Origin of the sequence: Halomonas sp. PR-M31, from assembly GCF_001039575.1 — a bacterium.
GTDB lineage: Bacteria > Pseudomonadota > Gammaproteobacteria > Pseudomonadales > Halomonadaceae > Modicisalibacter.
This window is the reverse complement of record NZ_JIBT01000014.1, coordinates 1-57671: the sequence shown is the minus strand read 5'-3', so window position 1 is coordinate 57671 and position 57671 is coordinate 1. Positions and strand designations below refer to the sequence as shown.

The 57671-nt window shown below is 58.4% G+C and carries 54 protein-coding genes and 5 pseudogenes (1 of these 59 running past the window's edge); 25 read left to right on the top strand and 34 right to left on the bottom strand.

The genetic code is table 11. The annotated features are described in order from the left end of the window. The 8 genes from rseP to rpsB form a co-directional block, all read right to left on the bottom strand. On the bottom strand, positions 1-177 hold the start of the coding sequence (gene rseP, locus CH74_RS04960) for a sigma E protease regulator RseP (RefSeq protein ID WP_048306366.1). Its footprint begins 1176 nt before the window's first position; 177 of the gene's 1353 nt are visible here — the first part of the coding sequence; its start codon is at positions 175-177; its stop codon lies beyond the left edge, outside the window. 16 nt (positions 178-193) lie between these two features. After that, a complete protein-coding gene (gene ispC, locus CH74_RS04955; protein WP_048306364.1) occupies positions 194-1390 on the bottom strand; it encodes a 1-deoxy-D-xylulose-5-phosphate reductoisomerase in 1197 nt (398 codons plus the stop codon). 15 nt (positions 1391-1405) lie between these two features. Then, a complete protein-coding gene (locus CH74_RS04950) occupies positions 1406-2203 on the bottom strand; it encodes a phosphatidate cytidylyltransferase (RefSeq protein ID WP_048306361.1) in 798 nt (265 codons plus the stop codon). Next, positions 2196-2939, bottom strand: a complete 744-nt coding sequence (gene uppS / locus CH74_RS04945) for a polyprenyl diphosphate synthase (RefSeq protein ID WP_048306359.1) — start codon at positions 2937-2939, stop codon at positions 2196-2198. Before uppS ends, CH74_RS04950 begins: the two co-directional genes overlap by 8 nt. Before the next feature lie 54 nt (positions 2940-2993). Further along, positions 2994-3551, bottom strand: a complete 558-nt coding sequence (gene frr / locus CH74_RS04940) for a ribosome recycling factor (RefSeq protein ID WP_048306358.1) — start codon at positions 3549-3551, stop codon at positions 2994-2996. A gap of 4 nt (positions 3552-3555) precedes the next feature. After that, complete coding sequence (gene pyrH, locus CH74_RS04935; RefSeq protein ID WP_048306357.1) at positions 3556-4296, bottom strand: UMP kinase; 741 nt, start codon at positions 4294-4296, stop codon at positions 3556-3558. 111 nt (positions 4297-4407) lie between these two features. Then, positions 4408-5277 (bottom strand): translation elongation factor Ts, encoded by an 870-nt coding sequence (gene tsf, locus CH74_RS04930; protein ID WP_048306354.1) that lies wholly within the window; start codon positions 5275-5277, stop codon positions 4408-4410. Between the two features lie 155 nt (positions 5278-5432). Further along, on the bottom strand, positions 5433-6167 hold the full coding sequence (gene rpsB, locus CH74_RS04925; RefSeq protein WP_048306353.1) for a 30S ribosomal protein S2: 735 nt from the start codon (positions 6165-6167) through the stop codon (positions 5433-5435). 319 nt (positions 6168-6486) lie between these two features. Between rpsB and map the strand changes: the two genes are divergently transcribed. The 8 genes and pseudogenes from map to CH74_RS04885 all read left to right on the top strand — a co-directional run bounded on the left by map (position 6487) and on the right by CH74_RS04885 (position 15316). Then, positions 6487-7278 carry a type I methionyl aminopeptidase gene (gene map / locus CH74_RS04920; RefSeq protein ID WP_048306351.1) on the top strand — a complete coding sequence of 264 codons (792 nt, stop codon included), beginning with the start codon at positions 6487-6489 and terminating at the stop codon, positions 7276-7278. Between the two features lies 1 nt (position 7279). Continuing rightward, positions 7280-9955, top strand: coding sequence for a [protein-PII] uridylyltransferase (locus tag CH74_RS04915; RefSeq protein ID WP_048306349.1), 2676 nt, complete (start codon positions 7280-7282; stop codon positions 9953-9955). A 121-nt stretch (positions 9956-10076) separates the two neighbouring features. Next, complete coding sequence (gene dapC, locus CH74_RS04910; RefSeq protein WP_048306348.1) at positions 10077-11279, top strand: succinyldiaminopimelate transaminase; 1203 nt, start codon at positions 10077-10079, stop codon at positions 11277-11279. A 145-nt stretch (positions 11280-11424) separates the two neighbouring features. Continuing rightward, positions 11425-11655, top strand: a complete 231-nt coding sequence (locus CH74_RS04905) for an ArsC/Spx/MgsR family protein (RefSeq protein WP_367379092.1) — start codon at positions 11425-11427, stop codon at positions 11653-11655. Positions 11656-11682: 27 nt separating this feature from the next. After that, positions 11683-12707: pseudogene (dapD, locus tag CH74_RS04900) on the top strand (2,3,4,5-tetrahydropyridine-2,6-dicarboxylate N-succinyltransferase). Positions 12708-12758: 51 nt separating this feature from the next. Then, positions 12759-13925, top strand: coding sequence for a succinyl-diaminopimelate desuccinylase (gene dapE / locus CH74_RS04895; protein WP_048306347.1), 1167 nt, complete (start codon positions 12759-12761; stop codon positions 13923-13925). Positions 13926-13933: 8 nt separating this feature from the next. Then, positions 13934-14320: a hypothetical protein gene (locus CH74_RS04890; RefSeq protein ID WP_048306345.1), complete on the top strand. Its 387-nt coding sequence runs from the start codon at positions 13934-13936 to the stop codon at positions 14318-14320. A 57-nt stretch (positions 14321-14377) separates the two neighbouring features. Further along, positions 14378-15316, top strand: coding sequence for a cation diffusion facilitator family transporter (locus CH74_RS04885; RefSeq protein WP_048306344.1), 939 nt, complete (start codon positions 14378-14380; stop codon positions 15314-15316). A 133-nt stretch (positions 15317-15449) separates the two neighbouring features. On the opposite strand, the gene CH74_RS19790 is transcribed toward CH74_RS04885, so the two are convergent. Then, positions 15450-15914, bottom strand: coding sequence for a cold-shock protein (locus tag CH74_RS19790; RefSeq protein WP_048306343.1), 465 nt, complete (start codon positions 15912-15914; stop codon positions 15450-15452). A gap of 109 nt (positions 15915-16023) precedes the next feature. Between CH74_RS19790 and CH74_RS04875 the strand changes: the two genes are divergently transcribed. After that, a complete protein-coding gene (locus CH74_RS04875; RefSeq protein ID WP_048306342.1) occupies positions 16024-16275 on the top strand; it encodes a SlyX family protein in 252 nt (83 codons plus the stop codon). A gap of 53 nt (positions 16276-16328) precedes the next feature. Here the strand turns inward: CH74_RS04875 and trxB are convergent, their stop codons facing one another. From trxB to CH74_RS04860, 3 genes are all read right to left on the bottom strand, one after another. Then, positions 16329-17282 (bottom strand): thioredoxin-disulfide reductase, encoded by a 954-nt coding sequence (gene trxB, locus CH74_RS04870; protein ID WP_048306341.1) that lies wholly within the window; start codon positions 17280-17282, stop codon positions 16329-16331. Between the two features lie 90 nt (positions 17283-17372). Next, positions 17373-17975, bottom strand: a complete 603-nt coding sequence (locus CH74_RS04865; RefSeq protein ID WP_048306340.1) for a peroxiredoxin — start codon at positions 17973-17975, stop codon at positions 17373-17375. Positions 17976-18120: 145 nt separating this feature from the next. Next, positions 18121-18330, bottom strand: coding sequence for a CPXCG motif-containing cysteine-rich protein (locus CH74_RS04860; RefSeq protein ID WP_048306339.1), 210 nt, complete (start codon positions 18328-18330; stop codon positions 18121-18123). 399 nt (positions 18331-18729) lie between these two features. Here CH74_RS04860 and acnA point away from each other — a divergent pair. After that, a pseudogene (acnA, locus tag CH74_RS04855) lies at positions 18730-21482 on the top strand (aconitate hydratase AcnA). A gap of 106 nt (positions 21483-21588) precedes the next feature. Here acnA and CH74_RS04850 read toward each other — a convergent pair. From CH74_RS04850 to radC, 10 genes are all read right to left on the bottom strand, one after another. After that, on the bottom strand, positions 21589-23268 hold the full coding sequence (locus CH74_RS04850) for an NAD-dependent malic enzyme (protein ID WP_048306338.1): 1680 nt from the start codon (positions 23266-23268) through the stop codon (positions 21589-21591). Positions 23269-23519: 251 nt separating this feature from the next. Next, on the bottom strand, positions 23520-24728 hold the full coding sequence (locus tag CH74_RS04845) for a YeeE/YedE family protein (RefSeq protein ID WP_048306337.1): 1209 nt from the start codon (positions 24726-24728) through the stop codon (positions 23520-23522). 117 nt (positions 24729-24845) lie between these two features. Continuing rightward, positions 24846-25859 carry a tryptophan--tRNA ligase gene (locus CH74_RS04840; protein ID WP_048306336.1) on the bottom strand — a complete coding sequence of 338 codons (1014 nt, stop codon included), beginning with the start codon at positions 25857-25859 and terminating at the stop codon, positions 24846-24848. A 126-nt stretch (positions 25860-25985) separates the two neighbouring features. Next, positions 25986-27101, bottom strand: coding sequence for an alanine dehydrogenase (ald, locus tag CH74_RS04835; RefSeq protein WP_048306335.1), 1116 nt, complete (start codon positions 27099-27101; stop codon positions 25986-25988). Positions 27102-27161: 60 nt separating this feature from the next. Next, positions 27162-27494: a DUF2007 domain-containing protein gene (locus tag CH74_RS04830; RefSeq protein WP_053070638.1), complete on the bottom strand. Its 333-nt coding sequence runs from the start codon at positions 27492-27494 to the stop codon at positions 27162-27164. A 2-nt stretch (positions 27495-27496) separates the two neighbouring features. Further along, positions 27497-28687 (bottom strand): class I SAM-dependent rRNA methyltransferase, encoded by a 1191-nt coding sequence (locus CH74_RS04825; protein WP_048306334.1) that lies wholly within the window; start codon positions 28685-28687, stop codon positions 27497-27499. 126 nt (positions 28688-28813) lie between these two features. Then, on the bottom strand, positions 28814-29644 hold the full coding sequence (gene mutM / locus CH74_RS04820) for a bifunctional DNA-formamidopyrimidine glycosylase/DNA-(apurinic or apyrimidinic site) lyase (protein ID WP_048306412.1): 831 nt from the start codon (positions 29642-29644) through the stop codon (positions 28814-28816). A gap of 94 nt (positions 29645-29738) precedes the next feature. Next, positions 29739-29894: a 50S ribosomal protein L33 gene (gene rpmG, locus CH74_RS04815; RefSeq protein WP_048306333.1), complete on the bottom strand. Its 156-nt coding sequence runs from the start codon at positions 29892-29894 to the stop codon at positions 29739-29741. A 29-nt stretch (positions 29895-29923) separates the two neighbouring features. Further along, entirely contained in the window at positions 29924-30160 is a 237-nt protein-coding gene (gene rpmB, locus CH74_RS04810; protein ID WP_048306332.1) for a 50S ribosomal protein L28, read from the bottom strand. Between the two features lie 215 nt (positions 30161-30375). Beyond that, a complete protein-coding gene (gene radC / locus CH74_RS04805) occupies positions 30376-31050 on the bottom strand; it encodes a DNA repair protein RadC (RefSeq protein WP_048306331.1) in 675 nt (224 codons plus the stop codon). A gap of 165 nt (positions 31051-31215) precedes the next feature. Between radC and CH74_RS04800 the strand changes: the two genes are divergently transcribed. From CH74_RS04800 to slmA, 7 genes are all read left to right on the top strand, one after another. Continuing rightward, positions 31216-32544 carry a PQQ-binding-like beta-propeller repeat protein gene (locus CH74_RS04800; RefSeq protein WP_048306330.1) on the top strand — a complete coding sequence of 443 codons (1329 nt, stop codon included), beginning with the start codon at positions 31216-31218 and terminating at the stop codon, positions 32542-32544. A gap of 38 nt (positions 32545-32582) precedes the next feature. Next, positions 32583-33002, top strand: coding sequence for a hypothetical protein (locus CH74_RS04795; protein ID WP_156181378.1), 420 nt, complete (start codon positions 32583-32585; stop codon positions 33000-33002). 63 nt (positions 33003-33065) lie between these two features. Next, on the top strand, positions 33066-34385 hold the full coding sequence (gene coaBC, locus CH74_RS04790) for a bifunctional phosphopantothenoylcysteine decarboxylase/phosphopantothenate--cysteine ligase CoaBC (protein ID WP_048306328.1): 1320 nt from the start codon (positions 33066-33068) through the stop codon (positions 34383-34385). Further along, positions 34385-34867: a dUTP diphosphatase gene (dut, locus tag CH74_RS04785; RefSeq protein ID WP_048306327.1), complete on the top strand. Its 483-nt coding sequence runs from the start codon at positions 34385-34387 to the stop codon at positions 34865-34867. The genes coaBC and dut overlap by 1 nt, the downstream gene beginning before the upstream one ends. A gap of 85 nt (positions 34868-34952) precedes the next feature. Then, the gene (locus tag CH74_RS04780) at positions 34953-36335 is read left to right on the top strand and encodes a phosphomannomutase/phosphoglucomutase (protein ID WP_048306326.1); all 1383 of its coding nucleotides are present in this window, start codon (positions 34953-34955) and stop codon (positions 36333-36335) included. 99 nt (positions 36336-36434) lie between these two features. Continuing rightward, positions 36435-37361: an acetylglutamate kinase gene (gene argB, locus CH74_RS04775; RefSeq protein ID WP_048306411.1), complete on the top strand. Its 927-nt coding sequence runs from the start codon at positions 36435-36437 to the stop codon at positions 37359-37361. Positions 37362-37473: 112 nt separating this feature from the next. After that, the gene (slmA, locus tag CH74_RS04770; RefSeq protein WP_048306325.1) at positions 37474-38097 is read left to right on the top strand and encodes a nucleoid occlusion factor SlmA; all 624 of its coding nucleotides are present in this window, start codon (positions 37474-37476) and stop codon (positions 38095-38097) included. Between the two features lie 76 nt (positions 38098-38173). Here slmA and rpoH read toward each other — a convergent pair whose 3' ends face one another. The 4 genes and pseudogenes from rpoH to ftsY all read right to left on the bottom strand — a co-directional run bounded on the left by rpoH (position 38174) and on the right by ftsY (position 42438). Further along, positions 38174-39040: an RNA polymerase sigma factor RpoH gene (gene rpoH / locus CH74_RS04765; RefSeq protein ID WP_048306324.1), complete on the bottom strand. Its 867-nt coding sequence runs from the start codon at positions 39038-39040 to the stop codon at positions 38174-38176. Positions 39041-39199: 159 nt separating this feature from the next. Next, on the bottom strand, positions 39200-40237 hold the full coding sequence (gene ftsX / locus CH74_RS04760) for a permease-like cell division protein FtsX (RefSeq protein WP_048306323.1): 1038 nt from the start codon (positions 40235-40237) through the stop codon (positions 39200-39202). Beyond that, positions 40234-40913: pseudogene (gene ftsE, locus CH74_RS04755) on the bottom strand (cell division ATP-binding protein FtsE). The gene ftsX and the pseudogene ftsE overlap by 4 nt, the downstream one beginning before the upstream one ends. Beyond that, positions 40910-42438: pseudogene (gene ftsY, locus CH74_RS04750) on the bottom strand (signal recognition particle-docking protein FtsY). The pseudogenes ftsE and ftsY overlap by 4 nt, the downstream one beginning before the upstream one ends. A gap of 132 nt (positions 42439-42570) precedes the next feature. Between ftsY and rsmD the strand changes: the two are divergent. Continuing rightward, entirely contained in the window at positions 42571-43230 is a 660-nt protein-coding gene (gene rsmD / locus CH74_RS04745) for a 16S rRNA (guanine(966)-N(2))-methyltransferase RsmD (RefSeq protein ID WP_048306321.1), read from the top strand. Positions 43231-43310: 80 nt separating this feature from the next. Then, complete coding sequence (gene zapB / locus CH74_RS04740; protein WP_048306320.1) at positions 43311-43520, top strand: cell division protein ZapB; 210 nt, start codon at positions 43311-43313, stop codon at positions 43518-43520. A 34-nt stretch (positions 43521-43554) separates the two neighbouring features. Here the strand turns inward: zapB and rimI are convergent, their stop codons facing one another. From rimI to prfB, 7 genes and pseudogenes are all read right to left on the bottom strand, one after another. Then, positions 43555-44034, bottom strand: a complete 480-nt coding sequence (gene rimI, locus CH74_RS04735; protein ID WP_253272950.1) for a ribosomal protein S18-alanine N-acetyltransferase — start codon at positions 44032-44034, stop codon at positions 43555-43557. Continuing rightward, entirely contained in the window at positions 44018-44956 is a 939-nt protein-coding gene (locus CH74_RS04730; protein WP_156181376.1) for a hypothetical protein, read from the bottom strand. The genes rimI and CH74_RS04730 overlap by 17 nt, the downstream gene beginning before the upstream one ends. Beyond that, on the bottom strand, positions 44956-45264 hold the full coding sequence (locus CH74_RS04725) for a BolA family transcriptional regulator (RefSeq protein WP_048306319.1): 309 nt from the start codon (positions 45262-45264) through the stop codon (positions 44956-44958). The genes CH74_RS04730 and CH74_RS04725 overlap by 1 nt, the downstream gene beginning before the upstream one ends. Positions 45265-45321: 57 nt before the next feature. Next, positions 45322-46740, bottom strand: coding sequence for an MFS transporter (locus CH74_RS04720; RefSeq protein WP_048306318.1), 1419 nt, complete (start codon positions 46738-46740; stop codon positions 45322-45324). A gap of 226 nt (positions 46741-46966) precedes the next feature. Then, positions 46967-47353, bottom strand: coding sequence for a hypothetical protein (locus tag CH74_RS04715; RefSeq protein WP_048306317.1), 387 nt, complete (start codon positions 47351-47353; stop codon positions 46967-46969). Positions 47354-47594: 241 nt separating this feature from the next. Further along, entirely contained in the window at positions 47595-49130 is a 1536-nt protein-coding gene (gene lysS, locus CH74_RS04710) for a lysine--tRNA ligase (RefSeq protein ID WP_048306316.1), read from the bottom strand. A 9-nt stretch (positions 49131-49139) separates the two neighbouring features. Continuing rightward, a pseudogene (gene prfB, locus CH74_RS04705) lies at positions 49140-50237 on the bottom strand (peptide chain release factor 2). A 299-nt stretch (positions 50238-50536) separates the two neighbouring features. Between prfB and CH74_RS04700 the strand changes: the two are divergent. From CH74_RS04700 to CH74_RS04680, 6 genes are all read left to right on the top strand, one after another. Further along, positions 50537-52120, top strand: coding sequence for a peptide ABC transporter substrate-binding protein (locus tag CH74_RS04700; protein ID WP_048306315.1), 1584 nt, complete (start codon positions 50537-50539; stop codon positions 52118-52120). Next, on the top strand, positions 52120-52932 hold the full coding sequence (locus CH74_RS19360; RefSeq protein ID WP_253272949.1) for a peptide ABC transporter substrate-binding protein: 813 nt from the start codon (positions 52120-52122) through the stop codon (positions 52930-52932). Before CH74_RS04700 ends, CH74_RS19360 begins: the two co-directional genes overlap by 1 nt. Before the next feature lie 26 nt (positions 52933-52958). Continuing rightward, entirely contained in the window at positions 52959-53702 is a 744-nt protein-coding gene (locus CH74_RS19355) for an ABC transporter substrate-binding protein (RefSeq protein ID WP_367379091.1), read from the top strand. Between the two features lie 69 nt (positions 53703-53771). Further along, positions 53772-54698, top strand: coding sequence for an oligopeptide ABC transporter permease OppB (oppB, locus tag CH74_RS04690; protein WP_048306314.1), 927 nt, complete (start codon positions 53772-53774; stop codon positions 54696-54698). Between the two features lie 5 nt (positions 54699-54703). Continuing rightward, entirely contained in the window at positions 54704-55645 is a 942-nt protein-coding gene (locus CH74_RS04685; protein ID WP_082140297.1) for an ABC transporter permease, read from the top strand. 9 nt (positions 55646-55654) lie between these two features. Then, a complete protein-coding gene (locus tag CH74_RS04680; protein WP_048306313.1) occupies positions 55655-57253 on the top strand; it encodes an ABC transporter ATP-binding protein in 1599 nt (532 codons plus the stop codon). A 77-nt stretch (positions 57254-57330) separates the two neighbouring features. On the opposite strand, the gene CH74_RS04675 is transcribed toward CH74_RS04680, so the two are convergent. Beyond that, on the bottom strand, positions 57331-57671 hold a 341-nt coding region (locus tag CH74_RS04675), incomplete at its 5' end, for an outer membrane protein transport protein (RefSeq protein WP_048306312.1).

The window sequence follows — 57671 nt, the reverse complement described above, 5'->3', positions numbered from 1 at the left end:
GGCAAACTCGGTGCCATGACGATCGAATCGCGACCATAGCGGCTTACCGAACCCCACGGAGAAACGCAGCACTTTGACACCACAGCGGCGCGCTACCCAAAAGTGACCGAACTCGTGGAAAGTGATCAGCAATCCAAGTACCACGATGACCGCCAGCACGTTCTGTATCACGCTCATATGCATTCCTCTCTGGTCAGCGTGTCAGATATCGCTCGGCGACACGCCGCGCACGACTATCCTCGTCAAGAATCACGTCCAGCTCATTTGCGGCCACTACGTCACAGGCATCGAGCACTGCCGCGACCGTTTCTGCAATACCGGCAAAGCTCAGCCGTCGATCGAGAAACGCCGCTACAGCTACTTCATTGGCCGCGTTGAGCAGCGCAGGCGCCGTACCGCCGGCAATCATCGCATCCCGAGCCAAACTCAGACAGGGAAATGCCGCTTCGTCTGCCGGCTCGAAATCGAGTTGCGCCACTTTGAACAGATCAAGCCGCTCCACCCCCGCATTGATTCGCTCCGGCCAGGCCAGGCCGAAAGCGATCGGCGTACGCATGTCCGGATTGCCCAACTGGGCGATGACCGAACCGTCGCTGTAGGCTACCAGGGAGTGAATCACGCTTTGTGGATGCACGACGACTTCAATCTGTTCCGGCCGCGCCTCAAACAACCAGCATGCCTCGATCAACTCAAGCCCCTTGTTCATCAGGGTGGCGCTATCCACGGAGATCTTCCGACCCATGGACCAGTTGGGGTGAGCACAGGCCTGCTCTGGCGTAACCGCGCTCAGCTGGGTGGCACTCCAGCCACGAAACGGACCGCCGGAAGCAGTCAGCAATAGCTGTGTGACACCCATACCGGCCAGACCATTACGGCGATCCGACGGTAGACACTGGTAGATGGCATTATGTTCGGAATCGATAGGCAAAAGTACGGCGTCGTGATGCGCTACGGCTTGCATGAACAGAGCGCCGGACATGACCAGCGCTTCTTTGTTGGCCAGTAGCACGCGCTTGCCGGCCTGAACTGCTGCTAGTGTCGGCAGCAGACCGGCGGCGCCGACGATAGCGGCCATCACCACGTCCACTTCCGCCGCTTCGACCACTTCCACCAGCGCCGCTTCGCCAGAGCGGACTTCGATCTCAAGACCGGCCTCTTTAAACTCGGCACGCAACCAGGCTTCATCGCGATCATTCGCCAGCACCGCCAATGCCGGACGATGAATCAGACATTGATCTCGCAAGGCTGCACTGCTGGTAGAGGCCGTCAATGCATGCACCCGAAAGCGATCCGGATGACGCGCCAGCACATCGAGAGTGCTCTTGCCGATAGAACCCGTGGCGCCGAGCACGGTCACCGTCTGCACTCGCGGGAGGGCTTCACTGTTCATCGCGTCTCACTCATTTCATCCCCACAAGCGCAATAGCGCGAACAGTGGTACCGCGGCGGTAAGACTGTCGATACGATCGAGCACACCCCCGTGGCCAGGAAGCAGATCACCGGAATCCTTGATGCCTCGCACTCGTTTAAACATGCTTTCAAGCAGATCTCCAAGTACCGACACCAGTGTCACTATCACCGTCGTTACCATCAACTCTAAGCCGCCAGCAGCGCCCAGCTCGAGGAAAATGGAAAAACCGACGGCCAGAAAGGCGGTAGCAATCATGCCACCATAGACACCTTCCCAAGACTTGCCTGGACTCACCCTGGGTGCCAATTTGCGTCGCCCATAGCGACGCCCGGCAAAATAGGCGCCGACGTCTGCAAACCATACGATCAGCAGTACATAAAGCAGCCATTCGGCGCCGCTCAAGCGTAGCTGTACGAATCCAATCCAGCAGGGTAGCAGCACCCAAAGTCCCACCAGCAGACGTAGCCATGGTCGAGACCACTGTTTGATGCTGTCAGGATACGTCGCCACCCAGTAAAAGCTTACCAGCCATCCGAGCAACGCAAGCCATAGCGGCCACGCAGCCATAGCGACATGCGTATGCCAGCCGATCAGCATGACCAGGGCTATCGCCAGAACGTATACCAATCGATGCAGGGTGCGGGAAAATCCAGATAAATTGGCCCATTCCCAGGCAGCCAGTAGCACCACGACTGCAGTAAACAGGGCAAATCCGACACCACTGAGACCAAACAATCCTAGTAACGCCAAAGGAATGAGTACCAGCGCCGTTAACACACGTTGTCTAAGCACCTTGGGCCTCTATTTGCTCTTGGGTCATGCCGAAGCGCCGCTGACGGCGTAGGAAATCATCCACTGCTTCATCGAAGGCATCGGCGCCGAAGTCCGGCCACATCAATGGTGAGAAATGAAGCTCAGAGTAGGCTAGCTGCCATAGCAGGAAATTGGAGAGGCGTTGTTCGCCGCTGGTTCGAATGCACAGATCCACCGCTGGCGCACCGCCTGAAGCGATTTCAGCATCCAGACGCTGTTCATCGATATCCGCAGCGCTCAACTCGCCGTTCTCGACCCGTTGAGCCAGGCGTTTGGCGGCGCTGGTCACTTCCCAACGACCACCGTAGTTGGCGGCAACGATTAAATGCAGACCTTGATTGTGTCGGGTCAGCGTCTCAGCGCGCTCGACATATTGTTGAATCGATCGGGAAAAAGCGTCGCGCTCGCCAATGATGGTCAGACGGATGTCGTTGTCGTGAAGCTTCTTGACTTCACGCTTGAGCACCATCAGAAACAGCTCCATCAGCGCATTGACCTCGACTGCAGGGCGTTTCCAGTTCTCGCTGGAAAAGGCAAACAGGGTCAAGACTTTCACGCCGCGTTGCGCGGCACGACGGATGACGGCGCGTACCGGCTCGACGCCAGCACGATGGCCACGTATGCCGGACAGCCCCCGGGACTGAGCCCAGCGGTTGTTGCCATCCATGATAATGGCGACATGATTCGGCACGTTAGGAGATTGCGGTGACGTCATGATAGCTCGCACGGAGAAATGAACACGAACGACGAATCAGCCGTTCGCCACCGCTCAGACCTGCATCAGGTCGTGTTCCTTGGATTCCAGAAGCTTATCGATCTCCGCAACATACTTATCGGTCAGCTTCTGAATGGCATCCTCGGCGCGATGCTCGTCATCCTCGGAAATTTCCTTTTCCTTGAGCAGTGCCTTGATGTCGCCATTGGCATCGCGGCGCACGTTGCGTATGGCAACCCGCCCGTTCTCTGCCTCGGCCCGCGCCTGCTTAATATAGCTCTTGCGGGTTTCCTCGGTCAGCGGAGGCATCGGCACTCGAATCACGTTGCCCGCCGTGGCCGGATTGAGCCCCAGATCGGAGGTCATGATCGCTTTCTCGATCTTGGGTACCATAGGCCTTTCCCAAGGCGTCACTGTCAGGGTGCGGGCATCTTCGACGTTGACGCTAGCCACCTGATTGAGCGGCATCTGCGAGCCGTAATACTCTACGGTCACTGCATCCAGAATGCTGGGATGAGCGCGCCCGGTACGAATCTTGTGGAAATTGGTCTGCAACGATTCCAGGCTTTTCTGCATACGCTTTTCAGCGTCTTTCTTGATGTCATTGATCACGATTTCAACCTCTGTCTATCAGCGTACCTTCCTTGCCACCCACTACTAGATTCAGCAGGGCGCCAGGCTTGGTCATGTCGAACACGCGAACCGGCATGTCATGGTCCCGTACCAGGCAAATGGCGGTCAAATCCATGACCCCCAGTTTCTGATCGAGTACTTCGTCGTAACCCAGACGATCGTATTTGACCGCGTCCGGATACTTGACCGGATCACGATCATAGACACCATCGACCTTGGTTGCCTTGATTACCACATCCGCATCGATCTCGATACCTCGCAGACATGCCGCGGAATCAGTCGTAAAGAACGGGTTCCCGGTACCGGCGGAAAAGATGACCACATCGCCGGAAGTGAGATAGCGAATACCGGTACGCCGATCATAATGCTCGACCACGCCACTCATGGGAATGGCGGACATGACCCGGGAACGGATATTCGAGCGCTCGAGGGCATCACGCATCGCCAGGGCATTCATTACCGTCGCCAGCATACCCATGTGATCACCGGTCACTCGCTCCATACCCGCGGCATGCAGCGCCGCGCCGCGAAACAAATTGCCACCACCGATCACGATACCGATCTGAACACCGATACCGACCAATTGCCCGATCTCCAACGCCATGCGATCCAGCACCTTGGGATCGATACCGAACTCGGCATCGCCGGTCAATGCCTCACCCGAGAGCTTGAGCAAGATCCGCTTGTACTTCGACTTGGCATTACGCGAGGCAGTGGCAGGCATATTGAGTCTCCTGAAGATGGCGGACTGGTGTAATGTGGTGACGACTTGGCGGCTGGATACAGGATGGCGTGCGCTTGCGCGCACGCCATCGTAACAACGGGATATCAGGCCTCAGCTGCGACGGGCCTGTTCCATGACTTCCTTGGCAAAGTCGACTTCTTCCTTCTCGATACCCTCACCCACTTCGAAGCGGATGAAATCGACGACCTCACTACCATTGGCCTTGGCATACTCTGCCACGGTGGTGTTGGGGTCCTTGACGAAAGGTTGCTCAGTCAGGCTGTTCTCGGCCAGGTACTTCTTGAGACGCCCTTGAACCATCTTCTCGGCGATCTGCTCGGGTTTACCGGCCATATCCGGCTGAGCCATGATGATGCTCTTTTCCTTGTCGAGCTGTTCCTGAGGCATCTGCTCCGGGCGCGCTACCGCAGGGTTGATCGCGGCCACGTGCATGGCGACGTCCTTGGCCACCTCGGCATTGCCACCCTTGAGCAGAGTCAACACGCCGATACGCCCACCGTGGACATACTCGCCGACCACGCCGTCCGCCGGGGCATCGGCAACCGTGGCTCGCCGCACGGAGATGTTCTCGCCGATCTTCTGCACCAGCCGCTGGCGGGTTTCTTCCATCTCGCCATCCATGATGGCGGAGACATCGTCGGACTTCGTATCGAAGGCCTTGGCCAGCACTTTCTCGGCGAAGTCCTTGAAGTTGTCATCCCGTGCAACGAAGTCCGTCTCGGAGTTGATCTCGACCATCACACCAAAGCTTCCGTCCTCGGCCACGCGAGTCACGACAGCACCTTCGGCGGCGGTGCGACCCGCTTTTTTGGCGGCCTTGAGACCGGAATTCTTGCGCAGATCCTCGATGGCCCTTTCGATGTCACCATCGGCTTCCGTGAGGGCCTTCTTGCACTCCATCATGCCAAGACCGGTACGCTCACGCAGTTCCTTGACCATAGATGCACTGATAGCTGCCATGGTAATTAACCTCTGAATATTTCGATATCGGATAGCCGAATGCAGCCATACGCTGGCATTCGACATGCGCGATGAAAAGACGCTTCCCTTTCATCGCTTGTTGATCGATCGCAATTCCGGCTCGACGAAACTAATCGTCGAGCCGGCAAGCTGCGTTACTCGGCGACGGCGTCGTCGTTCTCGGTCACTTCAACGAATTCGTCGGAATGGCCTTCCTTCGACTTAGCGCAGGCATCGGCGATGGCTTTGACATAGATCTGGATCGCGCGGATGGAGTCATCGTTACCGGGAATAACGTAATCGACGCCGTCCGGATCGGAGTTGGTATCCACCGTGCCGATGACCGGGATGCCCAGCTTGTTGGCTTCATTGATGGCAATACGCTCATGATCGACGTCGATCACGAACAGCGCATCCGGTAGACCGCCCATGTTCTTGATGCCGCCGATGGAGCGCTCGAGCTTGTCCTGCTCTCGGGTCGCCATCAGTACTTCTTTCTTGGTCAGCTTCTCGAAGGTACCGTCTTCGCGCATGGTCTCGAGCTCGCGCAGACGCTTGATCGACTGACGAATGGTCTTGTAGTTGGTCAACATACCGCCCAGCCAGCGATGATTGACAAAAGGCTGACCGACCCGGTTGGCTTCTTCCTTGATGATCTTGCTGGCGGCGCGCTTGGTGCCGACGAACATGATCTTGTTGTTGGAAGCGGCCATCTTCTCGACCACGGACACCGCCTCATTGAGAGCCGGCAGGGTGTGCTCGAGGTTAATGATATGAATCTTGTTGCGGGCACCGAAGATGTACTTGCTCATCTTGGGATTCCAATACTTGGTCTGGTGACCGAAGTGGGCGCCTGCCTTGAGCAGATCGCGCATACTGACTTGTGCCATGGGTGACTCCTGATATGACGGGTTAGGCCTCCACGCACCCCATGGATCCGACCGCGCATCCTGGCGGCTGCAATGAAAAGCAACGACAGCGACTACGCAGCACCCGGGACCATGTGACGGTGCATGTGTGTTTTCAAGGCATTTAAGCTCATTGACTCTTGACCACATCCGATCTTACAAACGCGAACGCAGATACATCGGATTGCAGTAAAGCGCGCGGCTTTATACCATATAATGGTGCCAAGATGAAGCCGTTGCCGCCTTTCGGCTAGCTGCTGATCGCGTCCGGCCGGCCTGCCATTTCCCGAATCGAGACCCCATGAACATTCCCATCAAAACGTCCTCTGAGATCGATAAAATGCGGGAGGCTGGTCGTCAGGCAGCCTCCGTTCTCGAGATGATCACGCCCTACGTCCAGCTCGGCGTCAGCACCGGCGAGCTGGACCGTCTATGCTACGAATACATCGTTGACGAGCTGGGTTCGACTCCTGCCCCGCTCAACTATCACGGTTTTCCCAAGTCGATCTGCACCTCGATCAATCATGTGGTGTGTCATGGCATTCCGGATAACGCCAAGAAACTAAAGAACGGCGATATCATGAATATCGATATCACCGTCAAAACCGCAGACGGCTATCACGGCGATACCAGCAAGATGTTCATCATCGGCGAGAATACTCAGGGCGAGCGGCTATGCCGTATCACTCAGGAGTGCCTTTACAAAAGCATCGTTGCGGTACGCCCCGGCGCCCGACTGTCCGACCTTGCCAAGCCAATTCAGCAGCATGCCGAGGCCAACGGCTACTCGGTAGTGCGTGATTTCTGTGGCCACGGCCTGGGGGCGGTATTCCACGAAGAGCCCCAGGTGCTGCACTATGACGGCTACGCGCCGGAAGCGGATATCGCCCTGGCCGAGGGCATGTGCTTCACCATCGAACCGATGATCAATGCCGGCGGCTACCGCACCAAGGTGCTTCGCGATGGCTGGACCGCGGTGACCCGGGACAAGAGTCTTTCCGCCCAGTGGGAGCACACCTTGCTGGTTACCGCCACCGGGGTCGACATACTGACGCCCCGGGGCGAAGAAGATTTAAGCTTTCTTGCGAACTGACATGCTCCTTCATCACTACCGCTTCGAGCCGGACGAGACGCTTTTCGACACTGGCGACTTGCGCCGGGAACTGGCGACAGGCTCTCCGCCGGTAGTGCTGTTCAAGCAGGCGCTGAACCTCATTCAACGCCGGCTCGATGCCCGTTTTCATGATGGTGCCGACATCCGGGATCTGGTGCATGGCCGCGCCTGGTGTCTCGATCGTCTGCTCGAGCTCGCCTGGACTCGTCACACCTGGCCCGATGACGGTATCGCACTGCTTGCCGTGGGTGGCTACGGGCGCGGCGAGTTGCACCCGCATTCCGACATCGATCTCATGGTGCTACTGGAACGAGACGATGACACGCCCTACCGGGAAGCCTTAAGCGCGTTCATTACCTTCCTGTGGGATATCGGTCTCGAGATCGGTCATAGCGTGCGCTCGCTTGCAGATTGCCAGCGCGAAGCCGAAGCGGACGTTACGGTCATCACCAACCTGATCGAGACCCGCACTCTGGCCGGCCCCGACCGGCTTCGCGAGGCCATGCGCGAACAACTGTCTTCTTGCAACATGTGGCCGTCTCATCGTTTTTTCGAGGCCAAATGGCAGGAGCAGATAGCGCGGCATCGCCGGCACAACAACTCTGAGTACCAGCTCGAACCTAATATCAAGAGCTCGCCCGGGGGCCTGCGCGACATCCAGATGATCGGCTGGGTCGCCAAGCGTCATTTCTGTCTATTGCGCTACGAGGACGTAGTGGCCCAGGGGTTCATGAACGATGCGGAGCTGCGCATTCTCAGCCAGGGGCAGGCCTTCCTGTGGCAGGTGCGCTACGCGCTGCACATGCTGACAGGTCGTGCCGAGGATCGCTTGCTGTTCGATCATCAGCGCGCCATCGCAAAGCTGTTCGGCTTTCAGGACACGCCGCAGCGCCTGGCGGTAGAGCAGTTCATGAAGCGCTATTATCGTCATGTCACGGCGCTGGCAGGGCTCAATGACATGTTGCTGCAACACTTTGACGAGGTCATTCTACGGGCTGACGAAACCCTCGAGACCGAACCGCTCAATTCGCGCTTCGAGATCAAAGGGGGCTATATTCAAGCCCGAGACGACCGGGTGTTCCATCGCCGTCCCGCCGCCCTGCTCGAGCTTTTCCTGCTGATGGCTCAGCATCCCCGGATCGAAGGCGTGCGCGCCCAGACCATTCGTTTGATTCGCGATCACCGCCACCAGATCGACGACACTTTTCGGGACGATGTCCGTCATCAGCGTCTGTTCATGGAACTGCTGCGCAGCGATGGCAACGTATCGCGCCAGCTAAGACGCATGAATCGCTACGGCGTGCTTGGCAAGTATCTACCCGAGTTCGGCCAGGCCGTGGGATTGATGCAGCACGATCTGTTTCATATCTATACGGTGGACGCCCACACTCTGCGCCTGTTGAAGTTCGTGCAGCATTTTCGTAATCCCGATAGTCGTGAGGCATTCCCGGTTGCCGCAACACTGATCCAACAGCTCCCCAAGCTGGAGCTTCTCTGGATCGCTGGGCTCTACCATGATATCGGCAAGGGCCGTGGCGGCAATCACTCCCTGCTTGGTGCCCGGGATGCGGAGGAGTTCTGCCAGCGTCACGACTTGTCAGCCCGGGATACGCGCCTGGTCGTCTGGCTGATCGAGCAACATCTCCTGATGTCGATGACCGCTCAGAAGCGCGACATCAGCGACCCGGACGTGATTCGCGAATTTGCCGAACTAATCGGTGAAGAGATGCGCCTGGACTATCTCTACGTGCTCACCGTCGCGGATATCAACGCGACCAACCCCACCTTATGGAACGGCTGGCGCGCCACACTGTTGCGCCAGCTGTATGGCGAAACCAAGCGCGCTCTGCGGCGAGGGCTTGAAAACCCCATCGATCGCGATGACTGGATCGCCGAAACCCGGGCCGAGGCGCTGGCACTGCTGCGCACCCTGGGCAGCGACGTAGCGCACATCGAGTGCCTCTGGAACACTCTTGGGGATGACTATTTCCTGCAGTATCAGGCAAGCGAAATCGTATGGCAGACCCAGGGCATTCTCGAACATGGCGACTGCCCGCTGCCGTTGATCATGATCAGCGCGCCGGCGGAAGACTCGAGCGAGGGCGGCACTAAGGTCTTCATCCATACGCGTTCGGTGAACGATCTGTTCGCCGCTAGCGCCGCAGCCATCGATCAACTGGATCTATCGATTCACGATGCGCGTATCGCCACCTCGAGCAGCGATTGGACGCTCAATACCTTCATCGTGCTGGACGATCAGGATGAGCCGATCCGCGACGCTTTTCGGCTCGAAGAGATCCGTCGCCATCTGGTGGAAGAGCTCGACGACCCGGACGACTATCCCCAAATCGTCAGTCGCCACACGCCGCGCCAGCTCAAGCATTTCCGAGTGCCCACTCGAGTATTGATCGAGCAAGACCCGGCCAACGAACGCACCGTACTCGAGCTGATTGCCCCGGACCGCCCCGGGTTGCTGGCCCGAGTCGGACGCATCTTCATGGAACAGGAGATCGCTCTTTCCGCCGCCAAGATCGCCACCCTGGGCGAGCGAGTGGAGGATGTGTTCTTCATTACCGATCGCTGCGGCGCGCCACTCACGGACCAGGCTCACCAGACCCGTCTGCGCGAACGTCTGTGCGAAATGCTGGACGTGTAAACCGATCCGGCGCCTCGACCACGGGCTCGTGATTTGTGGCGCCTTCGCCGCTTCCCTATAATCAGGTGCCTTACAAAATCCCCATGCCGCTTTTAAGGGGCACAACTGGATCTGACTCGCCATGAACCCGGAACTCGACGCTCTCAAGCCCTACCCTTTCGAGCGTCTCAAGGCGCTTATGGCCGGCGTGACTCCACCGGCGGATCTCACACACATCCCGCTATCGATTGGCGAGCCCCAGCACGCGCCGCCCACCAGCGTGCTCGAGAGTCTGAATCACCACGTTGGCGCAGTCGCCCGCTATCCGAGTACCCTTGGCTTACCCGAGCTGCGCGCAACGATCGCCGACTGGGCGACCAGGCGTTTCAACCTTGCGCCGCAGAGTCTCGATCCTCAGCGCCAGGTGCTGCCGGTCAATGGTACCCGGGAGGCGATCTTCGCCTTCGTCCAGGCGGCGCTGGATCGTTCACGCCCGGCCCGGGTCGCCGTGCCCAACCCGTTCTATCAGATCTATGAAGGCGCCACGCTGCTTGCCGGCGGCCAGCCGTTGTATCTGGATTGCCGTGCCGACAAGGGCTTTCTGCCGGATCTTGAGGCGGTGCCGGCGGCGGCCTGGCGCGAGGTGCAGCTGGTGTTCGTGTGCTCTCCGGGCAATCCTACCGGTGCAGTGACACCCCTTGAAGACTTCAAGCGGCTGATCGCTTTGGCGGATGAGCACGATTTCATCGTCGCCTCGGATGAGTGCTATTCAGAGCTCTACCTCGATGAGTCCGCGCCTCCTCCTGGGCTACTCGAGGCCTGCGCTGCCTTGGGCCGTCACGACTACCGCCGCTGCATCGTCTTTCACTCCCTGTCCAAGCGCTCCAACCTACCTGGATTGCGTTCAGGCTTTGTGGCCGGCGACGAGGCATTGATCGCCCCTTTCGCCCGCTATCGCACCTACCACGGCTGCGCCATGTCACTACAGGTGCAGCAGGCCTCGACGGTGGCCTGGGGTGACGAAGCCCACGTACAGGCCAACCGCGAGATTTATCGACAGACCTTCGCGGCGGTAGTGGAATGCCTTGCACCGGTGCTGGACTTCCCCTCGCCTCAGGCCAGCTTCTATCTATGGCCGGCAGTGCCGGATGGAGACGATGAAACCTTTGCGCGAGAACTTTATTCGCAGCAGCACGTAACGGTGCTGCCAGGGCGTTATATGTCCCGGGAGAGTTCGCAGGGCAATCCAGGCAATGGGCGAGTACGCATGGCCCTGGTAGCCGATCCGGACACGACGCTGGAAGCCGCCCGGCGCATTCGTCGTTTCATCGAAGAACACTATTGAACACGCCCCTGGAGAGATCTCTCAAAATGATCACGCTTTACGGGATCAAGACCTGTGATACCTGCCGCAAGCGCGCAAGACACTCGATGCCCAAGAAACGCCCTACCATTATCACGATCTGCGTGAGCATGGGCTCGACAAGACGTTGCTCGAGCATCTCATCGGTCAGGTAGGTCTCGCGACGTTATTGAACACCCGCAGCACCACCTGGCATAGCCTTGATCCCAGCGAACAGCAGGCCGCCAAGGACAGTGTCGACAGCGCGCGTTCATTGATGCTAGCGAACCCGACCCTGCTCAAGCGCCCGCTGCTCGATACCGGCGATCGGGTAGTCGTCGGCTTCAAGCGTGATGAGTATGCTGAACTGCCCCATTGATTCGATTTCTTTATTCAGGAGACTTTTATGCTGAGCTTCGCTCTCGGAATCGGTAGCCAGAACACCCAAGGGGATTGGCTGGAGGTCTACTATCCAGCACCGCTGTTCGAACCCGAGGATGCCCTGGTCGCTACTGCCCGCAAGGCGCTGAATGCCTCGAGCGGCAATGCCGTGGTCAGCTTTCTACCGGAGCATTGCGCTGAGCTTGCCCAAGCCTTCGAGACAGCGGGAAATACCGAACAAGCGGAGCTTGCCGAGGCGCTTGGCGCCAGTCAGCGACCGCTGGTGGCTGTCTTCCTCGAGTCCGATCAGGCGCCGGAGAGCGTACCGGAGGTGTATCTCAAGCTGCATCTGCTTTCCCATCGCCTGGTCAAGCCTCACGCTATCGACCTTAGCGGCATGTTCGGCGTACTGCGTAACATCGCCTGGACCAACGAAGGTCCCATCGATATCGAAGAACTGCCGGCACGTCGTCTCAGAGCACGCTTGGAAGGCCGGCCGCTATCCGTGGATTGCGTCGACAAGTTCCCCAAAATGACGGATTACGTGGTGCCGGCAGGCGTACGTATCGCCGATACCGCTCGGGTGCGCCTGGGCGCCTACCTGGGTGAAGGCACCACGGTCATGCACGAAGGCTTCGTCAACTTCAATGCCGGCGCGAAGGGCCAGGAATGATCGAAGGTCGCATCTCCGCCGGCGTGGTCGTGGGTAAGGGCTCGGACCTAGGCGGCGGCGGCTCCACCATGGGCACCCTTTCCGGGGGCGGCAATATCGTGATTAAGGTCGGCGAAGGCTGCTTGATCGGTGCCAATGCCGGTATTGGTATTCCGCTGGGGAATCGCTGCACCGTCGAAGCGGGGCTTTATATTACTTCCGGCGCCAAGATCGCGCTGCTTGACGAGGAAGGCCAGGAGGTAAAGACCGTCAGTGCTCGTGATCTGGCAAACCAGGATGATATGTTGCTGCGCCGCAACTCGGTCAGCGGACGCATCGAATGTCTGACCAACAAGAGCGCCATCGCCTTGAACGAAGCGCTGCACGCGCATAATTGATTGATGGCGCTCGTTTTGCGAGCGCCGTTTCATTTCTTTTCAGGACTCTACATGCCCTCGTCGGATACCGCCCTGGCTGCTACAGCCCTCTCGCCCACTCTTGCTCTTGCCATCGAGCTGATGCGCCGCCCTTCGGTCACTCCGGATGATGCGGGCTGCCAGGCCGTAATGATCGAACGCCTGGTACGCCTGGGTTTTCGTATCGAGCGCCTGCCTTTCGGTGATGTCGAGAACCTCTGGGCGGTGCGGGGTCATCATGGAGCGGTGTTGGCGTTTGCGGGTCACACGGATGTGGTACCAAGCGGACCAAGCGTTCACTGGCAATATCCCCCTTTCGAGCCCTGCATCGATGACGACGGCATGCTGTGCGGTCGAGGCGCGGCGGACATGAAGGGAAGTCTCGCGGCGATGATTACCGCGGTGGAGCGTTTCGTGACCGCCTATCCGGATCATCCGGGCAAAATCGCCTTTCTGATCACCTCCGACGAGGAAGGCCCGGCCCAGGACGGCACCCGGGCGGTGGTCGAGCATTTGCGGGAGACTCACGAGCGCCTGGATTACTGCATCGTGGGCGAGCCCTCCTCCAGCGAGCGGTTGGGCGATATCATCAAGAACGGTCGTCGCGGTTCTTTGGGCGGTGTGCTGCATGTACATGGCATTCAGGGGCATGTCGCCTATCCGCACCTGGCGCGCAACCCTATCCATGAAGCCGCTCCCGCCCTGAACGCGCTGTGCAATGAGCATTGGGACAGCGGCAATGCCTTCTTTCCCGCCACCAGCTTTCAGATATCCAACGTCCGCGCCGGCACCGGCGCCACCAACGTGATCCCTGGCGAGCTGGAGGTGGTGTTCAATTTTCGCTACTCCACGGAAGTCACGGATCAAACGCTACGGGAACGCGCTGAAGCAATTCTGGATGCCCATGGCCTCGATTACCGCCTTGACTGGACCTTGAACGGTGAGCCCTTTCTCACGGAAGAAGGTGCCTTGATCGAGGCGGCCATCGGTGGCGTCGAGGAGATCACCGGATCAAGACCTGCGCTTTCAACCTCCGGTGGCACTTCGGATGGACGCTTCATCGCAACGCTCGGCTGTCAGATCGTCGAGCTTGGGCCGCTTAACGCGACCATTCACAAAATCAACGAACGCGTACGCGCCGCCGACCTGGACACGCTGAGTCGGGTCTATGAGGCGATCATCAAGCGCCTGCTCACCTGAGGTCCGTCATGGAGCGTTATCCCGACATTGAAATCTATCTGGCCAAAGCGGATATCAAGCGCCTTGATGCCTGGCTGAGTGAACGACTAAACGCGTCCCCCCTCACGCCTGCCGGTAAACGAAAGTGGCGTAGCCACGGCCATCAGGCTGAGGAAAGCATTCCTGTCCTGCTGATCGAAAATGCCGCGGACGGCTATGCAAGCCTCTGGTTCGACAGCCCGGTCACCCCCTGGCCACGAGACGTGGACTGCGCCCGGGAAGCGGTCGAGTGGCTGAATTGCGAGGTGCGCTGCTCACTAGGCGGCTGGCAGCCCGGGGACGATCCGGATCGTTTCTGGCAGATACGCCCCGATAGTAGCGAAGAAGCGCTGCATTGGCCTGACTCCGGTCAGTAACCCCATACCTCTATCGAACAACTACCAACTCTTCTTAGAACAAGGACGTAATCATCCATGGCCCAGGAATCCAAAGCCGTCATTTATGCTGCGCTTGCAGGCAATTTCGCCATCGCGGTTACTAAGTTCATCGCTGCTGCCTTCACCGGCAGCTCCGCCATGCTATCCGAAGGCGTCCACTCCGTGGTGGACACCGGCAACCAAGGGCTTTTGCTGTTAGGCATGCACCGGGCCAAGCGACCACCCAGTCCTGCGTATCCTTTTGGCCATGGCAAGGAGGTGTATTTCTGGAGTTTCGTGGTGGCTTTGATGATCTTCGCCGTGGGCGCCGGTGTCTCAATCTACGAGGGCATAATCCATGTCCTGCATCCCACCGAGATGGAATCGCCGCTGATCAATTACATCGTACTGGGCCTTGGCATCCTGTTCGAAGGCGCGTCCTGGGCCTTCGCGCTCAACAGTTTTCGCAAGACCAAAGGCAAGTGGGGCTATGTCGAGGCGGTGAAACGAGCCAAGGATCCTTCGATGTTCGTGGTGGTTTTCGAAGATTCCGCTGCGTTGCTAGGTCTTATCGTGGCGCTGGCGGGCGTGGCGCTGAGTCAATGGACTCAGAATCCGGTCTTCGATGGCATCGCATCAATCATCATCGGGTTGATCCTGGGAGGAACGGCTATCTGGCTTGCCATTGAAACCAAGGGTCTACTGATTGGAGAAAGCGCCAATCGTACCGTGGTAGACGATATTCGGCGCCTAGCGGATGCCCCTCAAGACGTGGAAAAGGTCAACGAAGTACTGACCATGCACATGGGGCCCGATTACATCCTGGTCATCTTGAGCGTGCGCTTTGCTCGAGGCACGCAGGCGGAACGCATTGAAGCCGTCATTGCTCAGCTGGATCGAACGATTAAAAGCAAGCATGAAAGGGTCAAGCGCGTTTTCATCGAAGCCGAGGCCAATCGAGATAGCGATGCATTACCGAATGCCCCGGCAACATGAAACGACTTGATACTGTGGTAGGTGGAAAAGGACAACGTCAAAGGGCTGTTTATAACGGCTCAAGGCTGTTTATAACGGCTCAAGGCTGCTTATAACGGCTCACGGCTGCTCATAACAGCTCAAGGCTGTAGGATCAGGTGATCACGGTGACATCGTCTGCTTGCAGTCCGCGCTCGTTTTGCACCACGTGATAACGCACTTTCTGACCTTCGGCCAGAGTGCGATGCCCCTTGCCGCGAATGGCACGAAAATGCACGAAGACATCGCCGCCGTCTTCACGCGTAATGAAGCCATACCCCTTGTTGACGTTGAACCATTTGACCTCACCGATCTCGCGATCATCATTCTCGACGTCCGCCAGATTGACAAGCTTAGGGGTCAACGCATGCATGAGAAGCGTGGCGATCAACAAAGCGATGAATATTGCTAATGCGGTTGCTATATAAACCAACGTGGCACCATTCGATGCCAGCACCTGCCTTAGTGCATCGGCGGTGGATGCGTCAAACAATAAAATAAGCAAGGCAATCAGCAAAGGAGTGACGGCGGCAAGTGGAAGACTGACAAGACTACAGCGAATTACAACCTTACGATTCATGGACCTCAGATTCTCTTGTTGTGATGAACAAAGACCGCCCCAGCTTGCATCCATGGGGCAAAATGCAGGTGACGCGATGACCGGCGACCCACAGCGCAAGGATTCTAGCATGACGGACGAAACTACGCTTGCCCGCCTGGAACGGCGTTTTGAAGCAATAGAGAGCCGAATAGCCCATCAGGAATATTGGCTGGATACTCTTGATCGAGCAGTGTCAGCACAGGAGCAACGACTCGCGCAGCTAGAGCGACTCAACAATCTGATGCAGACACATTTGCGCAATCAACATCAGTGGCTCAAGAGCATGGATCCGGAAGAAAACGGCTTTTCAGAAGAATACGAAAAGCCGCCCCACTATTGAAAGATTGTGCCGGGCTCGAGGCGATACTCACTCGTCTCGCCCAGTCAATGGCGTCAGTCGATGCCATCAAGGTAACGCTCAACGTCCAATGCCGCCATACAACCGCTACCGGCGGAGGTAATCGCCTGACGATAGACATGGTCCATGACGTCACCTGCAGCAAACACCCCGGGCACGCTGGTAGCGGTAGCGTTGCCCTCAAGCCCGGACTTGACCCTGATATAGCCGTTTGCCATGTCCAATTGGCCCTCGAAAATACCCGTATTGGGCGTATGCCCGATGGCAATGAATACCCCAGGAACCGATAGCTCTTTTGTGCTGCCATCCTGGGTGGATTTGAGGCGCACCCCGATCACACCGGAACCGTCGCCCAGCACCTCATCAAGGGTATGATTCCACTCGATCCGGATATTGCCCTCATCGACCTTCTCAAACAGCTTGTCCTGCAGGATCTTTTCACCGCGCAAACTATCCCGACGATGTACCAGGGTGACCTTGGCGGCAATATTGGATAGATACAGTGCCTCTTCCACAGCGGTATTGCCACCGCCTATTACCACGACCTCCTGATTGCGATAGAAGAATCCATCACAGGTGGCGCAAGCAGATACGCCCTGGCCCATAAACTGCTGTTCCGAGGGCAGCCCCAAATAGCGAGCAGTGGCACCAGTGGCGATTATCAAGGCATCACAGGTATAGGTGGCGTTGTCACCTTTGAGCGTAAAAGGCCGCTGACGCAACTCCACTTCGTGAACGTGATCGAACAGCACCTCAGTGTTGAAACGCTCTGCGTGCCGACGCATACGCTCCATGAGTTCAGGCCCTTGCACCCCGGCATCGTCGCCGGGCCAGTTGTCCACATCGGTGGTGGTGGTCAGCTGTCCACCGGTTTGAATACCGGTAATCAGCAGAGGCTTCAAGTTGGCCCGCGCCGCATAAACCGCAGCACTGTAGCCGGCAGGCCCTGACCCCAGAATGATCAAGCGTTCGTGACGAGTCTCGCTCATGTAAAGACCTCTTGCTTCTCATCAAGCGTCGTAAAAGTGCCGTACTAACAAAAAGGGCGACCCTGAGGCCGCCCCGATACGCTAAAACGCTTATAGCTGCGTGGAGTGGGTGCCCAAATACTTGGCGACACCTTCCGCGTTATCCTTCATGCCTTCCTGACCCTCATCCCAACCTGCAGGGCAGACTTCGCCATGCTTCTGGTGGTGCTGCAGCGCTTTGACCATGCGCAGCATTTCATCGACATTGCGACCTAACGGCAGGTTGTTGACGGTCTGATGCTGAACGACACCGTCTTCGTCGATCAGGAAAGAAGCGCGCAGTGCGACACCTGCTTCCGGATGCTCGATGCCATAGGCCTGAACGATCTCATGCTTGACGTCGGCGACGATCGGAAAGCCGACTTCACCAATACCACCCGCGTCCGGAGAAGTCTTGCGCCATGCATAGTGAGAAAACTGGGAATCAATGGAGGCACCGATCACTTCGACCCCTAGCTCTTTGAATTTTGCCAGACGGTTGTCATGGGCAATAATTTCGGAGGGGCATACGAAAGTGAAATCCAGCGGCCAGAAAAATAGCACGCGCAGCTTGCCGTTGCTGTCGGACAGCTTGAAATTCTCTACGATTTCACCGTTGCCTAGAACAGCAGCAGCTTCAAAATCCGGGGCTTGGCGTCCAACCAATACACTCATGCATGTCTCCTTGTGATCATACTGATCGTTTCAAGTAAATTCGGTATATAGATTAGGGGCCATCTCAACATTTGCCAATTTGATTCCCCCAATAGAACGCATAGTAGCAACCTATCGGAATACCGGTGGCCGATAACATAACCGTTCAGATGACGTCGTCATCCCGGCCAAGGGTCAAATGCTCCAGCTCACCTGAGATCTCGGACACCCCGACATCGATCTGAATGGGAGCACAACAACGAGGACAATCCTCCCAAGTGGTGTGGCTTCCCTGGCTGCTGTCGACAAGCAATTCGAAGCCCGTGCCGCAATAGGGGCAATCCATGGGGTGTGCATTGAGCATTTCTTCGTGCATGTCGACTCGTTTTGACATTCCATTGAACACATTGAATGTGGTGGCGGTACAGGGCACTTTCAAGCCTTGGGCTTACAAACTTCTACGGTTGCAAACGATTTGGCGCTTTCAATGGGTATTAGGATTGCGTCCATGCAACCACTGACACACCACGTCGTTAGTCTTACATCCTCGCACTACGCGTAGATGCTTGAATTCCCCTTCTACCGTGCCCATGTAAATGGTAGCAAAGGACAGCAAATAGTCTCTTGAGCAGCGTATGCTGCTAAGCTGCTACGTAAGCACCGAACGTTTAAGATTCGGATCAGTAAGTGACCCGCATCCTCGTCAGTCGATCAACCTGCGGCAGTTCAGCGTCACGGAAGATACGATCATCGAGGACAGTACAGGAGGAGCTCCATGAGCACGGATAAGACACCGGATACCTTAAGCACCCTCGAAGCGTCAGGTTCCACCTATCACTATTACAGCTTGCCCAAGGCCGCCGAGGCATTCGGCGATATCAAGCGGCTGCCCTTCACGCTCAAGGTTCTGCTCGAAAACCAGCTGCGTTACGCCGATGACGAGAGCGTGTCCAGCGACGACATGCAAGCCCTGGTCGATTGGCAGAAGGAAGCACGTTCCACTCGCGAAATCGGCTATCGCCCTGCTCGCGTCTTGATGCAGGACTTCACCGGCGTCCCCGGTGTCGTCGACCTGGCCTCCATGCGCGACGCCGTGGAGCGACTGGGCGAAGACCCGGCTCGCATCAATCCGCTTTCACCGGTCGATCTGGTCATCGACCACTCGGTAATGGTCGATCACTTCGGTGATTCCTCCGCGTTCAAGGACAACGTTGCCATCGAGATGGAGCGCAATCACGAACGCTATGAGTTTCTGCGCTGGGGTCAGCAGGCCTTCGACAATTTCCGGGTAGTCCCACCAGGCACCGGCATTTGCCATCAGGTCAACCTGGAGTACTTGGGCAGGACGGTCTGGACCAAGGAGCAGGATGGCAAGACCTTCGCCTACCCTGACACGCTGGTGGGTACCGATTCCCACACCACCATGATCAACGGCTTAGGGATTCTTGGCTGGGGGGTCGGCGGCATCGAAGCGGAAGCGGCCATGCTGGGACAGCCGGTCTCCATGGTGATCCCGGAAGTTATCGGCTTCAAGATCACCGGCAAGCTAAGGGAAGGCATCACCGCCACGGATCTGGTGCTGACCGTCACTGAGATGCTGCGCAAGAAAGGCGTGGTCGGCAAGTTCGTCGAGTTCTACGGCGACGGTCTCAAGGACATGCCGGTAGCGGATCGCGCCACCATCGCCAACATGGCGCCGGAATATGGTGCTACCTGTGGCTTCTTCCCGGTAGACGAACAGACCCTGAACTACATGCGTCTGACCGGCCGTGAGGACGATCAGATCGCCTTGGTCGAAACTTATGCCAAGGAACAGGGCCTGTGGCGTGAGCAGGGCATGAGCCCATCTACACCGATACCCTCTCGCTTGACATGGGCGATGTCGAAGCCAGCCTTGCCGGGCCTAAGCGTCCTCAGGATCGGGTTGCGCTTTCCGATATGAAAGCGACCTTCGAAAAGCTGATGGACAGCGATGCACCGGATGCTCCCCAGGAAGCGAAAGACGAATGGCAGGCGGAAGGCGGCGGTCAGCCGGCATCAGAATCCTTCAAGGAGTACGATCACAGCTGCTACGAAGGTAGCGATAGCCAGCTTTGCAAGATCGGCGACGAAGAGTTCAAGCTCAACGCCGGCGCCGTGGTCATCGCCGCCATCACCTCCTGCACCAACACCTCGAACCCCAGCGTGATGCTGGCCGCGGGTCTGTTGGCACGCAAGGCAGTGGAAAAGGGTCTGACCACGAAACCTTGGGTCAAGACATCCCTGGCACCAGGTTCCAAGGTGGTTACCGAATATCTTGCTGCCGGCGGTGTCCAGGAAGATCTAAACGAGCTTGGCTTCAATCTGGTGGGCTATGGCTGCACTACCTGCATCGGCAACTCCGGGCCATTGCCGGAAGCGATCGAGAAAGCGGTCAACGATGGTGATCTGACCGTGGCGTCGGTGCTTTCAGGCAATCGGAACTTCGAGGGTCGGGTGCATCCGCTGGTCAAGACCAACTGGCTGGCGTCACCGCCCTTGGTGGTCGCCTATGCGCTGGCAGGCAACGTGCGTCTCGACTTGTCCAAGGAACCGCTTGGCAAGGGGAAGGATGGCGAGCCGGTCTATTTGAAGGATATCTGGCCTTCTCAGGCAGAGATTGCCGAGGCGGTGGAACAGGTCAAGACCGACATGTTCCGCAAGGAGTATGCCGAAGTCTTTGACGGCGACGAGCAGTGGCGGTCTATCAAAGTGCCGGAGAGCAAGGTCTACGAATGGTCCAAGGATTCCACTTACATTCAGCATCCGCCGTTCTTCGAGGGTATGGGCAAGGAGCCGGATCCTCTCGAGGACGTCAAGGACGCCAAAGTGCTGGCCATGCTCGGCGACTCGGTGACCACGGATCACATCTCGCCAGCGGGCTCTATCAAGCCGGATAGCCCGGCGGGCCGTTATCTACAGGATCACGGCGTCGAACCCAGGGATTTCAACTCCTACGGTTCGCGGCGCGGCAACCACGAAGTGATGATGCGCGGTACCTTCGCCAACGTGCGTATCAGAAACGAAATGCTCGAAGATGTGGAAGGGGGCTATACCCGCCATGTGCCTTCCGGCGAGCAGATGGCGATCTATGACGCGGCCATGAAGTACGCCGAGGATGATACGCCGCTGGTGGTGGTTGCCGGTAAGGAGTACGGCACCGGCTCCTCTAGAGACTGGGCCGCCAAGGGCACGCGGCTGCTCGGCGTGCGTGCAGTCATTGCCGAATCCTATGAGCGCATCCACCGCTCCAACCTGATCGGCATGGGCGTCTTGCCGCTGCAGTTCCCGGAAGGAGAAGATCGTAAGTCTCTCGGGCTGACCGGTGACGAGACCTTCTCCATCGAAGGGCTCAACGATATTGAACCGGGTGCCAGCGTCAAGGTAACGATCAAGAGCGACAAGGGTGAAAAGACCCTGGACGCCAAGTGTCGCATCGACACTGCCAACGAGATGGCTTACTACCAGCATGGCGGTATCCTGCATTACGTACTGCGCAACATGCTGTAACCCTGCGCCGGGCGTCTTTCGCGCCCGGTTATCTTAGCCATGAAACGAACGGACCATCGACAGCGTCGATGGTCCGTTTTTCATTATGGGTGCGTTCGGCAAAACCTCAAAAGGCGTTGCGCCGGTAACGCCTATAGCGCGGATACCAGAAGTTGCGTTCGATGACCTCTCGCAGCGCTTCATCGCTCGAACGCAGGGCAACGCCTTCTTCCTGAGCCTGCTTGGCTACATCAAAAGCGATCAGCATGCTCACTTCGCGGATGTCACCCAAGGAAGGCAGCAATGCGCCCTCGCCTTTTACGACGATAGGAGCATTGTTGGCCAGCGCATTGGAGGCCGCCATCAGCATGGTATCCGTTACCCGGGTTGCCTTTGAGGACACCACTCCAAGACCGATGCCGGGGAAGATGTAGGCGTTGTTGCACTGGGCGATGGGAACGTGCCTGTCGCCTATCTGCGCCGGCGGAAAAGGGCTACCGGTGGCCACCAGCGCCTCGCCATTGGTCCAGTCGAGAATATCCTGTGGGATTGCTTCTACTCGGGAGGTCGGATTCGACAAAGGCATTACCAGCGGATTGGGACAGTTTGCATGCAGGGCACGAATGATCGTTTCCGTGAAAAGTCCTTTCTGACCCGACACGCCGATCAATACCGTGAGCCCGGCATTTTCGACCACATCGAGTAGCGCGGTACCCGACCAGTCGGATACCTCCGAGCGGGGATGGGCCAACCGGCGTTGAAAGCTGCGCAAGTCCTCCATGTCATCCGTCAGCAAACCATAGCGATCGACCATGAAGATGCGCTTGCGCGCTTCCGTATCGCTCAAGCCCTCTTCCATCATGGCAACGATGATCTGCTCGGCGATGCCGCAGCCCGCGGAGCCTGCGCCCACGAAGGCAATGCGCTGATCGCTGACTTTTACCTCCCGCGCCTTACTGGCCGCCAACAGCGTACCCACGCAAACCGAGGCAGTTCCCTGGATGTCGTCGTTGAAACAGCACAGCTTATCGCGATAGTGCTCAAGCAATGGCATGGCATTACCCTGAGCGAAATCCTCGAACTGCAACAGCACGCTCGGCCAGCGGCGCTTGACCGACGCAATGAACAGCTCGATGAACTCGGCGTACTCTTCTTTACTGACTCGCGGATGACGCCAGCCCATGTACATCGGGTCGTCCAGCAACGCCTGATTGTTGGTTCCGACATCCAGCATGATCGGTAAGGTATAAGCCGGGCTGATGCCCCCACAGGCGGTGTACAGCGCCAGCTTGCCGATGGGGATACCCATGCCGCCAATGCCCTGATCACCCAATCCCAGGATGCGCTCGCCATCGGTTACCACGATGACTTTGACCTTGTTCTTGGTGGCACTGTGCAGAATATCGTCCATGTGATGACGATCTGGATAGGAAACGAAGATCCCCCGATGATTGCGGTAGATATTGGAAAACTCTTCGCAGGCCTCCCCTACCGTGGGCGTATAGATGATCGGCAGCATCTCCTCGAGGTGGCTCTCGAGCAGACGGAAGAACATCGTCTCGTTGTCATCCTGGATGGCGCGCAGATAAATATGCCGGTCGAGATCACTCTGGCACTGACGATACTGACTATAAGCACGCTCGGTCTGCTCCTCGATCGTTTCAACATCGTGGGGCAGCAAGCCGACCAGATTGAAGTCGATACGCTCTTCGGGCGAGAAAGCACTGCCCTTGTTGAGCAGCGGCATCTCGAGCAAGGATGGACCGGCATAAGGGATATAAAGGGGGCGTTTGGCTTGCTCGCTCATGACTTAACTCTTTGAATTGGATTTTAAATTAAATTATTAATGAGGCTGTCGTTACATGCATCGATCGGGGAGGACAGTTCTACAACCACCAGCGCATTTTGCTCAGGCAGTTGAGTGCTGTCTTATATCCTAAAGATAACACGCTCGGGCTATTTCAGCCTGTTCGTTCAACGACTGCCCTCTTCTCGATGTGAGCATGAAAACGCCCTGACTTGAAAAGTCAGGGCGTCATCGTAGTGCTCTGGATTTGTTTAGTTGCTGCGCACCCAAGGGCGTGCCGGCGACGAGAAGAAAAGCGGCCGCAGCTTCACACCCAGCATGTTGCCGGCAAAAGCCGCCACTAGCCACAGCCAGCCGTGCAAGCTACCGGAAGCAATACCGCCGAAGTAGGCACCGATGTTGCAGCCAAAGGCCAAGCGCGCACCGTAGCCGAGCAGCAACCCCCCAATGATCGCCGCAATGATCGAACGCAGCGGAATATGAAACCTGGGGGCAAACTTGCCCGCTAAGGATGCCGCGGTCCCGGCGCCGAGAATGATGCCGACATTCATCACCGTAGTGACATCCGACCATACGCTGGCCTTAAGCGCCGCAGCATTATCTGGGTTCTGCCAATAGCCCCAGCTGCTGACATCGCCTCCTAGCGCCTCGAACCCTTTGGCGCCCCAGAGCGCGAAGGCGGAGGTAATCCCCCAGGGGCGCCCTGCCAACACAAGGGTGATGAAGTTGAGCAGCGCCAGGGCCACGGCGCCATACAGCAGCGGCCAAGGGCCCCGTAGCCATTGCGAGGAGCTTGTATTTATCCGCGGCGCCTGCTCGAGCTGGCCGTGACGACGCTTTTCCATCACCGCGGTCAGCGCGGCAATACCGACAAACATCAGCAGGCTGACGGCGATGCCACCCCCGGCGCCGAACACATCGACCAGGGATGTCGGCTGAAAGGCCGGCAAACTTGTCCACCAGCTGAAATGCGCCGTGCCAATCAATGAACCAATGATGAAGAACACCAGGGTGATCACCATACGGGCGTTGCCACCGCCCACGGTAAATAACGTGCCGGAAGCACAACCACCGCCGAGCTGCATGCCCAGGCCAAACAGGAAGGCGCCGACCAGCACCGAGACACCGATGGGAGCCACATAGCCGGAGACCGGCGTACCGAACAGCGACCCCGCTGAGAGTGCTGGAAAGAACAATACGACGGCAATGGCCAGCATGACCATCTGCGCCCGCAGTCCACGACCGCGACGTTCGCTGATGAACACCCGCCAGGCCCCGGTAAAGCCAAAGGCGGCATGATAAAGCACCGCCCCCAGCGCACCACCAATCAACATCAGCACAGCCAGCCGCGCCCCAAAAGTAGCGCCAACCGCCAGGATGGCGACAGCCACCGCGATGGCGGCCAAGACATGAAGGGGAAGTTGGTGAGGATGTTCCTCGGTCAGTACAAGTTCACGCATGATGAGTTCTCTAATGACAGTAGGCTGAATAGCTGATGCCACTAGATTAACGAACCCGCACCCTTTTAAAAAAGTATTTAAAACAGTACAACCATTCCCAAATGGAATAAAAAAGAATCAGATGAACCGTCCCAAACCCACGGCGTGACGCAACCTTTCCATCAAGGGCGCCGCCTCAGCCCGGGCGCGCTCAGCGCCTTTTTGCAACACGGTCTCGATATGACCTGGGTCCTCCATCAGCGCCATGTAGCGCTCCCGAGGCTCGCGCAGATGCATGTTGACATAGTCAAAAAGCGCATCCTTGGCCTCGCCCCACCCGATGCCTTCAAGGTAGCGCTGGCGCATATTGGCACTCTCTTCCTGGGTGGCAAAGGCCGAATAGATCTGAAACAGCGTGCAGCCCTCCGGGTCCTTGGGCTCACCCGGCTCCAGGGAGTTGGTCTTGATCTTGCGCACCAACTTGAGAAGCTTCTTCTCGGACACGAACAAGGGAATGGTATTGTTATAACTCTTCGACATCTTGCGGCCGTCAAGCCCGCCGAGTACCTGAACGCGCTCATCCACCACCGCTTCGGGTAGCGTGAAATACTGTCCCTTGTAGAGATGATTGAAGCGACCGCCCATGTCCCGGGCCATCTCGATATGCTGGATCTGATCGCGCCCCACCGGCACCTTGTTGGCGTTGAACATCAGGATGTCCGCAGCCATCAGCACCGGATAGCCGAACAACCCCATGGTCACGCCCTTGTCCGGGTCCGGCTGGCCGGCGGTCTCGTTGTCCGCCACCGCTGCCTTGTAGGCATGGGCCCGGTTCATCAAACCCTTGGCGCAGACGCAGGAGAGCATCCAGGTCAGCTCGGGAATCTCGGGTATGTCCGACTGGCGATAGAAGACGGCATTGTCCGTGTCCAGTCCCAGCGCCAGCCAGGTGGCGGCGATCTCGAGGCGCGATTGCTGCACCCGTTTGGGGTCCTGGCACTTGATCAGCGCATGCAGATCCGCGAGAAAATAATAGGGCTGAACGCTCGGGTCCTGGCTGGCTTCGATGGCGGGCTTGATGGCGCCGACATAATTGCCGAGATGCGGCGTACCGCTAGGGGTGATACCGGTAAGAACACGGGTCTTTTGCATGAGAATAGCGTATCTACGTGATCGATGAAGAATCTCGTCAGTGTACAACGCCGAGGGTTTTTGATGCGACCGCCGGTCGGAATGCCAACGCCGAAACGGCGGCCGATACAGTGGCATCTATCTCTATCAGCCAACGAGGGAGCGCGGATCGACGCCTTCGAGTCCAAAAGCCTCCGCCACCGCCGGATGAGTGACTTGGCCAGCATGCACGTTGAGCCCTGGCAGGAAATGCTCGTCCTCTGCCAAGGCCTGCTGCCAGCCCTTGTTGGCCAACGCCGCGACGAACGGTATGGTGGCATTGGTCAACGCCTGGGTTGACGTGCGAGCCACCGCGCCAGGCATGTTGGCTACGCAATAATGAACAACTTCGTCGATGATATAGGTCGGCTCATCGTGAGTCGTTGGCTTGCTGGTCTCGAAACAACCGCCCTGGTCGATGGCCACGTCCACCAGCACGCTACCGGGGTGCATATCCGACAGTTGCTCCCGAGTAATCAGCTTAGGCGCCGCGGCCCCAGGAATCAGTACCGCGCCGATAATCAGATCGGATTCGCGTACGGCCTTTTCCATGGCATCGGTGGTGGAATAGACGGTGCGCAAACGACCCTGATAGCGATGATCAAGGGCCTCGAGGCGCGGCAGCGATTTGTCGAGCACGGTGACGTCGGCACCCAATCCCAATGCCATGCGCGCAGCGTTTTCACCGACCACGCCACCCCCGATTACCGTCACCTTTGCCGGCCCGACTCCCGGCACGCCAGGTAGCAGAATGCCTGAGCCACCTTGGGCTTTTTCCAGACTATGGGCACCGGCCTGAACCGCCATACGCCCGGCGACACGACTCATGGGCGCCAGCAAGGGCAGGCCGCCCTGTTTATCGGTGACGGTTTCGTAGGCAATACAGGTCGCTCCTGTCTCCATTAGGCTCTTAGTCAGTCCCTCTTCCGCTGCCAAATGCAGATAGGTAAACAGCGTTTGCCCCTTGGAAAGACGTGCCACTTCTTCCTGCTGCGGCTCCTTAACCTTGAGGATCAGCTCGGCATTGTTCCAAAGAGCTTCCGCGTCGTTTTCGATAGTGGCACCCGCCGCCTCGTAGTCCGCATCGGGAAAACCCGAGCCGTTACCGGCAGATGACTGCACCACGACTTGATGGCCACGCTCGGCGAGCTCTCGCACCCCGGTTGGAGTCAGAGCGACGCGATATTCATGGTTTTTGATTTCCTTGGGGACGGCAATCTTCATAGGAACTCCCTGCCTTAGATTTGAAAAGATACTGATATTCAGTACAGCATAGGCAAGGAGTCACGACAAAATCGAGGCAGCCGGTTTTGTACTGCCACACTGCCAGCAGGCATCGAATACGCCTTCCAGAAGCTCGCCACATTGAAGGCAACGCCATACCTGGGCCGGTTCTTTTGGTCCGTTCAGCGCTTCTTCGATCAATGTTTCGGCACGCGCGCGATTGCGTGCCGCCACCCATACCTCAGGCTCACATTCACCAAGAGGAAGCTCTCCCGCAGCCCCTCCCAGAGTCATGTTGCGCAGTTCGCAGGCCAGTCCGGCACTCTCCAGCACGTTGCGAACATGGCCTACCAACAAGGCATTGCTGTGTCGAAAAACACGCACATGATCCATGGTCAATCGCGGAAGACCCGCACCCCAAGCGCCTTGAGATAGGCCGTTTCAGGAATAGCAGGATGCACCGGATGATCCGGCCCTTGCCCGCCCTGATAAATCACCTGGCCATGACGATCCTGATGGCGCACCGCGCCGCGAACGCACTCGATCAAACGCTCCTGCGCCAGGTGCATGGAACAAGAGGCGCTCAGCAACAGTCCATCCCGGCCAAGCAGACGTATCGCCTCACGGTTGAGGCGTGAATAGGCCCGTTCCCAGTTGGGAATGTCCTTGCGCTTTCTGATGAAGGCAGGCGGGTCGAGAATAATCACATCGAATTGCTCGCCCTCGGCTTTGAGCGTCATCAACGCCTCGAACGCATCCGCCTCGGCCACTGTCACCTGCTCGGCCAGCCCATTAAGCGCGGCATTTTCAGCAACTTGCGCCAAAGCGTCGGATGAGCTATCCACACACAGCACCTCACTTGCACCGTGAGCGGCTGCCTGCACTCCCCAGCCGCCCACATAGCTGAACACGTCGAGCACGCGCTTGCCTGCGACCAGATGATTGAGCCAGCTTCGGTTGGCACGATGATCGAAGAACCAGCCCGTCTTTTGTCCCCCCAGCACCGGCACGCTGAAACGCACGCCGTTTTCTTCCATCAACACCTGTTCCGGCAAAGTGCCCTGTACCACTTCAACCTGATGTTCGAGGTTTTCAAGACGTCGTCCGGAGGTATCGTTCTTGAACACGATGGCACGCGGTGAAAGCACCTTGTCCAATGCCGCCACGACCTCCTCGCCCAGGTGCTCCATGCCTAGGGTATTGAGCTGGACCACCAGTACATCGTCAAACCGATCGACGATCAGACCCGGCAGCAGATCGCCTTCTCCGTGAACGAGCCGATAAAAAGGTTTATCGAACAAGCGCTTTCGCAATGCCAATGCCTGATTGAAACGGTGTACCAGCAAGGAGCGATCCAGGCGCACATTGGCATCCCGAGAGACGACACGAGCACAGATCAGTGAATGAGGGTTGACGTAAGCGATGCCCATCGGCTTGCCATTGGCAGCTTCCACCACGGCCTGAGCCCCGGGCTCGATGCCCTTGAGCGGCGTCTCGTCGATATCGATCTCGTTAGAGTAGAGCCACAGATGACCCGCTTTCAGGCGACGATCAGCATTCTTTTTCAGACGCAAGCGTTCGGACATGAAAGGCTCCAGCAAACCAGGAAAAGGACGGACATTCTACTCTGTCCGGAGAATGACAATAGAGATGAGAAGAGAACAGGGCAAGGCGCACTATTTTTACTTAGGACGCCTCTAAGCAACGAATGATTATTTTTGGCAATCTGGACAGAACACGCTCGCCCGCTGCCCCAGGGTCACTAGACGCAATTCTCCGCCACAGCGACGACAGGCCTGCCCTGCTCGGCCATAGACATTGAGACGCTGAGCGAAATAGCCAGGTTCACCGATGCCGCTAACAAAATCCCGTAGCGTGGTGCCTCCTTGAGTAATAGCGTCAGCAAGCACGTCTTTAATCGCCTCGGTCAAGCGCCTGTAGCGCTCTTTCGAGATGCGCCCCGCGGCTCGGCGCGGATCGATGCCGGCAAGATAGAGCGCCTCGCTGGCATAAATATTACCTACCCCGACCACCACCGCGTTATCCATCAGGAACGGTTTCACCGCCATTTTGCGGCCCCGGGACAACCGGTACAAATGATCGTCATCGAAATCCGGTGACAAGGGCTCCGGGCCAAGACGTTTCAAGCGTGGATCTTCTTGCACACTACCCTGAAGCCAGTCGACGAAACCGAACCGGCGTGGATCGTGGTAACGCAAGATAGCGCCGCCTTCGACCACCACGTCGATATGATCGTGTTTCTTCGGCGGATCACCGATACGGGCAATACGCAGGCTGCCGGACATGCCCAGATGCCAGATCAGCGTGCGCTTCTGGCCTCGAGGATCGATCAGGGGGATCAGCAGGTACTTGGCCCGCCGCCCCAGCTCGCCGATGCGCTGGCCAATGAGAGTATCGGGCAGGTCATTCGGCACCGGTGTACGCAAACGACTATTGCGCAGAATAACTTCGCGAATTTCGCATCCTTCGATGTGGGGAGCAATGCCGCGACGGGTGGTTTCGACTTCGGGGAGCTCGGGCACGAAAGGCTCTCGGCGAACAAACAGGAATGAAATATGACCGGAGACGAAAAGACCCGGCATGGCCGGGTCTTTTCAGGGAGGCAACAAGATCTAACTACTTGATCTTGCCTTCCTTGTACATCACGTGCTTGCGAACCACCGGGTCGAACTTCTTGAATTCGAGCTTATCCGGCGTGTTGCGCTTGTTCTTGTCGGTGGTATAGAAATGGCCGGTACCGGCGCTTGATATCATTCTGATCTTGTCACGCATGACCCGTATTCTCCTGGATTACTCTTGAACTAGAAGCGTTCGCCGCGCTTGCGAAGATCGCCGAGCACCTCGTCGATACCTTTCTTATCGATGATGCGCATGCCCTTGGAGGAGAGGCGCAGCTTGACGAAGCGCTTCTCGGACTCCACCCAGAAACGGTGGGTATGCAAGTTGGGCTCAAAACGACGACGCGTCTTGCGCTGAGAGTGGGATACGTTATTTCCAGTCACCGGACGCTTGCCGGTAACCTGACATACTTTGGACATTGAGAGCCTCCAACCGCTGGGCGAGTTGTTCAAAACCTGTCGGGCAAACCGCAAGAGAGAATGGCAGCGACCGCTTTGCGCCCCCTACTTCAACCCAAGTTAACCCAAGAATTCAAAGGGTGCACTTTATACCAGACAGCGCGAAAAACGGCAACATCTCATGCCACAAGAAACAACTTGCTTACGCCGCATGGACTGAGCGCAGCCAGTACATTCTACAGCCAGCCGCGTTCGGCAAAGGACACCACTTCCCCATCGCCCACCACGAAATGATCCAGCACCCGAATTTCGAACAATTCAAGTGCTTCGACAAGCCGCCGGGTGATGCGCCGGTCCGCATCGCTGGGCTCCGCCACACCGGACGGATGATTGTGGGCAAAAATGATGGCGCCAGCGCCCAGCTCAAGGGCACGGCGGGCAACTTCCCGCGGATAAACCGAGGCGCTGTCCAGGGTGCCGCGAAACAGCGATTCGAAGCGGATTACCCGGTGCTGGGTATCGAGGAATAGTGCGGCAAACTCTTCATGACCGAGATGGCGCATTTGCGCCACCAGATAGGCCCGCACCAGCGCTGGAGACGTTAACGCTCCGCCGCGTTCGAGCTGACAGGCCAGATGTCGCCGGGACAGTTCGAGCACCGCCTGCAGCTGTACGAACTTGGCCATCCCCAGGCCGTGCTCGGCACAAAAGCGCGTCTTGTCCGCTTCCAGTAGTTGGCGCAGCCCACCGAAACCGCTCAACAGATCTCGGGCCAGATCCACCGCGGATCGCCCTTTCACCCCGACGCGCAGAAAGATCGCCAGCAACTCTGCATCCGACAGCGCCGTGGAACCTAAAGACAACAGTTTCTCCCGAGGGCGTTCGCCCTCGGGCCAATGACGAATCGACATTCTCGTTCCCTACGTTTTTCTTATATGAACAACTGCTATTTCCTGAATTATAAGCATCTACCGATAACAGCAAATTTTGGTCTTTAAACGGCTTTTTGAACTAGACTGGCGATTGCTCGATTTTTACGCAGGGGCTGGAATCAACCCAACCCGAGAGAAAAGATCATGAAACGAACTTTTTTGTTCTTGCCAACAATCATTGGTTGCTTATTGGCAGTACCGAGCCTGGCAGCAGACCAGGACACCTTTGGACCCAAAGAATGGACGCAGTATCGGATAAATCCCAGCAACAATGCGGTTTTTGACAACGGTGGCGAACCATTGCCCCGCATGACGTTTCGTACCGGGGATCAGGTGCGGGCAACGCCGGTGGTGGTGGGCAATGCCTTGTACGTTGGCAACCACGCCACCGGTGGCATGTTTCGGTTCGACTTGCCCAGCGGCAAGGTAGCCTGGAACGATGACTATCCCTGGTATCGGCATACCCCCAACTGGATTCACTCGGACATGATTCAGTCCGATGGCCGCATTTTCGTCGGCTATGGCAATCGTGCTTTTCAGAACGAGAATCTACGTGGCACCGGCGACAGCGGCGTGATGGCAGTGAACCCGGAAGACGGCACGACCCTGTGGAAGCACAAAACCGTAGGCGAGGTCATGACCACGCCAATTCTCTGGGAAGACACGCTGTACGCCACCACTGGCGGCGGCAAGCTTATCGCCTTGGCGCCGGATAGCGGCGAGCAGCAGTGGTCGCTTGATCTGCCAGGCTGGGTAAGCATGTCCTCGCCAACGATCAAGGACGGCGTGCTTTATGTGGGTTCGCTCGATTCCGTGGTGGCCGTGGATCTCGAGCGCCAGGAAATTCTCTGGAAATTCGAGCAGAAGGCCACCTTTACCGATGTACCCCCGGCGGTATCAGAAGATGGCGTCGTGGTCATCACCGCCATGATGGAATCCGGCTGGCTTTCCGAAGAGCAGAAGCAGCAATATTCAAGTCATCGTGGTTTCTTTCACTTCATCTATGCCTTTGATGCGAAATCAGGCGACCTGCTGTGGAGCGATCTGCTCGGCAGCGGACCCAAGCAAGACAACAACACCTCCGGCGCTCCGGCCATTGCCGGAGACAGCGTCTATGTGGGCAGCCCCTACACCTTGTCGTTTTTTGCCTACGATCTGAAAAGCGGCAAGCGTCACTGGGAGTATCCGGTAGGGTCCAAGATCAAGGGCGCGCCGGCCATCACCGATGACAAGGTCATTTTCGGCGATACCGACGGCTTCCTGCATCTGCTAAACGCCAAAGAAGGCCGGCCGCCGATGTGCGACAACGGGTTTCGTTCCGGCAAGTTCAAGGTCGGCGGCTCGACCAGCGGTGGCAAGAATGTCGCCCTGGCGCCAGGCGGTCCTGTGGTTATCAACCGCACGGTTTTCGTCGGCAGTCAGGATCTGTTCGTGCATGCGATTCCCATGACCATGCTGGAATGTCGTGGATGATTGAACGTCAACGTCAGAAAACAAGGAGGAACACTTCGATGTCACATCATAGAATCAGAACAAGGACCCTCCTGTTCACCTCTCGTCGGCTTGCAGACCTGTGTCTGGCCGGGGCTATTGCATCGACTTCGATGGCTGCCCTGGCGGCGGAGCCTCAGCCGGCGCCAGGCTCCACCTTGAGCGGCGAGGAAATTCGCCAGCAGATTCTGGGGCACCGTGTACAGGGCAGCATGTCGGACGGCCAGCAGTACAACGAGGCCTACGGCCAAGATGGCGTCATCGTCGGTGACGGCTACACCGGGCAGGCCAGCGTGCAGGACGATCGTCTATGTCTTGATTACGGCAGCGGTGACACCACCTGCTATCAGGTGCGGCTGGACGACGAGCAGCACGTCGAATGGCTTGAGAATGGCGATGTGGTCGGTGATGGCGTTGTTTCCAAGACGCAAACTCCTTAGCGATTACGCACCTGGGTGTCGGCAATGGTAAAATGGCCGATTGCTCTTCGGGGAGAATCACGCATGTCGCAACGCACACACGCCTCGCTGATTGGAACGCGTATCCTGCTGGGAATCAGCGGCGGGATCGCGGCCTACAAGAGCGCGCATCTGGCGCGGCTTCTGAAAAAAGCCGGGGCCGAGGTGCGGGTCGTTATGACCGAAGGCGCCCAGGCGTTCATCACGCCGCTGACCTTGCAGGCGCTGACCGGGGAGCAGGTACGCACCTCGCTGCTCGACCCCGAGGCGGAAGCCGGCATGGGCCATATTGAGCTGGCGCGCTGGGCGGAGCTGATCCTGATCGCTCCGGCCACCGCGGATCTGATGGCGCGTCTGGCTCAGGGCCAGGCGGACGATCTTCTGACCACGCTATGTTTGGCAAATGACGCCCTGTGGTGCATGGCCCCGGCCATGAATCAGGCCATGTGGCGTCATCCGGCCACGCTGGAAAACGCTCGTCGCCTGGAAAAATACGGCTGGCACCTGCTGGGTCCGGACGCGGGGGATCAAGCCTGCGGCGATGTGGGGCCCGGGCGGATGTTGGAACCCGAGGCGATTGTGAATGAATTGCTGGACCGTCTAACTGACACTGGGTCAAAACCCTCTGGCCTGGCACAACACGCAACGGATGCCGCTGAGTTGACCATCACCATCACCGCCGGGCCGACCCGGGAGCCGCTGGATCCGGTGCGCTATCTCTCCAATCACAGCTCCGGCAAGATGGGTTATGCCCTGGCGCAAGCGGCTGTCGAACGGGGTGCACGGGTACGATTGATAAGCGGCCCGGTGGCCCTCGAAACGCCCCCCGGGGTCGAACGTGTCGACGTGGAGTCCGCCTTGGAAATGCTTGAAGCAGCCCAGAAAGCCGCCGTTGATAGCGACATATTCATTGGCTGCGCGGCGGTGGCGGATTACCGCGCCGAGCAGATCGCCGAACACAAGATCAAGAAGTCCTCGGATGAGGACGCCCTGACTCTGCGACTTGTCAAGAATCCGGATATCATAGCGACGATTGCACAAAGTGCCGTCGACTCTCGACCTTTCGTCGTCGGCTTCGCCGCCGAAACCCGTGATCTCGAACGCTATGCCCTGGATAAGTTGACCCGCAAGCAGCTGGACATGATCGTGGCCAACGATGTCGGTCGGCCGGGCCTTGGTTTCGGGGCCGACGAGAACGCGGCTCTGCTACTGTGGCGTGGGACCGAGAACGAGGCCGCGCCGGGACGTCTTGAACTGTCGCCTCAGCCCAAGACGATGCTTGCCGCCAAGATCATCGACACGGCGATAAAGCGCCTGAGCGCCACCGACGAACAATCCTCTTGCCCCTCTTCACAGGTCACTTAATGAGCGAAAAAGCACCATCGACCACCGCTAGCCCTCGACTCGCCGTAAGAATTCTTGACGACCGGGTTCACGACTATCCGCTACCCCATTATGCAACCCAGGGCAGTGCCGGCATGGACCTACGGGCGCTGCTCGATGCACCTCTCGAACTCGCCCCGGGGGAGTGCGAACTGGTGCGTACGGGGTTGGCTATTCATATCAGCGATCCGGGTCTTGCCGGCATGATTCTGCCGCGTTCGGGCCTTGGCCACAAGCACGGCATCGTGCTGGGCAACCTGGTGGGGCTGATCGACTCCGATTATCAGGGCGAACTGATGATCTCGGTGTGGAACCGCGGCCAGACGCCGTTCGTGCTCGAACCCGGTGAACGTCTGGCACAGTACGTGCTCGTTCCCATCGTTCAGGCCGAACTCGAGGTGGTAGAGGATTTCACCACGAGCAAACGAGGCGCGGGGGGGTTCGGCCACTCCGGGCGCCACTAGCCTTGCATACTCTCATTTACTTTCGATCCATGCCTTTCGACCCACTTTCTTCAATCAACTCTTCAACCTACTCAAGGAAGACGCCATGACTCAGATAACGCCCTCCATTTTTCGTGCCTACGATATTCGCGGCATCGTCGATGACACCCTGACCGAAGAGAGCGTCGAGTTGATCGGTCGTGCCATCGGCAGCGAAGCCGCTGCCCGGGGCGAGTCCACGGTGGTGGTGGCCAGGGACGGTCGTTTATCCGGCCCTAAACTGAAGGACGCACTGGCACGCGGGCTCACCGCCGCCGGCCAGGACGTGATCGATATCGGTATGGTGCCGACCCCGGTGCTCTATTTCGCCACATATGTACTCGACGGCACCGCCTCCGGCGTCATGGTCACCGGCAGCCACAATCCGCCGGACTACAACGGCTTCAAGATCGTGCTCGACGGCGTGACCCTATCCGGCGATGCCATCACCGCGCTGTATGAGCGCATCAAGAACGACGATCTGGAAAACGGCCAGGGCACGATTCGGGAAGAGGACATGCGGGACGCCTATCTCGATCGCATCCTCGGTGACGTCACTCTCGAGCGCAAGCTCAAGGCGGTGGTGGACTGCGGCAACGGTGTAGCCGGTGAGCTGGGGCCCAAGCTGATCGAGCGCCTCGGTGTCGAGACGGTTCGTCTGTTCGACGACATCGACGGCACCTTCCCCAATCACCATCCGGACCCGGGCAAGCTGGAAAATCTTCAGGACGTCATTAAAAGCGTCAAGGAAACCGGCGCCGACATCGGCCTGGCCTTCGATGGTGATGGCGATCGCCTGGGCGTGGTCACTCCCAAGGGTGAGGTGATCTATCCTGACCGTCTGATGATGGCCTTCTCCGAAGACATGCTGAGCCGCAATCCGGGCGCCAAGGTGATCTTCGACGTCAAGTGCACTGGCAATCTGGCCCAGGTGATCGAGAACGCCGGCGGTACGCCGGAAATGTGGCGCACCGGCCACTCGCTGATCAAGGCGCGTATGAAGGAGACCGGCGCTCAGCTTGCCGGTGAAATGAGCGGCCATATCTTCTTCCAGGAGCGCTGGTACGGCTTCGACGACGGCCTCTACGGCGCCGCGCGTCTGCTGGAAATTCTCTCCAAGCAGGACGACGACGCGGATACCTTCTTCGATCGCTACCCGCAGGATCTGGGCACCCCGGAACTCAACGTCGAAGTGACCGACGACAACAAGTTCGACATCGTCGAGCGTCTGGCCAAGGAGGGCGACTTCGGCAACGACGGCGTCAAGACGACCCTGGACGGCATTCGCGTGGACTATTCCGATGGCTGGGGACTGTGTCGCGCCTCCAATACCACGCCCATGCTGGTACTTCGTTTCGAGGGCAAGAGCCAGGAAGCGCTGGAGCGCATTCAGGATAGTTTCCGTCATGCCCTCAAGCAGGTTGCCCCGGACGCCGATATTCCTTTCTGACAGCCAATTGCTTTTGAAAGGCCGGCTTTGATGCCGGCCTCTTTCATTATCGTTACCATTTCAGCTACGCACGTTCATCTGCAAAAAGGCTGCAACTCCATGACTCAACAGACCCGTGATCCGCGTCAGGTTGTCGAGATACTGTCTGAAGCCCTGCCCTACATCCAGCGCTTTTCCGGCAAGACCGTGGTGGTCAAGTATGGCGGCAACGCCATGACCGAGCAGACCCTGGTCGATTCCTTTGCTCGGGACATGGTGCTGATGAAAGAGGTAGGCATCAATCCGGTAGTGGTTCACGGAGGTGGCCCACAGATCGGTGATCTGCTCAACAAGCTCAAGATCGAGTCGCGCTTCGTCAACGGCATGCGGGTGACGGATGCGGAAACCATGGATGTGGTGGAAATGGTCCTGGGTGGCCTGGTCAACAAGGGGATCGTCAACCTGATCAATCAGTGCGGGGGCAAGGCGATTGGCCTGACCGGTAAGGACAGCGGACTGATTCGCGCCCGCCAACTGAAGGTAAGCCATCAAAGCCCGGAAATGACCGCGCCGGAAATCATCGACATCGGTCACGTCGGCGAGGTCGAGCATGTCTCCACGGAGCTGATAGAGATGCTGACCGCCCGACATTTCATTCCAGTGATCGCGCCAATCGGGGTGGATGGTCAGGGACGCAGCTACAACATCAATGCGGATCTGGTGGCGGGAAAGGTGGCGGAGGCGCTGAACGCAGAGAAACTGATGCTTCTGACCAACGTCGCCGGACTCATGGATGGCGATGGCAAAGTGCTCACGGGGCTCTCGACGATTCAAGTGGATAATCTAATCGCTGACGGCACCATCCATGGCGGCATGCTGCCCAAGATTCGGTGTGCCCTGGAGGCGGTCAAGGGTGGCGTGGTCAGCTCTCATATCATCGATGGCCGTGTGCCTCATGCAACGTTACTGGAAATCTTCACCAACGCTGGGGTAGGCACGCTGATCACCAATGACGACAACCCATCTATCATGAGTGAAAGCCTATAAATGGATGCCATTGACGAGCGCATTACTCACTAGCGTCTAAATTCCTGTTTGCCCCGGAGAAAACCGCCGAGTAGGATCAGAAGAACCATAAAATATTATTAGAAAAATCATCATGACGCAGGCAAATACACCCAAACAGAGCCGGCGGGATCAAATCCTTCAGGCGCTGGCACTAATGCTGGAAGAAGACAGCGGTAAACGCATCACCACCGCCTCACTGGCCCGTCAGGTCGGCGTTTCCGAAGCCGCCCTTTATCGACATTTTCCCAGTAAGGCACGCATGTTCGAAGGCTTGATCGAGTTCATTGAGGAGAGTCTGTTCGAACGCATTCGGCTCATTCTCAATGAGACTCTGGATGCACTGCCACGCTGCCAGCACGTTCTCAAACTGCTGCTGGGATTCGCTGAAAAGAACCCGGGGCTGTGTCGGCTGCTCAACGGCGATGCTCTGATCGGTGAGACCGAGAGACTGCGAACGCGGATGAATCAGCTGTTCGAACGCCTGGAAACTCAGTTCAAGCAGATCCTGCGCGAAGCCGAGCTCCGCGAGGGCTTGCGTCCGATACTGCCAGTCTCCTCCGCAGCCAATCTTCTGCTGGCCCTAGCCGAAGGGCGAATCGGTCAATATGTGCGCAGCGATTTCAAGCGATTGCCTACTTCGAACTGGGATGAGCAATGGCAAGTGATATCTCGGGAGCTGCTGATACCGATAGCCGCGCTGCAACCTGCGCCTTGAAAATCTTCATTCGATGACAAGAAAATGCCCTTGACCGGTTGGCCAAGGGCATCATGGATACGTCCGAGATAATCTATCAGGCGACCAAAGCATCGCCCAACTGCTGCCGAATCTTCTTCATGGCGTTCTTTTCGAGCTGGCGGATACGTTCGGCAGAAACACCATAGGTGTCAGCCAGCTCGTGAAGAGTGGCTTTGCTGTCCGTCAACCAGCGGCTGCGCAAGATATCCTGGGAGCGCTCATCAAGGCTCGCCAGCGCTGTTTGCAAACGACGGGTAGAATCTTCTTCCCAATCGTTGTCTTCGAGCTGTACCGCCGGATCGAAACGCTCATCATCGAGATAGTGTGCCGGCGCCTGGTAGCCTTGATCCTCTTCTTCAGAGGGCGAGGCATCGAAACCGGCATCGAAGGCGGACAAACGCCCTTCCATTTCACGCACTACCTCGGGCTTGACGTTGAGGTCCTTGGCGATTGCGTCCACCTCATCGACATTGAGCCAGGCAAGACGCTTCTTGGCGCTGCGCAGGTTGAAGAACAGCTTGCGCTGAGCCTTGGTAGTGGCGACCTTGACGATACGCCAGTTGCGCAACACGAACTCATGTATCTCAGCCTTGATCCAGTGCACCGCAAAGGAAACCAAGCGCACGCCTTGATTCGGGTCGAAACGCTTGACCGCCTTCATGAGCCCGACATTGCCTTCTTGAATCAGATCCGCCTGGGGCAGACCATAACCGGAATAACTGCGAGCAATATGCACCACAAATCGCAGGTGCGACATGACCAGACGCCGTGCAGCTTCCAGATCGTTGTGATCATACAGACGAAAGCCCAGCTCGCGTTCTTCTTCCGCGGTGAGTACGGCGATACCGTTGACCGCGCGAATGTAACCGTTCAGATCCTGGCCCGGTGAAAGCTGGCCAATAGGCTGAAGACTGGTGCTCATGCAGGATGTCTCCATGTTGCCTCGTGAGAAGGAAACCGACATTGATTTGGCGAAATAATCGTTAGACTCCTAACATAGTACGCTGCTGATGAGACCGCAAAGGATAAACGAAGTTCCCCGTTGAAAACGGTGCTACCCACAAAGTTTGAGCCCATTACGTCAACGCGGTCTTATCTCTTTTAAATGGCGATCTACCGCCATCCAGCCGCCCAACCAGCCCAATAGTGTACTCGAAATAAGCAGTGCTGCCGAGCCTTCCCAATCGAGTCTTGGTACCGTGAAATGGGCTCCATAGCTTTGTGCCAGCGCCTGTACCGGCGCCGATAGCCATTGCCCGCCTAGCCCCAGCAGCAGCCAGGCCAATAGGCCGCCGCCCAGGCCATACCAGGCGCCGCTATAAAGAAATGGCCGACGTACAAAGGCATGGGTTGCACCGATCAAGGTGACCACCTCGATCTCTTGGCGCCGGTTCTCGACGGACAGACGAATGGTGTTGCCAACGATCAACAACACACCGAAGCCGAACAGCACGCCCAGCGCTAGAGTCAGGCGCTGGCCCAGCTCCGCCAAGCGACGCAAACGCTCAAGCCAAGCCAGGTCGAGCCGAACCTCATCGACGCCTTGAATGCTTTCTAACTGCTCGCTCAAGTCACGTACCGCTTGTGGCGACGTATCCAGCGGTGCAACGACTACGCTGGCCGGCAATGGATTGGAGTCGAGCCGCATCAAGGCGTCCTCGAGCCCTAGCGCCTGCTCGAATTCCGCCATGCCTTCCGCCGCGGTTACAAGCCGCGCAGCCGCTACCTGAGGCTGATCACGCAAGATACTGGCCATCTGCATGGCCTCGCTCTCTTCCATAGCGGTATCAAGATACACCGTCAGACTCGCGCTCTCTTCAAGCCCTGCATCCAGCAGTCGAGCACTGTCCAGGGTCAGCCATAAAGCACAAGGCAAAATCAGTGCGACACCGATTGCCAGCATGGTCATCAGGCTGCCCAGGGGCCGTCGTATAAGACGCCGCACGCTATCGAGCGCCATGGCGCGATGATGACGCGCCCAGGCCCTCAATCGGCTATTGACTCTGGTTCGTTGACTGCGGGCGCCTCGTCTTGACTTCGCCTGACGAGTATCCGGCTGGTCTGACGACGATGACCGCTGCCTTGGCTGACGCGGGGGAGGCGTTCTGGAAGCGTTCATGAAACTTCCTCGACCGTGGCATCGTCACCAATCAAGCGCCCTTCGCTCAGCTTCAATATCCGGTGGTGCAGTCGTGCGATCAGGGCAAGATCGTGACTCGCGATCATGATTGTGGTGCCAATGCGATTGAAATCCTCGAACAGGCGCATGATGTCCGCAGACAGCTGTGGATCCAGGTTGCCAGTAGGCTCGTCCGCCAACAGCAGCGCCGGCTTGTTGACCACGGCCCGGGCGATGCCGATACGCTGCTGCTCACCGCCGGACAGCTCGATGGGCAGCGCCTTTTCACGATGCAGCAGGCCTACCTTGTCCAGCGCTGCGCGTACGCGACGGGCTGCCTCATGAGGTTCCAGTCCCTGGATCTGAAGAGGAAGCGCCACGTTGGCAAAGACATCCCGATCGAACAACAGCTGGTGATTCTGGAACACCACGCCGATCTGACGGCGATAGAACGGAATCTGACTGGTGTGCAGCCGATCGATATCGTGATCGGCGACCAGTATTCTTCCCCGGGTGGGGCGCTCGAGCCGCATGAGCAGCCGTAGAAGCGAACTCTTACCGCGCCGGAATGGCCGGTCAAAAAAACCATCTCGCCCCGGCGGATACGAAAATCGATGTTGGCCAGCGCATCGAAACGCCCACCGTAGCGCTTGCCGACATGCTCGAAACGGATCATCCGACGTTCTCGTCTTCCCGGGAAAACAGCGCCGCCACGAAATCCTGGGCCGCGAAAGGACGCAGATCGTCGAGAGTCTCACCGACGCCGATGAAGCGGATTGGTATGGCCTTCTGCTTGGCCAGGGCGAAGATGATTCCCCCCTTGGCGGTGCCATCGAGCTTGGTCAGGGTAATACCGGTCACCGGAATCGCCTCGTCGAAGGTGCTGACCTGGGCAAGGGCATTCTGTCCGGTACCCGCATCCAGCACCAGCATCACTTCCTGAGGCGCGGACTCATCCAGCTTCGCCATTACTCGACGCACCTTCTTGAGCTCTTCCATCAGATGGCCCTTGTTATGCAACCGCCCCGCGGTATCGGCGATCAGCACATCGACCTTGCGCGCCTTGGCAGCCGCCAGGGCGTCGTAGATCACCGAGGCGCTGTCAGCGCCGGTATGCTGAGCCACCACCGGCACCTTGTTGCGCTCGCCCCAGACCTTCAATTGCTCCACCGCAGCGGCGCGAAAGGTATCGCCGGCGGCCAGCATCACGCTGCGCCCTTCTGCCTGAAAACGCTTGGTCAACTTGCCGATGGTAGTAGTCTTGCCCACACCATTGACCCCCACCATCAGAATGACGAAGGGCCCTTCGCCCTTGGGCGGCAGGGTCAGTGGCGTTGCCACCGGCGCCAGCAAGTCTGTCAGCTCTTCCTGCAGCGCACGATAAAGCGCCTGGGGGTCCTTGAGTTCCTTACGAGAAACCCGTGCAGAGAGACGGTCGATGATCTCGCTGGTGGCTTCGATACCTACATCCGCCATCAGCAGCTGGGTCTCGAGATCCTCCATGAGTTCATCATCGATCTGCTTCTTGCCCATGAATAGATCGGCGATGCCATCGGTCAGGTTGGCGCGAGTCTTGCCCAGCCCGGATTTGATGCGGGCGAACCAGCCTGCTTCTCTGAACGGGGCTTTTTCTGGCCGGGTTCTTGATCCGGCGACGTCTGAGCCAACGAGGAGGCGCTGGCATCCTGACTGGACGTAGCCGAAACATCATGCGGCACGTGATTGTCGTCTTGCTCGCGCAATTCCTGGTGCGCTTCCGCCGCGGCCTGGGCCAGCACCTCTTCCTTGATTTCATCCTTCTCGCCGTCGAAGGAGTCGGGCGAAACGGCATTCTCGGCGCGGGTTTCACCTAGCGGCGGGGTATTCTCTTCAGGACGGGAAACCTCATGGGCCAACTCCTCTCGAGGCGTTTCGACGGGTATCTCATCCAACGCACTATGAGCCTCACCCGGTACCAGCTCGCTATCGTCGAGCGCTTCTCGAGCGGCGTCACGTTCGAGCGCATCTGGCTCATAGGAAATGCTCTGCTGGGCCTCAGGATCATGCTCCTGTACCACTTTTGTGGCAGTAACCTCCGCGTCGATGCCTTGTTTTTTGGTCTCCTCCTCGACCTTCTGCCCTTCGGCATTGCTCGTCTGGGATTCCAAGGCGTCCTGCTGATCGGAGTCCTGCTTTTTCTTACGCTTCAAAAAACCGAACATGGGCAAATTCTGTCAGTTGAAAGATGAATAATGGCAATATTCTATCACTGTGCACTATCGCTGTAGACCAACGCCTAGGACTATCATCGAAGACTATCGCTTTTATGAGTCCCCTCGTACAATCTGCCGATCATGAATCCTCGTCGCCCTTCTACATCCCGCCCAAGCCGCTCAACTCCCGCCAGCTCCCGTGGCAAGAGAGGCGGGAAGCTGCGCATCATCGGCGGCAGATTCCGCCGCCGTCTGCTACCGGTACCAGATCATCCCGGGCTGCGTCCGACTCCGGATCGGGTGCGAGAAACGCTATTCAACTGGTTGGCGTTTGAGCTTGCGGATCGCCGCGTGCTCGACCTGTTTGCTGGCACCGGCGCCTTGGGGCTGGAGGCGCTTTCGCGAGGCGCTCAGGAAGCGCTTTTCGTCGAAGCCGACGGCGCGGTCGCGCGCGGCATCGAAGCAAATCTGCAGACCCTGGACGCTTCCGGGCACGTGATCACTCGCAGTGCGCTTGCATTCTTGAACGGTCCGCCACAGCCTTTCGATATCGTCTTTCTCGACCCACCCTTTCGCCAGGGATTGGCCGGCGATACCTGTTGCTTGCTTGAACAACGAGGATGGTTAAACGACGAGGCCTGGATCTATGTAGAGACGGAGTCGGAGCTTGTGCTGAAGGTACCTGCAACCTGGAAACTGCACCGCGAGGTGCCGGCGGGAGAGAGCCATGGCCGGCTCTATCAACGTACCGCGTCGCCAGCTGGAGACGCTTGCCGAGACCACCCTCGCAGCGTAGGCTGAACGGCTGCAGGACGCCCCCAAAGTATCCGTTAGAACGAACAAAACCCCTTCAGAGAACTGCAAGACGTCAGGAGAACAGGATGAGCATCGAACTTTTCAATCAGCTGGAGCAGAAGGTCACCAACGCGGTGGAATCCCTCGAGATGCTGAAGATGGAAAGCGAAGAGTTGCGCGAGGAAAACGCTCGACTCAAGCAGGAACACCAAGAATGGGAACGGCGCCTGAACGGCTTGTTGGAAAAGTTTCGCGAGCTGGAAAGCTCAGAGAGTAGCGAAACCAGCTTTTCCTGATGCCATACTCCTTGATGCATGATCGCCGCTGATGTCACGACCTATCAGCGGTAGCAAGACAGCGTGACATCAGTAGCGCGTCCTCGCGCTGTCCTGCTTCCAAAGCCTGTGCAGGTGCATAGTACCCGCGCCGCCGAGCATCCTCCGAGAATTCTTGCCGCTCATACAGTGTCCGAGCCGCCCAGTTCGATTCCCTGACCTCGAGCAGCACACGCTCGCTGCCCCAGCGCATCGCTTCCACGACTACTTCTTCGAGCAGAGCTCGAGCGATACCGCGTCGTCGAGCCTCGGGGGCAACGGTGATCGCCTGCAATTCCGCCTCAAACGGCAATCGATAGACTGCCGCGTAGGCCACCAGATCATCATTTTCGAAAGCACCCAAAAGAACCGCACGCTCATCCTTGAAAGCATCTTGAAGCTGGGCCCGGGACCAGGGATGTAACTGACCGGCGCTTTCGATGGCGATTATTCGATCCAGCCATCGGGACGTTAGCGGTTCAATGCGCCGCTTCATCATCATCCGTCTTGCCTTGAGCCGCTTGATGCCAGGCTTTGCGCCATTCGTTCAGCAGTGGCCATATTTCTCGCTTGGCCTGTGCAGACTGTGCAAGCGTTTGCAATGAAGGGCCTTGCCAGCCGGGAATGTCCAACAAATGGCAATGGTGCTCCTGCAGGCTTAGCACCGAATCCAATGTGGCATCTTCCCCGAAGAGCAACAGGCGCTCCGGACGCCAGCCGCGCCGGCGACGGCCTTCGACGAAGGCCCGCAGACCGTCCTTGGCTTCTTCCAGCGGCGCTTCCACGGGCAACCCCTCCATCATCGGCCAATCGAAAGCCTGGAAATCGAGTGCCGTACCAGGAGCGATATGCGCCGCCTGTAACAGATTGGCCAATAAGCCTCTGGCCAAGGAATCTGTTAACTCTCGACCTGGCAGCATCACAAGCCAGCGACCATCCAGAGCGGCAATCTGCAATGAAAAACGCAGGGAAGCCTGGGGGGAGACAGTGCTGGTATCTGGAGCAAGATCAGACGCTTCCGATCCAACTTTGGCGACGCGCGTCTGAGGAGCCCTGCTGCTATCGCTGTCGTCGTTACCCTTGTCTTCATCACCGTCGATACCATTGTCATCCAACAATGCCCGGGCTCGCCTGGCTTGACGTGATGGCGTTGCTACAGACGGGGACGAGGGGTTGCTCAAGGACGATGCTGTTGACGACGCCGAACGATCCTGATCGTTTTCAAGCGCTCTCTCCTCGTGAGCAGCCTTGCCTAGCAGTGCCTGTAAGCGCTGGGCCGGTGGTTGGCTTGGCGGCGCTTCGGGCTCGAGCCATTCACACTGGGTCGTGGGCGCCGCATTGGGTAGTCGGTAACGACTGACCCAAGCGGTCAGACCCATGGCCTCGAGATATTGAGAGCGCAGGGGTTCGCCGGGCACTAGCGTCCACCGCCCCGACAGTTCGGGGAGTCAGGACGCGAGTTCCCGCGAGCGATCCACTCCTGGGGCGTGTACAGATGCAGGGCCAGTGCATGCACCGGCCCTGCCAGCTCGTCCGCCAGGACCGCATAGACCTGCTGATGGCGCTTGACCGGCATCAGTCCTTCAAAGCGCTGCGAGGCCAGCGTCACCTTGAAGTGAGTCTCCGAGTTGGGCGGCACGCTGTGCATGTGGCTTTCATTCTCGACCTCAAGATACTCAGGGTCGAGAGCTTTGAGCTTGTCTTCAATGCGTGTTTGGACACTCATGCATGACCTCCTTTCATCGATTTGATCTTGCATCAGGTTGAGCGTCATTGTACCGCCTCACTTCAGTCCAGGCGATGACTCGCCAACGCCTTCTTCCCTTCGGGTAGCGGCCGTGATCGGGATGCGCCAGCTGCTGATGAGCAAGGCCATCAATATCACACCGACGCCGATCCACAAGGCGACATGCACGCCTTGTGGATCCCAGGCAAACACGAGCCCGGTGAGCGCCACCCCAAGGGACTGACCGAAGGTGCGTACCGTTGCCAATACCCCGGAGGCGATAGCGCTCAGCGATTTGGGAGCATTGGAAAGCAGTTCCCGATTGTTGGGCGACTGGAACATACCAAAACCCAGTCCACATAGCGCCGGTCGCCAAACAATGTCAGCAATGTCCGCCTCTGCATCGAGCAGTGCCAAGGATGCCAGTCCCATCGCTGCGAAACCCAATCCTATCGACGCCAGCAGCGAGGGGTTGAATCGATCGGCAAATCGCCCTGCCAAAGGCGCGACGACCATGACTACCAGCGGCCAAGGGGTAAATAATCCTGCCGCTACCAGCGGCGAATAGCCCAGCACGTCCTGATAGAGAAATGACAGGCAGACAAAGGTCAGCCCTTGAGCCACGAAAACGACTCCGGACACTGTTGCCGCAAAGGACAGACGTCTCGAGCTGAATATCTCAAGAGGCAGCAGCGGATGCGTGATCCGTCTTTGGCGTCGCAGGAAAAGCCAAGCGCTTGCAAATCCCGCCATCAGCAGTGCTGAGAAGACGAGCAATCCGCCTTCATGAGCCAGGGCGTCCATTGCCACCACCAGCGATCCCAGCATGAGCGCGGATAGCAAGGCACCGAGAAAATCGAATCCCCCGGAGCGAGGCGCTTCCTTGGGCAGCACCCGCCAGGCAAGCAATACAACCATGATTCCGATGGGCACGTTGAGCGCGAATAGCCAGGGCCAGCCGGCAATGGCCAATACCAGCCCTCCCAACGAAGGCCCGGAGGCATAGCCCAGGGCCGCCACCATGGCGCTAATGCCTAGGGCACTACCCAGCAGCCGGGTAGGAAATATCAATCGATATAGCGATGGCCCGATACTCAACATTGCAGCGGCCCCGAGCCCCTGCAGGGCTCGCCAAAGCAGAAGCCATTCGAAATCTCGGGTCAGCGCACAGCCCAGGGACGCTGTCGCGAAGACCGTCATACCGCCGATGTAGAGCCGGCGCCGAGTGATGACCTGGCTGAAGGCGGCGAAAGCCAACAGGCTCATGGCTCCCACCAGCTGGTAGAGATTGGTGATCCACACCACCCGAGAAGGCGCAATATCCAGATCCCGCGCCATGGTGGGTAGAGCGATATTGACCATATTGGCATCGAGCACCGCCATCAGGGTGCCGAAAATCAGCACAATGACGGCAGCGCGTCGCTGGGGTCCGGGCAGCCCATCGTCTCCAGGGCGTGTTTCGAAAAGTCGACTCATATAATAAGAAAACCCGGCAAGGCCGGGCTGAAAACCTGCTCATGATCTGCTGCGTGTTGGTCATACTTCGTTAAATTCGTTCTCGTGCGCGAGTCCGATCAAAGTACTCATTTACACCAGTAAACTCCGCCTTTTAATCCGAATTTGCCTCGTCTGACTTCTAACTCGCTAGATCGTGAACAGGTTCAAGAAGTTGTCACTTTAAAAGGGCGCTAACCCAATATCGCTAGTCCTGGTCCGCATCCAGCAAAAGCACATCGTCTATCTCGGCGATTTCCAGCGGTGTTTTATCGTCCAGATCCACGGATAGAAAGCTATACTCGACCCGAAGAAAGCGCTGGAACAACGACCAGTCATGGGTTTCCGGCCACTGGCGCTCGTCCTCTTCCCAGGCTCGCAGTTCGCTCTCGAGAATTTCTCTATGGCGTTCCCGAACGAAGGCGGAAAGCGCTTCAGGACTATCCATCTCGGGAATCAGATAGACGGTGCTTTCACGATCGATATCATCGAGGGTCAGATCGTCGTCGCCCACCGTGGGTTCCAGCGAGTTGATCCAGTCGACGAACTCTTGTGTGGGCTTGACGCTCAGGGCTGAGCGGTTGAGCAGTTTCATCGGACTCTCCTCGACCTACGCGATATCGAAACGACGCTCATTATGGGCGCAAGTGCGGCGGGTTACCATCGTCCAGCGACAAGATTGATCCAACTCTTGGCGGCTTGGGGCTGTGCAAAGCGAACCTCTTTTTTCAGGGATGAAAAAAGGAGCGCCCAAGGAGGGGTTCACAGCGTGTTCGCGGCGTACTGCCCCAAGCCAATCATCAATCTGTAGACAAGCGCAGCTCTTTCACTCCAACTTACTCCACTTCGGGGCGCATGGCCGGGAACAGCAACACATCTCGAATCGATGGGCTGTCCGTGAACAGCATCACCAACCGGTCGATGCCGATGCCCTCCCCCGCGGTCGGTGGCAGCCCATATTCCAGCGCCCGCACGTAGTCCGCGTCGTAATACATCGCCTCCAGATCGCCGGCGTCCTTCTCCGCTACCTGGGCCTTGAAGCGCTCCGCCTGATCCTCGGCGTCGTTGAGCTCCGAGAAGCCATTGGCAATCTCGCGACCGCCGACGAAGAACTCGAATCGATCCGTGACGAAGGGATTGGTATCGTTGCGCCGGGCCAGAGGGCTGACCTCGGCAGGATATTCGGTAATGAAGGTCGGCTGGTCGAGCTTCGACTCGGCGACCTCCTCGAAGATTTCGGTCTGCAGCTTGCCTAGGCCCCAGCCATCCTTGACCGAGATTCCTAGACGCTCGGCAGTAGCCTTGGCCGCATCGAAAAGATCGATATCGCTTTCCCCGATGGGTTGTTCCAACTGCCCGCCATGCTCGAGAATCGCCTGGCGCATCGTCAAGCGCTTGAACGGCTGGCCGAGATCATACTCAGTGCCCTGATAGGTCAGCACGCTGGTATTCAACACCTCTTGCGCCACCTGACGCACCATCTCCTCGGTGAGATCGAGCAGATCCCGATAGTCTGCATAGGCCCAATAGAACTCCAGCATGGTGAACTCAGGGTTGTGCCGCGTCGACAGGCCTTCGTTTCTGAAGTTGCGATTGATCTCGAAGACCCGTTCGAAGCCCCCTACTACCAGTCGCTTGAGATACAGTTCCGGGGCGATGCGCAGGTACATGTCCGTGTCAAGCGCATTGTGATGGGTGATAAAAGGACGCGCCACCGCACCGCCAGGAATCGGCTGCAGCATGGGCGTCTCGACCTCCATGAAGCCCCGTGCCTCGAAAAAGCGCCGGATCGCCGAGACCACTCCGGCCCGTACCTCGAAGGCACGACGCGAGTCCGGGTTCATGATCAGATCTACATAGCGCTGGCGATAGCGCGCCTCCATGTCGGTCAGGCCATGAAACTTATCCGGTAGCGGGCGCAGACTCTTGGTCAAGAGCTTTGCCTCGACCATCATCACGTAGAGATCGCCCTTGCCTGACTTGTGCACCGGCCCCTGGGCGGCGACGATATCGCCAATGTCCCAGCTCTTGATGTCTTCAAGAATGGCTTCCGGCAGCCCTTTCTTGTCCACATAAAGCTGAATCTGTCCCGAAACGTCCTGAATCACCAGAAACGGACCGCGTTTCCTGAGAATACGCCCGGCCACTGCGGCCTGACGATTGCGGCTTTCAAGCGCCGCCTTGTCGAACTCGCCCAGCTCCGCCTGTAGCTCAGCGGCCAGGCTGTCGCGGCGGAAGTCGTTGGGAAAAGCGCTTTCGCCGGTTTCCGCGGCCTGCTCGCGCCGGGCCGCCAGCTTGGCCCGACGCTCCGCGATCAAATGATTCTCGTCCTGAGTCTCCGGAGAGGAGTGCGGATTGTCCTGATTCGCCATTGCTCTGCCCTATAACCCTTGTTTTAGACTCGCCACGATGAACTGATCCAGGTCGCCGTCAAGCACCTTGTCACAATTGCTCGACTGAACGCCGGTGCGCAGATCCTTGATGCGCTGATCGTCCAGCACGTAGGAGCGTATCTGACTGCCCCAGCCAATGTCCGCCTTGCTGTCCTCCGCCTGCTGCTTGGCAGCATTGCGCTTGTCCATCTCGTGCTCCCACAGCTTCGCCTTGAGCTGCTTCATGGCGAAATCCCGGTTGGCGTGCTGGCTGCGCTGACTCTGGCAGGCCACCACGATGCCGGTGGGCTCGTGGGTGATCCGCACCGCGGAATCCGTGGTGTTGACGTGCTGGCCGCCGGCGCCGCTGGAGCGATAGGTATCGGTGCGCAGGTCCGCCGGATTGATATCCACCTCGAAGCTGTCATCGATCTCCGGTGACAGAAATACCGATGCAAACGACGTATGTCGCGGCCGCCGGAATCAAACGGGCTCTTGCGCACCAGACGATGCACTCCGGTCTCGGTGCGCAGCCAGCCGAAGGCGTAATCGCCCTGAACATGTATCGTCGCGGACTTGATGCCTGCCACCTCGCCACTGGAAAGCTCGACGATCTCCGCCTTGAACCCGTGATGCTCCGCCCAGCGCAGATACATGCGCAGCAGCATGTTACCCCAATCCTGAGCCTCGGTGCCCCCGGAGCCGGCCTGAATATCCAGATAGGCGTTGTTGGCATCCATCTCGCCGGAGAACATGCGGCGGAATTCGAGTTTCTCCAGGGCCGCTTCGAGCTGGGCAAGCTCCTTGTTGACCTCCTCGACGGTGCCTTCGTCCTCTTCCATCACCGCCAGTTCGAGCAGTTCGGCGTTGTCCTTGAGCCCTTGATCGAGTTCATCGATGGTGGCGACGATCTGCTCCAGGCTGGCCCGCTCCTTGCCCAGTTTCTGGGCGTAGTCCGGATCATTCCAGACGTCTGGATTCTCCAGTTCTCGGGTGACTTCCTCTAGCCGATCCTTGCGTTCGGCATAGTCAAAGATACCCCCTCAGGATGTCCGTGCGTTCGGACAGATCCTTGATGAGGTTAGTGATCGGATTGATCTCTTGCATGATGATCCTGTTTTGACGTGCTGCATGAAGTATGAAGAGACGGGCAAAAGCGGCTTATTGTAGCCAACCGGCGCTTGAGCGTCATCCTGAGGGCCGTCCACTGTGCTACCCGATTTATGATCGCCAATCGTTCAGCAGTCATTTTTACTACCCGCAATCTACTACGATAGTGGAATGCCCCACAGCAAATTCCCCATAGACAACGATGTTTCTGAGAAGAGAAGATTAGAAAAAGCCTAGCCGTGTCAGTATGAGCCTGCTGACGAATGTTATTCGGACAAACGAACAAGGACGACAAGATGCCGATTTTCCGCCGCTCTCTGCTGAGCGCTATGGCGCTCTCCACCGGTTTGCTCGCCACCACCCTTCAAGCCCAGACCCTAGATATCGGCGTCATGGGAGAGCTTGCCTCCTTTGATGCCTCCCAGGTCTCCGGCGGGGTGTGGGAATCCCAGGTACTGATGGACGTCTACGAAGGCCTGGTCAAGAAAGCCCCGGACGGGGAAATTCTGCCGGGCATGGCGACCTCTTGGAAAGTCTCCGAGGATGGCAAGACCTATACCTTCACCATGCGGGACGGCGCCAAGTGGTCCGACGGGAAGCCGGTTACCGCCGAGGACTTCGTATTTGGCTGGCGCAACATGCTCGACCCGGAGAACGCCTCCAAATACGCCTACATGCTCTATCCGGTGGCCAATGCCAAGGCGGTCAACGTCGGTGACAAACCCCTCGATGCCTTGGGTGTAAAGTCCCTCGACGATGGCAAGACCTTTGAAGTCACCCTCAACTCGCCGACCCCCTACTTCATTCAACTGCTGACCCACTACACCGCCTATCCGGCGCCGAAGCACACCGCCGAGAAGTACGGCAAGCAGTGGGTAAAGCTTGGCAACATCGCCACCAACGGCGCTTTCAAGCCTACGCAGTGGGTGTCCCAGTCGCGTATCACCGCGGTCAAGAACCCACAGTACTACGAGGCAGATCAGGTCGCCCTCGATCAGGTCAACTATCACACCACGGAAGATCGCAATGCGGGTGTCTCGCGCTTTCGCGCCGGGGAACTCGATGTTCTCAGAGAGTATCCGTCCAGCCGCTATCAATGGCTGAAGGACAATTTGCCCGACGCCACCCACATGGCCCCCTATCTGGGCTCCTACTACTACGTGCTCAATCATCGCAAGGGCCGTCCCACTGCGGACAAGCGGGTACGCGAGGCCTTGAATCTAGCGGCTCGGCGCAATGTAATCGCCAAGCAGATCATGGCCGGTACCTTTTTGCCTTCTCAGTCTCTCGTGGCCAAGGGCACGGCCAACTACGATGTCCAGACCATGGATTTGAGCGAGGACATGGACGCGCGCATGGAAAAGGCCAAGCAATTGCTCGAAGAAGCCGGCTATGGCCCTGGCAATCCTCTCAATTTGCGCCTGCGCTACAACACCTCGGATGAACACAAGAAGATCGCCGTGGCCATGGCCGCCATGTGGCGCCCGCTGGGGATCAACGTCGAGATGGTCAATTCGGAGGCCACGGTGCATTACCAGACCATTCAGCAAGGCGACTTCGACGTGGCTCGGGCCGGCTGGGTTGCCGACTACAACGACGCGGAGAACTTCCTGACGCTGCTCAAAAGCGGCGTCGGCAACAACTACGGCGCCTACGCCAATCCGGAGTTTGATGCCCTGTTGGAGGAAGCCTCCACCACCCTGGATGCGGCAGAACGCGAGACGCTTCTCGAACAAGCGGAACAGCTTGCCATGAACGATTATGCCATCGTGCCGCTGCTCTACTACGTCTCGCGCAACCTGGTGAACCCCAAGATGCGTGGCTGGGAGGACAACGTGGAAGACGATCATCCCTCTCGCTGGATCAGTATCGAGGAATAATGGCTTTCCATCGACTGACATGCCGGCTATTGCCAGCATTATTGATCCTTGCGATCTCGGGCACTGCCCCTGGCGCGACACTCGAGATCGGCAACGGCGCCGAGCCTGGCACCCTGGACCCTCAGAAGGTCAACGGCAACTGGGAAACGCGGATTACCCGGGCGCTGTTCGATCGTCTGATCGATTATGCCCCAGACGGCAGCCTGGTGCCGGGTCTGGCCGAGTCCTGGCGCATCAGCGACGATGGCAGGACCTATAGGTTCAAGCTGCGTGGCGCCAAATGGTCCGACGGAGTCCCGATCACCGCTGATGATGCGGTCTTCGCCCTGCGCCGGCTGCTGACCCCGGCCACCGCCAACCACAACGCCACGCTCTACTACGCCATTCGCAATGCCCGTAAGGTCAATACTGGCCAGGCCGATCCGTCCACCCTCGGGGTAGAGTCCATGGACGATCGCACCCTGGTCGTTCATTTGAGCGAACCCACGGCCTATTTTCTACAGGCACTGGCGATGAGCGAAGCCGCACCGCTCCCCGAGCACGCGCTCAAAGCCCAGGGCGATGACTGGACCGATCCGGGGCGCATGGTCTCAAGCGGTGCCTTCACTCTCGGCGAGTGGCGTCCTCAAGAGCGCATTCGAGTCGTCAAGAATCCGCATTTTTATGCCGCCGACGAGGTCTCCCTCGATGGCGTGACGTTCTACCCCATCGAGGATGCAGGCTCGGCCCTGAATCGCTTTCGCACCGGCGCCTGGACATCGCCTACTCAAGCGTTCCTTCGTCACGCTTTTCCTGGGCGAAGAATAATCTAGGCGATGCCCTGCGGGTCGGTCCCTTGGTGGCCCAGTACTTTTACATGTTCAATGTGCGTGAGGACCAGCCGCTTGCGGACAAGCGCATTCGTGAGGCGCTCAACCTGGTGGTGCGTCGGAACGTGATCACCCGGCAGATTCTCGGCATGGGCCAGGATGCATCTTACTGGTACGTGCCCCGCACCGCTGCTGGCGGCGCTCGAGGGGAGACGGCCTTCGCCGACTGGCCGATGGACAAACGTATGGCCCGAGCCAGGCAGCTGATGAAAGAGGCGGGTTATGGCCCGGGGCGTCCGCTTGATCTGACGCTGCGCTACAACACCCTGGAGGATCACAAGAAGATCGCCGTGGCGGTGGCGGCCATGTGGCGGGAGCTGGGCGTCAACGTGGAGCTGATCAATTCAGAGGCTGCGGTGCACTACTCGAGCGTCAATCAGGGCCAGTTCCAGGTGGCCCGCTACGGCATGATGGCCACGATCAACGACCCTTACGATTTTCTCAACGCCTACGCCACGGGTGGCTCGGCCCACAAGAGCAGCGGCTATCAAAGCGACCGCTACGACGCATTGGTTGAGCAAAGCACCCGAGAGCTCGATGACGCCAAGCGTGCCGATTTGATGACCCAGGCGCAGCAGCATCTGCTTGATGACTATGCGCTGCTGCCGCTGTACGACTATGTCAGCGTTCATCTGGTGTCGCCGCGAATCAAGGGCTGGCAGATCACCCCTACCGACGTCCATCCGCTTCGCTATATCACTATCGAGGACTAATCCCTTGATCTATCTTTGTTGCCGCCATCACGATCAGCAGCACTGCCTTGAACCGCAAGGACTCACCGCATGCTGAGCTATATTTTCAAGCGCCTGCTGATGGCGATTCCAACCCTGCTGATCGTCATCACCCTCTCGTTCTTTTTGATGCGTATCGCCCCGGGCGGGCCCTTTGACGGCGAGCGCCAATTGCCGCCGGAGATCGAGGCCAACCTGATGGCCGCCTATCATCTCGACGAGCCCCTGCCCATGCAGTACCTGCGCTACATGGGCAACCTGCTGCAGGGGGACTTCGGCCCCTCCTTCAAGTACAAGGATTTCTCCGTCACCGATCTGATCGCTCAGGGCTTCCCGGTGAGTCTGGAACTGGGCTTCTGGGCGATCCTGCTGGCACTCGCGATCGGCTTGCCCCTGGGCATCATTGCCGCCTTGAAGCGCAATACCGCCGTGGACTATGCGGTCATGGGCACGGCGCTTGCGGGTATCGCCGTGCCCAACTTCGTCATCGCCCCCATTCTGGCGCTGGTGTTCGGCGTGACGCTTGCCTGGCTGCCGGTAGGGGGATGGAACGGCGGTGCCTGGCAGAACATGGTGCTGCCGGTGATCGCCCTGTCGATCCAGCAGATCGCCTACATCGCCCGCATGATGCGCGCCTCGATGATCGAGGTGCTAAGCAGTCATTTCATTCGCACCGCTCGGGCCAAGGGGCTCTCCGAGTCCAAGGTGATTCTGCGCCATGCGCTGCAACCGGCGCTTTTGCCGGTGCTCTCCTATCTGGGACCGGCCATCGCCGGCATCATCACCGGCTCAGTAGTCATCGAACAGATCTTCGGCATCCCCGGCATCGGGCGCTATTTCGTCCAGGCGGCGCTCAATCGCGACTACACCCTGGTGATGGGCACGGTAGTGTTCTACGGCGCCCTGATCGTGCTGCTCAACCTGATCGTGGACCTGCTTTATTCGGTGCTCGATCCGCAAATCCGCTATGACGACTGATGCCCATGACCACTGACACCACGCCCTACAGCGGTGAAAACCTTCCCGCGGGCAGCCCCAACCCGCCGTCTCGACCCGACCCAAGCGCGGCTGCCGAAAAAGGCCAGAGCCTAGGCCGGGAGGCCTGGCGGCGCCTGAAACAGAACAAGGCTGCCATGGCCAGCCTGTGGCTTTTGGTTGTCATCGCTCTTGCCTGTCTCATTGGCCCCTATCTGCTGCCCTGGGGCCTGGCGGAGGTGGACTGGAACGCCTTCAACGTCGCGCCCACCCTGGAAGGCGGTCATTTTCTCGGCACCGACGCCAACGGCCGCGACCTGCTCGCCCGCACTCTCTACGGAGGCCGGGTGTCGCTTTCCGTAGCCCTGGTCGCCACTCTGGTCAGCCTGGTGATTGGCGTGCTTTATGGTGCGATAGCAGGCTATGCAGGGGGACGCACCGACAATCTGATGATGCGCTTCGTCGACATCATGTATTCCCTGCCCTTCATGTTTCTGGTGATCCTGCTGATGGTGGTGTTCGGGCGCAACATCTTCCTGATCTACGCCGCCATCGGCGCGGTGGAGTGGCTCGACATGGCCCGCATCGTGCGCGGCCAAACCCTGGGGCTCAAGCGCCGGGAGTTCGTCGAGGCCGCCCACGCCCTCGGGGTGAGCAATCGCGCCATCATCACCCGCCATATGATTCCCAATGCCATTGGTCCTGTGATCATCTACGTCACCCTCACCGTGCCCAAGGTGATCCTGCTGGAGAGCTTCCTGTCGTTTCTTGGTCTCGGCGTTCAGGAACCTTTGACCAGCTGGGGCGTGCTGATCAGCGAGGGCACCGACATGATGCAAAGCGCCCCTTGGATGCTGCTGGTGCCGGCGGTGTTCCTGGCGCTGACGCTGTTCTGCCTGAATTTCCTGGGCGATGGGCTGAGAGATGCCCTTGATCCCAAGACCCGCTAGGAATCCATCATGACGACTCCCCTACTTGAAATTGATGATCTGTGCGTTGACTTCCACCTGCCAGACGGCGACGTGCCGGCGGTAAAGAACGTCAGTCTGAGCATCAAGGAAGGCGAGACCCTGGCGCTTGTCGGCGAGTCCGGCTCCGGCAAGTCCGTGACCAGTACCGCCATTCTGCGCTTGCTACCGGAGCTCGCCGGTATTCGTGGCGCGATCCGCTTTCACGGCGAGAACCTGCTCGATGCTTCAAACCGGCGCATGCGCGAACTTCGCGGCGATCGTATCGCCACGATCTTCCAGGAGCCCATGACGTCGCTCAATCCGCTGCATCGTATCGGCGATCAGATCGCGGAGGTGCTGCGCCTGCATCGGGGGCTGCGGGGCAAGCGCGCCCAAACCCGGGTAATTGAACTGCTCGAACAGGTGGGCATTCCCGAACCGGCGCGGCGGGTGAAGAGCTATCCCTACGAGCTCTCCGGGGGTCAGCGCCAGCGGGTGATGATCGCCATGGCGCTGGCCTGCGAGCCGGAACTGTTGATCGCGGACGAGCCCACCACCGCTTTGGACGTCACGGTGCAGGCCCAGATACTGAAGCTGCTCGAGGAGTTGCAGCAGCGCTACGGCATGGCGATCCTGTTTATCACTCACGATCTGGGCATCGTGCGCCACTTTGCCGATCGGGTCTGCGTGATGCGACAAAGCGAACTGCTCGAACAGGGCACGACAAAAGAGGTTTTCGCCAGCCCTCGCCACGACTACACCCGGGCCTTGATCGACGCGGAGCCGAGCGGTAGCAAGGCGCCGGTGCCCGAGGATAGCCCGGTGCTGCTCGAGGCCGATCATGTGCAGGTGCGCTTCACCACCAAGCGTCGCTGGTTCGGCCACAACGATTACTTCGAAGCAGTACGCGGCATCGATATAACCCTCAAGCGCGGCCAGACCCTGGGCATCGTCGGCGAGTCCGGCTCCGGCAAGTCGACCCTGGGTCGCGCCCTGCTGCGCCTGCTCAAGAGCCAGGGCGAGATCCGCTTCGACGACAGCGACATTACCCATCTGGAGACTGCAGCCATGCGCCCCCTGCGCAAGCGTATGCAGGTGGTGTTTCAGGACCCCTTCGGCTCACTGTCACCTCGGCTGACCGTGGGCGAGATCGTCGGCGAAGGCTTGCGGGTGCATCATCCGGAACTCAAGCGCGCCGAGCGGGACCAGCGGGTTCAGGAGGCGCTCAAGGAAGTGGCCCTGGACCCTGCCATGCGCAAGCGCTACCCCCACGAGTTTTCCGGCGGCCAGCGCCAGCGCATCGCCATCGCCCGGGCGCTGGTGTTGAAACCGGAGTTCTTGCTGCTCGATGAACCCACCTCGGCGCTGGATCGCTCGGTGCAGGCTACGGTGATAGAGCTGCTGCGGAAGCTACAGCGCAGGCACGACCTGACCTATCTCTTTATCAGCCACGATTTGGCAGTGGTGCGGGCACTGGCGGACAGCGTGCTGGTGATGAAGGAAGGCCAGGTCGTCGAACAGGGTACAACCCGAGAGCTGTTCGACAATCCCCAAAAATCCTATACCCGGGAGCTGATGCAGGCAGCCTTCATGAATGATGCAGACTGAAGCAGCCTGACATAGACCGACAAATGAAAACCCGGCCACAGGGGCCGGGTTGAGCGTTCGCTGAGTCTTGCGTTCGATCAGAAACGATAGGTCGCCTGAGCGCCGAAACCATGGGCCTCGTTCTTGTAATCCGCGCGGTACCTGGAAGTGACCGGGGGCGAACCGCCGAAGCTGTCGGTCTTGGTCTGATTGATCACGGTGCCGCGCTCGGTCAAATAAGAGTAAGCGACGTCGATGGTCAGCGCAGGCAGGGGTGTCCAGCCGGCACCCAATGAGAAGATGCGTCGATCATCCGAGGGGATACGCACGCTGCGAGTATCATCCTGGGTCGGTGTCTGATCGATACTGAGACCGGCGCGCAATACCCAGGCCGGATTGAGCTGATATTCGCCGCCCACGGCGTAGGCCCAGGCGTTTT

What these genes read in the sequence shown, in the direction of transcription:
- rpoH (WP_048306324.1), bottom strand. Translation starts at nt 39,040, where the DNA reads ATGAGCACCAGTCTTCAGCCTATTGGCCAGCTTTCACCGGGCCAGGAT.
- CH74_RS04915 (WP_048306349.1), top strand. Translation starts at nt 7,280, where the DNA reads ATGCTCCTTCATCACTACCGCTTCGAGCCGGACGAGACGCTTTTCGAC.
- CH74_RS04890 (WP_048306345.1), top strand. Translation starts at nt 13,934, where the DNA reads ATGGAGCGTTATCCCGACATTGAAATCTATCTGGCCAAAGCGGATATC.
- lysS (WP_048306316.1), bottom strand. Translation starts at nt 49,130, where the DNA reads ATGGCGAATCAGGACAATCCGCACTCCTCTCCGGAGACTCAGGACGAG.
- oppB (WP_048306314.1), top strand. Translation starts at nt 53,772, where the DNA reads ATGCTGAGCTATATTTTCAAGCGCCTGCTGATGGCGATTCCAACCCTG.
- CH74_RS04780 (WP_048306326.1), top strand. Translation starts at nt 34,953, where the DNA reads ATGACTCAGATAACGCCCTCCATTTTTCGTGCCTACGATATTCGCGGC.
- CH74_RS04700 (WP_048306315.1), top strand. Translation starts at nt 50,537, where the DNA reads ATGCCGATTTTCCGCCGCTCTCTGCTGAGCGCTATGGCGCTCTCCACC.
- CH74_RS04720 (WP_048306318.1), bottom strand. Translation starts at nt 46,740, where the DNA reads ATGAGTCGACTTTTCGAAACACGCCCTGGAGACGATGGGCTGCCCGGA.
- CH74_RS04715 (WP_048306317.1), bottom strand. Translation starts at nt 47,353, where the DNA reads ATGAAACTGCTCAACCGCTCAGCCCTGAGCGTCAAGCCCACACAAGAG.
- CH74_RS04845 (WP_048306337.1), bottom strand. Translation starts at nt 24,728, where the DNA reads ATGCGTGAACTTGTACTGACCGAGGAACATCCTCACCAACTTCCCCTT.
- CH74_RS04795 (WP_156181378.1), top strand. Translation starts at nt 32,583, where the DNA reads ATGTCACATCATAGAATCAGAACAAGGACCCTCCTGTTCACCTCTCGT.
- CH74_RS04725 (WP_048306319.1), bottom strand. Translation starts at nt 45,264, where the DNA reads ATGAGTGTCCAAACACGCATTGAAGACAAGCTCAAAGCTCTCGACCCT.
- CH74_RS04860 (WP_048306339.1), bottom strand. Translation starts at nt 18,330, where the DNA reads ATGCACGAAGAAATGCTCAATGCACACCCCATGGATTGCCCCTATTGC.
- ald (WP_048306335.1), bottom strand. Translation starts at nt 27,101, where the DNA reads ATGAAGATTGCCGTCCCCAAGGAAATCAAAAACCATGAATATCGCGTC.
- pyrH (WP_048306357.1), bottom strand. Translation starts at nt 4,296, where the DNA reads ATGCCTGCCACTGCCTCGCGTAATGCCAAGTCGAAGTACAAGCGGATC.
- CH74_RS19790 (WP_048306343.1), bottom strand. Translation starts at nt 15,914, where the DNA reads ATGAATCGTAAGGTTGTAATTCGCTGTAGTCTTGTCAGTCTTCCACTT.
- tsf (WP_048306354.1), bottom strand. Translation starts at nt 5,277, where the DNA reads ATGGCAGCTATCAGTGCATCTATGGTCAAGGAACTGCGTGAGCGTACC.
- radC (WP_048306331.1), bottom strand. Translation starts at nt 31,050, where the DNA reads ATGTCGATTCGTCATTGGCCCGAGGGCGAACGCCCTCGGGAGAAACTG.
- rpsB (WP_048306353.1), bottom strand. Translation starts at nt 6,167, where the DNA reads ATGGCACAAGTCAGTATGCGCGATCTGCTCAAGGCAGGCGCCCACTTC.
- uppS (WP_048306359.1), bottom strand. Translation starts at nt 2,939, where the DNA reads ATGACGTCACCGCAATCTCCTAACGTGCCGAATCATGTCGCCATTATC.
- rpmB (WP_048306332.1), bottom strand. Translation starts at nt 30,160, where the DNA reads ATGTCCAAAGTATGTCAGGTTACCGGCAAGCGTCCGGTGACTGGAAAT.
- CH74_RS19360 (WP_253272949.1), top strand. Translation starts at nt 52,120, where the DNA reads ATGGCTTTCCATCGACTGACATGCCGGCTATTGCCAGCATTATTGATC.
- CH74_RS04840 (WP_048306336.1), bottom strand. Translation starts at nt 25,859, where the DNA reads ATGCAAAAGACCCGTGTTCTTACCGGTATCACCCCTAGCGGTACGCCG.
- rpmG (WP_048306333.1), bottom strand. Translation starts at nt 29,894, where the DNA reads ATGCGTGACAAGATCAGAATGATATCAAGCGCCGGTACCGGCCATTTC.
- rimI (WP_253272950.1), bottom strand. Translation starts at nt 44,034, where the DNA reads ATGAAGCGGCGCATTGAACCGCTAACGTCCCGATGGCTGGATCGAATA.
- CH74_RS04850 (WP_048306338.1), bottom strand. Translation starts at nt 23,268, where the DNA reads ATGAGCGAGCAAGCCAAACGCCCCCTTTATATCCCTTATGCCGGTCCA.
- dapC (WP_048306348.1), top strand. Translation starts at nt 10,077, where the DNA reads ATGAACCCGGAACTCGACGCTCTCAAGCCCTACCCTTTCGAGCGTCTC.
- CH74_RS04825 (WP_048306334.1), bottom strand. Translation starts at nt 28,687, where the DNA reads ATGTCCGAACGCTTGCGTCTGAAAAAGAATGCTGATCGTCGCCTGAAA.
- rsmD (WP_048306321.1), top strand. Translation starts at nt 42,571, where the DNA reads ATGAATCCTCGTCGCCCTTCTACATCCCGCCCAAGCCGCTCAACTCCC.
- argB (WP_048306411.1), top strand. Translation starts at nt 36,435, where the DNA reads ATGACTCAACAGACCCGTGATCCGCGTCAGGTTGTCGAGATACTGTCT.
- CH74_RS04885 (WP_048306344.1), top strand. Translation starts at nt 14,378, where the DNA reads ATGGCCCAGGAATCCAAAGCCGTCATTTATGCTGCGCTTGCAGGCAAT.
- dapE (WP_048306347.1), top strand. Translation starts at nt 12,759, where the DNA reads ATGCCCTCGTCGGATACCGCCCTGGCTGCTACAGCCCTCTCGCCCACT.
- CH74_RS04865 (WP_048306340.1), bottom strand. Translation starts at nt 17,975, where the DNA reads ATGAGTGTATTGGTTGGACGCCAAGCCCCGGATTTTGAAGCTGCTGCT.
- CH74_RS04875 (WP_048306342.1), top strand. Translation starts at nt 16,024, where the DNA reads ATGACGGACGAAACTACGCTTGCCCGCCTGGAACGGCGTTTTGAAGCA.
- CH74_RS04830 (WP_053070638.1), bottom strand. Translation starts at nt 27,494, where the DNA reads ATGGATCATGTGCGTGTTTTTCGACACAGCAATGCCTTGTTGGTAGGC.
- map (WP_048306351.1), top strand. Translation starts at nt 6,487, where the DNA reads ATGAACATTCCCATCAAAACGTCCTCTGAGATCGATAAAATGCGGGAG.
- trxB (WP_048306341.1), bottom strand. Translation starts at nt 17,282, where the DNA reads ATGAGCGAGACTCGTCACGAACGCTTGATCATTCTGGGGTCAGGGCCT.
- CH74_RS04685 (WP_082140297.1), top strand. Translation starts at nt 54,704, where the DNA reads ATGACCACTGACACCACGCCCTACAGCGGTGAAAACCTTCCCGCGGGC.
- slmA (WP_048306325.1), top strand. Translation starts at nt 37,474, where the DNA reads ATGACGCAGGCAAATACACCCAAACAGAGCCGGCGGGATCAAATCCTT.
- ftsX (WP_048306323.1), bottom strand. Translation starts at nt 40,237, where the DNA reads ATGAACGCTTCCAGAACGCCTCCCCCGCGTCAGCCAAGGCAGCGGTCA.
- coaBC (WP_048306328.1), top strand. Translation starts at nt 33,066, where the DNA reads ATGTCGCAACGCACACACGCCTCGCTGATTGGAACGCGTATCCTGCTG.
- zapB (WP_048306320.1), top strand. Translation starts at nt 43,311, where the DNA reads ATGAGCATCGAACTTTTCAATCAGCTGGAGCAGAAGGTCACCAACGCG.
- ispC (WP_048306364.1), bottom strand. Translation starts at nt 1,390, where the DNA reads ATGAACAGTGAAGCCCTCCCGCGAGTGCAGACGGTGACCGTGCTCGGC.
- dut (WP_048306327.1), top strand. Translation starts at nt 34,385, where the DNA reads ATGAGCGAAAAAGCACCATCGACCACCGCTAGCCCTCGACTCGCCGTA.
- CH74_RS04800 (WP_048306330.1), top strand. Translation starts at nt 31,216, where the DNA reads ATGAAACGAACTTTTTTGTTCTTGCCAACAATCATTGGTTGCTTATTG.
- CH74_RS04680 (WP_048306313.1), top strand. Translation starts at nt 55,655, where the DNA reads ATGACGACTCCCCTACTTGAAATTGATGATCTGTGCGTTGACTTCCAC.